The 53,024-nt window shown below is 40.7% G+C and carries 41 protein-coding genes, 1 pseudogene and 1 riboswitch; of the genes and pseudogenes, 17 read left to right on the top strand and 25 right to left on the bottom strand.

From position 1 onward, the window contains the following. The coding region (locus M23134_RS32760) for a hypothetical protein (protein WP_045114808.1) at window positions 1-234 on the top strand (234 nt) is incomplete at its 5' end. A gap of 244 nt (window positions 235-478) precedes the next feature. Here M23134_RS32760 and M23134_RS39285 read toward each other — a convergent pair. Both M23134_RS39285 and M23134_RS32750 read right to left on the bottom strand, forming a co-directional pair. Then, the gene (locus M23134_RS39285; RefSeq protein WP_002704177.1) at window positions 479-1,237 is read right to left on the bottom strand and encodes a nuclear transport factor 2 family protein; all 759 of its coding nucleotides are present in this window, start codon (window positions 1,235-1,237) and stop codon (window positions 479-481) included. Between the two features lie 495 nt (window positions 1,238-1,732). Beyond that, window positions 1,733-3,268, bottom strand: coding sequence for an acyl-CoA synthetase (locus tag M23134_RS32750; protein WP_002704175.1), 1,536 nt, complete (start codon window positions 3,266-3,268; stop codon window positions 1,733-1,735). A gap of 306 nt (window positions 3,269-3,574) precedes the next feature. On the opposite strand from M23134_RS32750, the gene M23134_RS32745 reads away from it, so the two are divergent. Together M23134_RS32745 and M23134_RS32740 are read left to right on the top strand one after the other, a co-directional pair. Then, the gene (locus tag M23134_RS32745) at window positions 3,575-3,970 is read left to right on the top strand and encodes a hypothetical protein (RefSeq protein WP_002704174.1); all 396 of its coding nucleotides are present in this window, start codon (window positions 3,575-3,577) and stop codon (window positions 3,968-3,970) included. A 66-nt stretch (window positions 3,971-4,036) separates the two neighbouring features. Further along, a complete protein-coding gene (locus tag M23134_RS32740; RefSeq protein WP_002704172.1) occupies window positions 4,037-5,146 on the top strand; it encodes an AMP-binding protein in 1,110 nt (369 codons plus the stop codon). Here M23134_RS32740 and M23134_RS32735 read toward each other — a convergent pair whose 3' ends face one another. Then, entirely contained in the window at window positions 5,147-5,695 is a 549-nt protein-coding gene (locus M23134_RS32735) for a hypothetical protein (RefSeq protein WP_002704170.1), read from the bottom strand. It abuts the gene before it with no gap. Window positions 5,696-6,444: 749 nt separating this feature from the next. On the opposite strand from M23134_RS32735, the gene nadE reads away from it, so the two are divergent. Then, window positions 6,445-8,466: an NAD(+) synthase gene (nadE, locus tag M23134_RS32730; RefSeq protein WP_002704169.1), complete on the top strand. Its 2,022-nt coding sequence runs from the start codon at window positions 6,445-6,447 to the stop codon at window positions 8,464-8,466. A gap of 163 nt (window positions 8,467-8,629) precedes the next feature. Here nadE and M23134_RS32725 read toward each other — a convergent pair whose 3' ends face one another. Beyond that, a complete protein-coding gene (locus M23134_RS32725) occupies window positions 8,630-9,259 on the bottom strand; it encodes a chloramphenicol acetyltransferase (protein WP_002704167.1) in 630 nt (209 codons plus the stop codon). 51 nt (window positions 9,260-9,310) lie between these two features. Here M23134_RS32725 and M23134_RS32720 point away from each other — a divergent pair, with 51 nt between their 5' ends. Beyond that, complete coding sequence (locus tag M23134_RS32720; RefSeq protein WP_002704166.1) at window positions 9,311-10,222, top strand: lipid A deacylase LpxR family protein; 912 nt, start codon at window positions 9,311-9,313, stop codon at window positions 10,220-10,222. A 350-nt stretch (window positions 10,223-10,572) separates the two neighbouring features. Here the strand turns inward: M23134_RS32720 and M23134_RS32715 are convergent, their stop codons facing one another. The 10 genes from M23134_RS32715 to M23134_RS32670 all read right to left on the bottom strand — a co-directional run bounded on the left by M23134_RS32715 (window position 10,573) and on the right by M23134_RS32670 (window position 28,530). Then, on the bottom strand, window positions 10,573-11,565 hold the full coding sequence (locus M23134_RS32715) for a class I SAM-dependent methyltransferase (RefSeq protein ID WP_232296857.1): 993 nt from the start codon (window positions 11,563-11,565) through the stop codon (window positions 10,573-10,575). Window positions 11,566-11,576: 11 nt separating this feature from the next. Further along, window positions 11,577-12,794, bottom strand: a complete 1,218-nt coding sequence (locus tag M23134_RS32710; protein ID WP_002704163.1) for a glycosyltransferase — start codon at window positions 12,792-12,794, stop codon at window positions 11,577-11,579. 440 nt (window positions 12,795-13,234) lie between these two features. Beyond that, the gene (gene asnB, locus M23134_RS32705) at window positions 13,235-15,082 is read right to left on the bottom strand and encodes an asparagine synthase (glutamine-hydrolyzing) (protein WP_002704161.1); all 1,848 of its coding nucleotides are present in this window, start codon (window positions 15,080-15,082) and stop codon (window positions 13,235-13,237) included. A gap of 240 nt (window positions 15,083-15,322) precedes the next feature. After that, window positions 15,323-17,185, bottom strand: coding sequence for an asparagine synthase (glutamine-hydrolyzing) (asnB, locus tag M23134_RS32700; protein WP_002704159.1), 1,863 nt, complete (start codon window positions 17,183-17,185; stop codon window positions 15,323-15,325). A gap of 372 nt (window positions 17,186-17,557) precedes the next feature. Continuing rightward, window positions 17,558-19,282 (bottom strand): M61 family metallopeptidase, encoded by a 1,725-nt coding sequence (locus tag M23134_RS32695; protein WP_002704157.1) that lies wholly within the window; start codon window positions 19,280-19,282, stop codon window positions 17,558-17,560. A 340-nt stretch (window positions 19,283-19,622) separates the two neighbouring features. Continuing rightward, window positions 19,623-20,711: an adenylate/guanylate cyclase domain-containing protein gene (locus tag M23134_RS32690; protein WP_002704155.1), complete on the bottom strand. Its 1,089-nt coding sequence runs from the start codon at window positions 20,709-20,711 to the stop codon at window positions 19,623-19,625. Between the two features lie 297 nt (window positions 20,712-21,008). Further along, window positions 21,009-21,410, bottom strand: a complete 402-nt coding sequence (locus tag M23134_RS32685) for a hypothetical protein (RefSeq protein ID WP_002704153.1) — start codon at window positions 21,408-21,410, stop codon at window positions 21,009-21,011. A 40-nt stretch (window positions 21,411-21,450) separates the two neighbouring features. Then, window positions 21,451-23,637, bottom strand: a complete 2,187-nt coding sequence (locus M23134_RS32680) for a sensor histidine kinase (RefSeq protein ID WP_002704151.1) — start codon at window positions 23,635-23,637, stop codon at window positions 21,451-21,453. A 454-nt stretch (window positions 23,638-24,091) separates the two neighbouring features. Continuing rightward, window positions 24,092-26,545 (bottom strand): YfiR/HmsC family protein, encoded by a 2,454-nt coding sequence (locus M23134_RS32675; protein ID WP_082226759.1) that lies wholly within the window; start codon window positions 26,543-26,545, stop codon window positions 24,092-24,094. A 65-nt stretch (window positions 26,546-26,610) separates the two neighbouring features. Then, window positions 26,611-28,530 carry an ATP-binding protein gene (locus M23134_RS32670; protein WP_002704145.1) on the bottom strand — a complete coding sequence of 640 codons (1,920 nt, stop codon included), beginning with the start codon at window positions 28,528-28,530 and terminating at the stop codon, window positions 26,611-26,613. Window positions 28,531-28,944: 414 nt separating this feature from the next. Here M23134_RS32670 and secG point away from each other — a divergent pair, with 414 nt between their 5' ends. The 3 genes from secG (at window position 28,945) to hisE (ending at window position 30,770) form a co-directional block, all read left to right on the top strand. Beyond that, window positions 28,945-29,325 carry a preprotein translocase subunit SecG gene (gene secG / locus M23134_RS32665; protein ID WP_045114807.1) on the top strand — a complete coding sequence of 127 codons (381 nt, stop codon included), beginning with the start codon at window positions 28,945-28,947 and terminating at the stop codon, window positions 29,323-29,325. A 165-nt stretch (window positions 29,326-29,490) separates the two neighbouring features. Beyond that, window positions 29,491-30,393, top strand: coding sequence for a heme/hemin ABC transporter substrate-binding protein (locus M23134_RS32660; protein ID WP_002704140.1), 903 nt, complete (start codon window positions 29,491-29,493; stop codon window positions 30,391-30,393). Window positions 30,394-30,473: 80 nt separating this feature from the next. Further along, complete coding sequence (hisE, locus tag M23134_RS32655; protein ID WP_002704138.1) at window positions 30,474-30,770, top strand: phosphoribosyl-ATP diphosphatase; 297 nt, start codon at window positions 30,474-30,476, stop codon at window positions 30,768-30,770. 188 nt (window positions 30,771-30,958) lie between these two features. Here hisE and M23134_RS32650 read toward each other — a convergent pair whose 3' ends face one another. After that, window positions 30,959-32,029 (bottom strand): alanine racemase, encoded by a 1,071-nt coding sequence (locus M23134_RS32650; protein ID WP_045114806.1) that lies wholly within the window; start codon window positions 32,027-32,029, stop codon window positions 30,959-30,961. A gap of 35 nt (window positions 32,030-32,064) precedes the next feature. Next, window positions 32,065-33,216, bottom strand: coding sequence for an alanine racemase (gene alr, locus M23134_RS32645; RefSeq protein WP_002704133.1), 1,152 nt, complete (start codon window positions 33,214-33,216; stop codon window positions 32,065-32,067). Window positions 33,217-33,738: 522 nt separating this feature from the next. On the opposite strand from alr, the gene M23134_RS32640 reads away from it, so the two are divergent. Together M23134_RS32640 and M23134_RS32635 are read left to right on the top strand one after the other, a co-directional pair. Continuing rightward, window positions 33,739-35,190: a sodium:solute symporter family protein gene (locus tag M23134_RS32640; RefSeq protein WP_002704131.1), complete on the top strand. Its 1,452-nt coding sequence runs from the start codon at window positions 33,739-33,741 to the stop codon at window positions 35,188-35,190. Continuing rightward, entirely contained in the window at window positions 35,180-35,638 is a 459-nt protein-coding gene (locus M23134_RS32635; RefSeq protein WP_002704129.1) for a GNAT family N-acetyltransferase, read from the top strand. The genes M23134_RS32640 and M23134_RS32635 overlap by 11 nt, the downstream gene beginning before the upstream one ends. Before the next feature lie 184 nt (window positions 35,639-35,822). On the opposite strand, the gene M23134_RS32630 is transcribed toward M23134_RS32635, so the two are convergent. The 6 genes from M23134_RS32630 to rfaE2 form a co-directional block, all read right to left on the bottom strand. Next, window positions 35,823-36,716: a D-alanyl-lipoteichoic acid biosynthesis protein DltD gene (locus M23134_RS32630; protein WP_157558765.1), complete on the bottom strand. Its 894-nt coding sequence runs from the start codon at window positions 36,714-36,716 to the stop codon at window positions 35,823-35,825. Between the two features lie 13 nt (window positions 36,717-36,729). Further along, window positions 36,730-37,722: an MBOAT family O-acyltransferase gene (locus tag M23134_RS32625; protein WP_262492929.1), complete on the bottom strand. Its 993-nt coding sequence runs from the start codon at window positions 37,720-37,722 to the stop codon at window positions 36,730-36,732. Between the two features lie 750 nt (window positions 37,723-38,472). Next, the gene (locus M23134_RS32620) at window positions 38,473-39,399 is read right to left on the bottom strand and encodes a helix-turn-helix domain-containing protein (RefSeq protein ID WP_002704123.1); all 927 of its coding nucleotides are present in this window, start codon (window positions 39,397-39,399) and stop codon (window positions 38,473-38,475) included. Window positions 39,400-39,553: 154 nt separating this feature from the next. Beyond that, window positions 39,554-40,723 (bottom strand): acyl-CoA dehydrogenase, encoded by a 1,170-nt coding sequence (locus M23134_RS32615; protein WP_002704121.1) that lies wholly within the window; start codon window positions 40,721-40,723, stop codon window positions 39,554-39,556. A 252-nt stretch (window positions 40,724-40,975) separates the two neighbouring features. Further along, on the bottom strand, window positions 40,976-41,665 hold the full coding sequence (locus M23134_RS32610; protein ID WP_002704119.1) for a zinc metallopeptidase: 690 nt from the start codon (window positions 41,663-41,665) through the stop codon (window positions 40,976-40,978). Window positions 41,666-41,731: 66 nt separating this feature from the next. Beyond that, window positions 41,732-42,220, bottom strand: a complete 489-nt coding sequence (gene rfaE2 / locus M23134_RS32605; RefSeq protein ID WP_002704117.1) for a D-glycero-beta-D-manno-heptose 1-phosphate adenylyltransferase — start codon at window positions 42,218-42,220, stop codon at window positions 41,732-41,734. Between the two features lie 108 nt (window positions 42,221-42,328). On the opposite strand from rfaE2, the gene M23134_RS32600 reads away from it, so the two are divergent. Then, window positions 42,329-42,757: a hypothetical protein gene (locus tag M23134_RS32600; protein ID WP_045114805.1), complete on the top strand. Its 429-nt coding sequence runs from the start codon at window positions 42,329-42,331 to the stop codon at window positions 42,755-42,757. 15 nt (window positions 42,758-42,772) lie between these two features. Here the strand turns inward: M23134_RS32600 and M23134_RS32595 are convergent, their stop codons facing one another. The 3 genes from M23134_RS32595 to panC form a co-directional block, all read right to left on the bottom strand. Next, complete coding sequence (locus M23134_RS32595; RefSeq protein WP_002704113.1) at window positions 42,773-43,831, bottom strand: lysylphosphatidylglycerol synthase transmembrane domain-containing protein; 1,059 nt, start codon at window positions 43,829-43,831, stop codon at window positions 42,773-42,775. 27 nt (window positions 43,832-43,858) lie between these two features. After that, window positions 43,859-44,227: an aspartate 1-decarboxylase gene (panD, locus tag M23134_RS32590; protein WP_002704106.1), complete on the bottom strand. Its 369-nt coding sequence runs from the start codon at window positions 44,225-44,227 to the stop codon at window positions 43,859-43,861. A gap of 356 nt (window positions 44,228-44,583) precedes the next feature. Further along, window positions 44,584-45,444 carry a pantoate--beta-alanine ligase gene (gene panC / locus M23134_RS32585; protein WP_002704104.1) on the bottom strand — a complete coding sequence of 287 codons (861 nt, stop codon included), beginning with the start codon at window positions 45,442-45,444 and terminating at the stop codon, window positions 44,584-44,586. Between the two features lie 134 nt (window positions 45,445-45,578). Between panC and M23134_RS32580 the strand changes: the two genes are divergently transcribed. From M23134_RS32580 to M23134_RS32555, 6 genes and pseudogenes are all read left to right on the top strand, one after another. After that, complete coding sequence (locus tag M23134_RS32580) at window positions 45,579-46,397, top strand: glycogen/starch synthase (protein WP_002704102.1); 819 nt, start codon at window positions 45,579-45,581, stop codon at window positions 46,395-46,397. Beyond that, entirely contained in the window at window positions 46,375-47,781 is a 1,407-nt protein-coding gene (locus M23134_RS32575) for a DUF4270 family protein (RefSeq protein WP_157558763.1), read from the top strand. The genes M23134_RS32580 and M23134_RS32575 overlap by 23 nt, the downstream gene beginning before the upstream one ends. Window positions 47,782-47,907: 126 nt before the next feature. Then, window positions 47,908-49,743, top strand: coding sequence for a glutamine--fructose-6-phosphate transaminase (isomerizing) (glmS, locus tag M23134_RS32570; protein ID WP_002704098.1), 1,836 nt, complete (start codon window positions 47,908-47,910; stop codon window positions 49,741-49,743). Window positions 49,744-49,918: 175 nt separating this feature from the next. Then, window positions 49,919-50,024: riboswitch (SAM riboswitch) on the top strand. Between the two features lie 239 nt (window positions 50,025-50,263). Then, the gene (locus tag M23134_RS32565) at window positions 50,264-51,586 is read left to right on the top strand and encodes an O-acetylhomoserine aminocarboxypropyltransferase/cysteine synthase family protein (protein WP_002704096.1); all 1,323 of its coding nucleotides are present in this window, start codon (window positions 50,264-50,266) and stop codon (window positions 51,584-51,586) included. Between the two features lie 68 nt (window positions 51,587-51,654). Then, complete coding sequence (locus tag M23134_RS32560; RefSeq protein ID WP_002704094.1) at window positions 51,655-52,686, top strand: homoserine O-acetyltransferase family protein; 1,032 nt, start codon at window positions 51,655-51,657, stop codon at window positions 52,684-52,686. Between the two features lie 12 nt (window positions 52,687-52,698). Beyond that, window positions 52,699-53,024, top strand: a pseudogene (locus M23134_RS32555) (hypothetical protein); the annotation flags it as partial.

The following is a 53,024-nucleotide window of genomic DNA, read 5'->3' as shown; positions in this document are numbered from 1 at the left end:
AGTTATTTTCATATCAGCAGGTATTTTCAAATAAGGGGGGAAGTATTACCCAAGATGCGCCTCCACTTTCGTGGGATGGTGATTGTAAGAAAGCAGCTATCTACTGGTACCTGTATTTATGAATTTTCTCAAAAACAAAATAAACTCATTCTTGCCGAAAACGAAGTGCGAACACTCGCTGGGCTGGCACCCAAACTCACAATGATGGTAAGCAACAGGTTGCCCATCGATTGAAAATTGAAAAACGATTAAGTAAAACTACAAAAGTAACCTCATCCACTGAACTTCGTTTCTGACCGTTGTACTTCTTCAAAAAACAGTTCCGTAGCTAAGGCTACGCAAATATTTTTTTCATCGTGCAACAAACAGGTACTGCCTTCTTTTGGATTACTTTATTTTTTCCATTTTACTAAACACACAAAACCCCGGCAAATAAATTATTTGCCGGGGTTTTTTAAGGACAATACCAAGGGCTGAATTAAATCATCCCGTTATTATGCGCCATTTGCATGGGTATTGCCTGCATAGTCAGCCATTGTTTAGTGATGTTTGCCTCTTTGTTCAAGCAATACATCGCATATATTACATGGGCTTTATCATCAACAACCCCACTACTCTGCACTGCCACCATATTCCCCTCCGTGATTACTCTGTGTACTTTATCAACCTGATATTTGCGATGACGCGCTACCCAATGATCTACCCCCTGGGTAACATCAGGCGCATGCAGGGTTACCTGAGCCACTAAAAACCTTTCAAGGTTTTTGTACTGCTGTGGTAGCAACACTTCATTGTATAGTTGCTGTATTTTTCGGTAACTTACATCAGTCAATGGTTGAGCGCCTTGTTGCCCGTTAGGCATACTTACCACTTGCTCCCAAGCATAATCATCTATAGCTTGTATAGCATCCCAATGCTCGGCAATGAGCCCGTTTTCTAAACGAAACATTTCTGCCACCAACTTTTGTTGTCCGGCAAAAGCCACCTTAAAATGAGTAAAAACCAAATCACCCTCTGCGATCATACCCAGCTCAGGCGTTGGTTGGTTGGCGTCTTTAGGCAAACTTTTGAGCACCTCTAGTGTTTCTAATAAGCCTGCCTTGCCAGTTTTTACCATGGGGTTGTGTTGAATGTAGCTATCAGTCAGTAGGCGGTCAACTGCATGGGCATTTTGTTGCCCTATTATGTCGGTATAAAATTGTTGTACTATAGATTTATTTATATGAAGTTGTTCCATATCGAATAGAAAGTTGTTGCCCTTGGTGTGTGTACCAAGGAGTAAATAATTTTAGAAAAAGAAATAATCAGGGGGGTTCGCAAGTAGGCGTAGTTATCATGTAGCAAAACTTTGTAATGCTTTGTCCTACTTGCTATAAGGAATTGTTCAAAAATAAATTTACACTCTGAGAGGTGATTTATTGCCTTGATGCTTCGTTATTTTTAGCCTTTGGCAGAGCTCGGCACAGCGTAGCTGTAGCCATCGGTTATTGCCCGTAGCGCTGCTATGGGCGCAAAAAATAGCCTCGTCTCAAAACAAAACCTCTACCTCAAGAAGGGTAATTTAATTTCTCACCATTCCTAAGAAGGGATTTTTCGTGTATGTGTTTAATTTTATATTCAACCCAATAAAAGTAGCCAATACTGAGGGATAATCAAATGTATTGGCTCGATTTTTTAAATTCAATCCTTAGGTCAGGCAATTTTTAAACAAACTGAAGGTTGGACTCATTGCCTACTTTTTACTTTTTTGCTGAAACTGTCTCACAATACTAGGCTTGGTTACTTTACCCATTGCATTGCGGGGGAGGTCGTTTACCACCATCATAGCTGTAGGAATTTTGTACTTAGACAAAAACTCTTGCGCCCATTCGCGCAATTCATCGAGCATAATGGCTTTTTTTCGACCTTGGGCAACAATGGCCGCCGATACTTGCTCGCCCCATTGGTCATTGGGTACACCCACTACGGCTACTTCAGCTATTTTGGGGTGCTTGCGCAAAACTTCTTCTACTTCCAAAGCCGAAATCTTGTACCCGCCGCTTTTGATAATATCTACCGAACTACGCCCCAAAATACGGTAATAACCATCTTTGTCACGTACCGCAATGTCGCCAGTACAAAACCAGCCATCATCATAACAACCCTTGGTGGCTACCTCTTTGCCCCAATACTCTAAAAACAACGACGGACTTTTCACCCTGATTTCTCCCATATCGTCTGGCCCGGTAATCAACTCCCCATCTTCGCCTATCAGTTGTACCTCTACGCCTGGCAAAGGCCTGCCAATATACCCTGGCTTACGCTCCCCCAACAACGGGTTAGAAATCGCCATTCCTATTTCCGTCATTCCATAACGTTCGAGCAAAGTTTGCCCACTGATCTCCTTCCACTTAAGCAACACACTCACTGGCAAAGCTGCCGACCCCGACACCATCAGGCGCATGCTTTTGAGCCCTTCCGACATAGCAGTTTTTTGGGTACGGTCTGCCTTGTTCCAAAACTCAATCAAGCGATTATATACCGTAGGCACTGCCATAAACAAAGTAAGTTCACCTTGGGTAAACCTGTCCCACACCTTCTGCGCGTCAAACTTAGACATCATCTCGCAACGCGCTCCCGACCATAACGAACAATACAAAATATTGATAATGCCATGTACATGATGCAAAGGCAAGGTATGTAAAATAGCGTCGTGTTCGGTCCAGCCCCAGGCGGTAGTAAGGCTCGTGATTTGTGCCCTGATTATTTCGTGGGTGGTCACTACTCCTTTGGGTCGGTTGGTAGTACCACTGGTATAAATGATAAGGGCGCGACGGCTGGCGGGTACTTCGGGGAGTTTGGCAGAAGCCACGGATTGTCTGGGCAAAGTTTCTACGTTACTTATCAGCAAGTGACGCGATTGGCTGTTTTGCGCCAAAGGTGCCAAAAAATCCTGATAAAGATGGGTGGTCAATATTACCTCTGCCTGCGTATCATCCAATATGTATTCAATCTCTGGTATAGGGTGCGATATGCCCAAAGGCACTGCTATGCCGCCTGCCTGCCATATACCCCACTGAATAGCCGCATAATAAAAGTTAGGCATTGCCATAAAAGCGACCCTTGTTTCGTTTAGGTCGGTTTTGCCCGTTTGCTCTAGCAAGTGTTGGGCAATCGATGCCGACACCTCCAGCAATTGTTCATAAGTATAAGTGCCATTTTCATCGATAATAGCAACTTTATTTTTATATTGATATGCTTGATTGATTAGGGGAATCAAAGAATTCATCTGAATGATTGGTTACGTTTACAAAGAATTGCAGATTAAATAAATAGTAGTGTGATAATAAACTATTAAAAGCCAAGTATACTAGGATTAAAGTGATTTTAGGATTTACAGGATTGATTAATGTTGGTATTCAGACAATTAGTCAAAATCCATCCTCAAAACCATTTTTGCTTAAGTATAACGAAAGTGAAAACACTTTCTAGTGGACACGCTGTCGAATGTAGCGATAGCACACTATCACCCCTTATTTTTTCGTAAAATCAAAGTTAATCGTATTTTTGAAAACACACCAAAAAACCACTATAAATGCAGGAGTTAACCTTAGAAGAACGTGATATTTACCGAGCCATTGGCGAATTGGCTTATGTAATTGCCACAGTAGATAATGTATTGTCGAAGAGCGAAAAAGTTGTGTTTACCGAAGCTGTCAAAGAAGATTTGGGACGCAATAGCTGGTTGGCACTAGACAGGTTTGAACAGCTGGAAAACGAACAGATAGACCACAACCTGGATGCTACTTACAACCGGGTACTTTTTGTCATACGCAAAAATAAAGACGTATTGACCGAAGACCACATCGAGAAGTTTATTTCGGTGCTCGAAAAGGTGGCTGGTGTATCGGGCGTGTCTGAAGAAGAGCTGGCCATTATTAACCAATTTCAAGTAGATGTTAAACGAATTTATAAACAAAACAACAGTTAAAGTACAGGTTTATTGCGTAGCAAGTGCCAGGCAATAAACCTCTTGCCATCCTACTGTCTGATTGTAATGTTAGATACTCTGACAATTGAAGGTGAAACTTTCACCTATGACGCGATACGCTCAGGTGCTTATGCCACTACACCCATGAGCCCCTACACCCAACATACCCTTGAATTTTGCAATGCATGGCTCAATGGACAGACTCAGTTTACCGTTCATACATCGGGCTCTACTGGCGTGCCCAAACCCATACAGTTGGGGCGCACCCAAATGCAGCAAAGTGCGCTGATGACGGGTAAAGCGCTAGGGCTCACTCAAGGGCAACGTGCACTGGTGTGTCTCAACACTCAGTATATAGCAGGTATAATGATGCTGGTAAGAGGCTTTGAGCTGGGGCTCCACATGACCATTATTCCTCCCTCCGAAAACCCACTAAAAAACCTGAAAGAAACCTATTCTCACCCTACTCCTTTCGATTTTGTGGCATTGGTACCCATGCAAGTACAAGCCATACTGAAGTACCCCACAGGCACCCCTTGGCTCAATGACTTACAGGTGGTCATTATTGGCGGAGCTCCCGTAAACTACGCCCTTGCCAAAGCACTCAAACCATTGCGTCCTCAGGTATACGTTACTTATGGTATGACCGAAACCGTAAGTCATATTGCCTTGCGGCAAATCAACTCTTCCTCCCGCGCCGAAGAGTATCAACTATTGCCAGGTGTACACATGCGCCAGGATAAACGGGGTTGTATTGAAATACAATCGCCTACTACCTGTCATCAATGGATCACCACCAACGACCTGGTACAACTCACCGATGCTACACATTTCAAATGGCTGGGGCGTGCCGATAGGGTAATCAATACGGGAGGAGTAAAAGTGCAGGTAGAAACTGTAGAGCAAGCAATAGATGAGGTAATGACTGAACAAGGCATTCAGCGACGTTTTTTTGTGGCAAGTTTGCCCGATCATCGCCTGGGCGAACAAATAATAGTGGTACTGGAAGGGACACCTTTGCCCCAAAACAGGCAGCAAGCCATACTGGAAAATACGGCTGGTTTACTCAAAAAATATGAGGCGCCCAAAAGCATGCATTTTGTCGCTGAGTTTGCCGAAACTCCTACCGCCAAAATAGACCGTTTGCACACCATTAAGCACCTGCGTAAGCCATAGCTACCAGGTAATTCGGTAAGTACATTGTTCGGCGCCGTCCAAACGGCTAGGTTTAGAGGTGTCAAGCTCTACTGCAATCAGGAGCACACTGGGGGGCTTAAACTTACGAGCCATGGTAGTAATAATACCTCGGTCAAAATTGCTTGGATAAGGGTTGCGGCACTCCATAATGGCTATTTTATCTTCTCCGTTAAACTTTACCAGTTTGTAGTGTCCAATATTGCCCTTGGTGTGGTTCATATGGTAAGCCACGTCAATGGCTCCCAGCGCTTTCTCCAGGTTATCAATATCGGGAGGAAAATCAGCGTTTTCGGGAATAGCTTTGCCAATGGCAAACAAGGTATTTGCCCCATACTTTTCGCCTATCTCTCTAAAAGCGTTCAACCAGGCAAGTTGTGGGTACCACTCACCTTCTTTAGGATTACTAATTCCGTGTTTTGCCAGTATTTCCAGCATGTCATCACGAAACATAGGCAATGCATTAATAAAAGCTAAAACTGTTTGCCCATTTACATCAATACCTTCTTCAAAAGGGATATATTGTGCCATAATATAAACTTGAATACTTATGTTGAATGATACCTTATGAGCTCGTTTAAATTTGGTTAGCAGCAACAAAAATCACTTTTTTGCCTGAATTATAAAGTTTAACCAAGCTCTGAAATTGTTGTGAGTAAGTTAGTGAATTTTAGGTGAATATTCCAAAAGTAAATGCAGGTGTATGTGATAATATTTTATAAATTGGCGTGGTTGGTTTTCTTTAGACAAGCATTTTGCACAACTTTATTTTGTTCCTGAATATCAACTACAATAGTCCATAGTATTTAGTCGATAGTCGATAGCTGATTCGAGTAAATGTTCACCTTGTTAAATGCTGTAAACCAGTATTTTATATTAAGATTGCGTACTCACTTTATTTTTAAAAGTGTTTCGGTTTTACACCTAAACACCCAATTAAATAGTTTTTAAATTCATCAATAACTGATAACCGAGCCTCTGGCGAGCTCAACAAAGTTAATCAGCAAACAACTTTGACTAAAATCACTGCAGAGTATTGAACTATTTATTACTCAAAAGATTGCCAATCAAAAGCATACCCCCAGATGGTAATGCTTAAGAGCTTGTTTAAGTTTTCGGTCATAGGAGATTTTATGATGAGTTTTCAGATTAGATGCGTCAAATTTATAATCAGGAAAATCTCGTAAAAGACCTGATTAATGAACCGAGCCGCAGGCGAGCTCTGCCTTTTGGCTAATTTTAAACAAGCTCTAAAAATATAAAACTCAAAATATTAAAATATGCAATTAATCAAGGTAGCAGCAGCAATACTCAACCAAACCCCGCTCGACTGGGAACAAAACACCCAAAATATTATAGAAGCCATCAACAACGCCCGTAACCAAGGGGTGAGCTTGTTGTGCCTGCCTGAGCTTTGTATTACAGGCTATGGTTGCGAAGACGCCTTCTATGCCCCCAACACCTGTGCTCAGGCGCTTGAAGTACTGGTCAAAATACTGCCCCATACCCAAGGAATGGTTGTGTCGGTAGGTTTGCCTTTATTTGTACAAAACCAGTTGTTTAATACTGCCTGCTTAATTGTGAATGGAAAAGTGGCGGGTTTTGTGGCTAAAAAATTTCTTGCCGGGCAAGGCATTCATTACGAACAACGTTGGTTCAAAGCCTGGAAAAGCGGTGAAATTACCACTATTCAACTGCCCGAAATGCTGGGTGGTGCCGAGGTAAAGGTAGGAGATGTATACTTTGACATAGGAGGGGTAAAAATAGGCTACGAAATTTGCGAAGATGCTTGGGTGGCAAATCGACCGGGGCGCGATTTGTATAAATATGGAATTGATATTTTGCTCAACCCCAGTGCCAGCCACTTTGCTTTTGGTAAACTCGAAATCAGAAAACGTTTTGTATTGGAAGGTTCCAGAGCTTTTGGTGTAAGTTATATTTATGCCAATCTATTGGGAAATGAAGCAGGACGTGCCATTTATGACGGAGGTGCTTTGGTTGCCACCAATGGCGAAATGATTGCCACCGGGAAGCGGTTTTCTTATGCCAACTGGGAGGTAACCACTACTACCATTGACATAGAGTTGACCCGGTTGGCTCAAATACAAAACCAAATACCTTTTGACACAGCCGATGACTACCGCCACCGGGTACAGTGTGATTTTACTTACCCTGAGTGTGCTCCTATGCTGCCCCACCTGGAGCAAGAAGCCTGGGAAAAGAGCCCTTTTATCAAAGAGGAAGAGTTTAGTCGTGCCGTAAGCCTTGCCTTGTTTGATTATATGCGCAAAAGTTTTTCCAGGGGTTTTGTGGTTTCGCTAAGTGGTGGTGCCGACTCTGCCGCAGTAGCTGCTTTGTGTTATTTGTTGATAGAACTAGGCATTGAAAATGTAGGCGCTACGTATTTTCTCAATAAGCTTGGTCATGTCAAAGCGTTGGCACAATTAGACCAGTCTTCGGCTAATTTGCCTCACCAGATAGCGCAGCAACTCATTACTTGTGCTTATCAGGCTACCCGCAATAGTGGCAAGGTTACCCTCAATGCTGCCGCCAAACTTGCCAAAGGCATTGGTTCAGAGTTTCACGAGTTGGATGTAGAGCCACTGCGCGAAAACTATGTGTCTATGGTAAGCAAAGCTATAGGGCGCCCGCTTACCTGGGAGCAAGACGATATTACTTTACAAAATATTCAGGCAAGGTTGCGTTCGCCAGGTATTTGGATGTTTGCCAACCTTAAGGGGGCACTGTTGCTGTCTACCAGCAATCGCTCTGAAGCTGCCGTAGGCTATGCCACCATGGACGGCGATACATCGGGCGGAGTAAGTCCGATTGCAGGCATTGACAAAGCTTTTTTACGTCAGTGGTTGCGGTGGTTGCAAAACGATGGTTTGACCTTGGCTACGCCTGACCAAAAATTGACCTTGCCTGCGCTAGAGTTGGTCAATAACCAACAACCCACTGCAGAGCTGCGCCCTCAAGACTCTCACCAAACCGATGAGGGTGACCTGATGCCTTATGACTTGTTGGATGATATAGAAGAGCACGCCATTAGAGACAAACGCACTCCGTTAGAGTGTTTGACTATGCTTAAGGCAAGTTACAGTCAATATGAGGTAGCCCAACTCAAGACCTGGACTGACAAGTTTTTTAAGCTTTGGTGTCGCAACCAATGGAAAAGAGAACGTTATGCCCCATCTTTTCATTTAGACGATAAAAACCTTGACCCTAAAACCTGGTGCCGTTTCCCGATCCTTTCGGGCGGATTTAAAAAAGAACTGGCCGAAATGTGGGCACACGGTTAAAAGTACACAAAAGCAGTTTTTATGATTTTAAAAGAAAGTTACGGCTATAAAAATACTAAAACCGAAGATATAATGTAGGAGCTTCTCTTGAAATACTTCGGTTTTTTGTGCGTGATGAGGCCGTTTACTTTTGCAGGGTTATAGGCATTTTAATCAGGGACTACTATGAATTGAGCAGTTCCTGAAACCGATCAATGTATAAGCTTACGTGGTAGGCATCCATTAAACCATGGTGAACAAATACTGACAAAGGCATGGTCATTTCATCATTGGCTTTCTGAGTCACTTTTCCAAAAGATATTTTGGGGCTACTGTCTACCACAGCAAAATTACGGGCGTGGGTGAGTCCGGTAAAGTTGACCCAGGGTATGGCAGAGTAATGAATGGTGTTGAGCTTGGCGGTATTTTCGTTAAAGCCTATCCCTGTAGTATTCTTTGCTTTCGCAAATTCCGCTTGGGCATTCGCCACAAACTGATCAAAAGAAGGAGTAAATGGCATAAAAGAAAACATGAAAGTTTTGTCGTCGCGCAGCAACACTGTAGTAGTGTGAATTTTGTCAAAAATAACCACCTCATCGCCTTTGATCCGGTATTTGAACTCCTCTACCTTGTTGATGGCTTGAGTAGATAAAAAATGGTAATACAAAAAGAACGACCAATTATTGGCTTTACACTTTTGATAAGCCTGCGTTACGTTTATAGTAGTGTTTATACCAAACAAAGGGTCATCGCATTGGCTAAAAAACTCAAAATGTTCTTGCCTGTTCCAGGTGGTTTTATCAAGGATTTTCATTAATAGGTGTACTCAAGTTATTGTTTTTAAACAGATTTATACGCTAAAACTATGCATTATATTTTATCCATCACCATAGCTGTCTTTTTTTGTTTATCAAGTATTGGCGGTGTTGCCCAAACCCAACAACTGAGCGTGGAATACGCCAACGATTTGTTTACCCAAACCGACCAATACTACACCCAAGGCATTCGGTTAAACTACGCTTCAGTTGCCTTGACCAAGGCTTGGCTAAACCGTTTGATGATCAAGTTGCCCAGGCCATCATCCTTTGTGCAAAGCGGTATACAACTAAAGCACGAGGTGTTTACCCCTACCGATTTGGGCACGGGGCAAGTGCTACCCAACGACCGCCCCTATGCTGGAGCATTGCACATTGCCTGGTGGTATACCCAACAAGATACACTTAAACAGCAAAGCCTGACCAGTGCCATGTATTTGGGCACTATAGGTCCGGCTGCCTTTGCCGAAGGCATGCAAAAAACCATTCATGAAGTAGTGAATAGCGAACAACCCCAGGGTTGGGACAATCAGGTGGCGGCTGACTTGATTGTGGGCTACAGCCTAAGGTATGAAAAAGCCTTGTTAGGCAATATCCATCGCACCAACATAAGTGGGCTGGCAAAGGTGCAATTAAGCACATTGATTACCTCAGCCAGTGTGGGGGCACGTGCGCACTGGAGCAGTTCCCACCGGGCACAGTTAGGGGTACAATTGTATGGCGTGGCTTACCAAAGTTGGGTAGGGTACAACGCCACCTTGCAAGGTGGGTTGTTCAATACTAGTAGCCCACACAAACTGTCAAACGATCAGATCGAACGTTGGCTTACTTCGCTTAAACTAGGGGTAACCTTAAGCTATGGTAGGGCAAACATAGGCTATGCCTGGCACTATGTCAGCCCTGAGTTTGTTCAAGCCCAAAGCCACCGTTGGGGAGCTCTAAAGATAGGGATAGGGTTTTGATGATCAATACTCCGCCGTGATTTTAAGTGAAAATATTTACTGATAATCAGCCGGTTAAACATTTAAACTCTATTACATTAGAAAAAGAATTTAATAAACAAAATCACTTTCACTCTTTGATTATCAAGCATAAGTAAGGCGGACATTTATTCGAGTCTGCTTCCAGCTAACAAACTTATAATCTATTGAACATGAATGTACTATAAATTTGTTAGTTGTCTATGAACCGAATCTACAGCAGTTTGCTGTGATAAGCTCAACGCAATTAAACAGGGAATAGCGCCGATATTCATCGGTATCTAAGGACTTGCTTGAAGCTTGCCCCTACGGGTGCTATGAACTATAAGTGATTACCCCTTCTTGATTCCCTTGACTGCAGTCACCAAATTATTCCCTTCAAAGTTGATCGTACCCGCAAAGTCTACCTTGATGCCAAACTCTTCAAACCACTGTCGAACCGTTTCTACCCTTTGGGGCTGGTCGTATTCGGGCGAAAACATATCAAATGTATCCAATATTACCCATTCTTTGAGCTGTTCTTTGGTAAGGTCAGGGGGCAAGGTATTTTTAATGTCACAAATAGGGATAAATCGATTGGTAAGTTTGCCTATGCCTATTTTGTTAAAAAACTGAGACAGGCGAATCATCCAGTTTGCGTTTTTTTCAATGCGACATAGTAGCTTTTCGTGCGACATGCGCTTGGTCCAGGGACGAAAAATATACTTGGCGTGAACCTTCGTCCACCAACCCCTGATCGGGTAAAAGTCAACCAATAATTCGCCGCCTGGTTTTACCATTTGGGCAAGGCTTTGCACCGATTTTTTAACGTCGGGCGTATGCTGTAGCACCCCAAAACAAAACACCCGGTCGAAGCTGGCGGGAGCAAAGGGCAACTCATAGATACTTGCCTGAAAAAGCTGCAAACGGTCTTGGTGATGTCCGTTGTTTTTAAAGTTAGCCTCTACCGCATTTGAGTAGTCTACACTGTACAAATTCGCTTTGGTTTCGTCGAGCACCACTTGCGAAAAACGTCCTGCACCAGAGCCCACCTCCAACACATTTTCTCCGCTCAGGTCTTTTTTATCCCATTCGGTTACCGCAAAAAAACGGGTCTTGCTTTGCGAAGATTGCTCCGAAAAGCGGTCAATCTGAGTTTTGGTAAATTTATTCCACTGAAACCCAAAGTTTTCGGTATAGTTATCGTCTTGCACCAAGCGGTAAGCACCTGCCACCTTTTCAAACTCTTTGCCTTTGGCATCTATCAATTTATCATTTGCCACCTCTAGAGGCTGCTGATTGTAAGGGTTCAAAAGTGTAATTTCTTTTGCCATATGCTCGCTCATTGTCCAATGGTTTATTTCACTTGCTCATATACTTTAGCATACAAATTTACTCCCTTTTTCAAACTATAATATTCTATGGCCACATTTCTTAAATCTTGTGGGGCAATGCGCTGCATCTCTTTTATTTGCGCAACTGCCTTATCGAGCAAAGCCTCGTCAAATCCATCGACCAAAACACCACAAGAGTATTTTTCAAATAAGAAATCATGATCGCCTACATTGGCATTGGCAATAATAGGAATACCCATTGCCAAAATTTCGCCCATTTTGGTTGCCGATGAAGCTTTTTTAGAATAATAGGGTTTGATAAAAAATATAGAGACGTCACTTTGGGCAAGCAGCCCTGGTACTTGCTTTCGTTCGGCTTTTTGTACACTTATTTGATGGGCGGGTAACTCCATTTTTTCGGCTTGTTGGTAAATTGCTTCGGCGGGTTCGGTGGTGATAAACATAAACCGGGCAGCAGGGGCTGCCTTTAACAAACGCTGGTAAAAAGCCAGCATTTCTTCTAGCATATACCAAGTGCCAATAGATCCCAGGTAAGAAATAGTAATGGGCTTCAATGGGTCAGCCATGGTAGGAGAAGGCAAGGCATTGTAGTCAAACAATTGGGTGTCGACACAGCACGGAATTACCTCAATTTTGGTTTGCCTAAACCCAGGCCAGTTCTGAATCTCTTGCTTGGCGTTTTCGGTCAGGCTAATGGTATAATCGGCTGCTGTTAAAAACTGCTTTTCTTTTTTCTTAAAATAATTGTACACCCCACGAAACAAAGGATTGCCCAAGTTCCACAAGCCCCCGTCTACCCGTTCGTCTGCCCAAAAACCGCGCATGTCGAATACAAACTTTGTCCCATATTTCTTCTTCATGCCCAGCCCTATCAATGAAGTTACGTAGCTTCGACAATGGATAATATCAAACTGTTTTTGTTGATGCAATTGTCTGGCTTTTTTACGCAGTTGCATGATGTCTTTTAAGGTGGAAAGCACGGGTGGTTTTTTAGTATAAGTGATATACTGCCAGTCTATAGCAGCTTCAGGGTGATTTGCTTGGTGCTCAGTAAGCAAGTTTTGGATGGTTTGGTGCCTCAAAGCAAAGTTGGCTTCTTTTTCGGTGCTTAGTAAGGTAATCTGATGCCCCATTTTGCTCAGTTCCAGCAAGTAAGGCAACACTTGCGATTGCCCAAGCGGGTCGGTCATTCCATCATAAGAGAGGTAGAGTATTTTCATATATGAGTCGGTTGTTTTTAGTTGGCTTTTGTTACGTGGAGCCTTTAGCTTTTTTTGAACTATGTAGAGCCCTTAGCTTTTAGCCTTTTTTTGAGCTATGATTAGCTTTTAGCCTTTGTTTGGCTGTTTGTAAGTTAGTTTTTTGTTGAGCTATGATTAGCTTTTAGCCTTTGTTTGGCTGTTTGTAAGTTAGTTTTTTGTTGAGCGACGATTAGCCTTTAGCTGTTAGCTTTTAGCCTTTGTTTGGATGTTTGTAAGTTAGCTTTTTGTTGAGCGACGATTAGTAACTATCATATTTGCGAAAGCACGAAAAGGCTAACAGCTAACCTCCGCGAAGAACAAAAAAGCTAAAGGCTCAACTCAGCGAAGAACAGAAAGGCTAACGGCTACTCCAGCGAAGAACAAAAAAGCTAAAAGCCACCCCCCGCAAAGAACAAAAACTAGTCTATATAATACGCATACCACATCTGAAACACGATCAATGCCCAGATTCTTTTATAATGATAATTTTTGCCTTTTTTAAAGAGTTTTACAAAGCGCTGCACTACATGAGGATCAAACAAGCCTTGTTGCTTAAGCAAAGTGGGATTTAAATACTTGTCAATCAAATAAGCCAGGTCTGTTTTGAGCCAATCGCCCACTGGAGCCGGAAACCCCCATTTTTGACGATAAATCAGCTCTTTGGGCAAATACTTTTCCAGCGTTTTTTTCATCAAAAACTTTTGTTCACCTGCCTGTACCTTCATATTCAAGGGCAAATTCATGGCAAACTCTACCAAATGATGGTCTAAATAAGGAACCCTTACCTCCAGTGCCGATGCCATGGAAGCAATGTCCATTTTGTAAAGTAAATTATAGGGCAAATAGTGCATGAGGTCAAACAAGGATATTTTTTCGAAAGGGTGAATGTCCAACTGATTGATCTCTTGCCAGTCTTTCCAAGTGCTTTGGTGTTGGTAGGGGGTATTGAGCAGCCACGAAACCTCTTGTTCCGAAAACATGTATTGTTCTTGCGACCATACGTGTAGCCATATTCGCTCAAAATCGCTGTAATTAAAAACCCGTGCTGCCCGCTGTTTGCGTTGATCCATCCAGCTCAACACCTTGCTGGTAAGCTTGCGGGCCGGGTAGCCTCCATACTTCGATATTTTCTGGATACGCTCATGCCAATAGTAATAACCATAGCCCATGAACAACTCATCGGCACCATCGCCGCTGAGGGCTACGGTTACCTCGTTGCGGGCTTTTTGGCAAACCAACAGGCTGGGGATGCACGAATTTGCCGCAAAAGGCTCATCGTAGTGGCTCACCAGTTCTTCTACAATGCCTATAGACTCTTTGGCAGATGCCCGCTCTAGGGTGTGCTGGGTTTGCAAGTGTTTGGCTACCTTTTGGGCGTAAGCCGATTCGTCGAAGCTTGCCACGTCGAAGCCTATGGTGAAGGTTTTGATGCTTTGTGGTGAGAGTTGTTGAAACTTGGCACTGATGAGCGACGAGTCAGTGCCTCCACTCAGGAAAGCTCCCATGGGTACATCGCTTATAGAGCGGTAGGCTATAGAGCGGGTGAGTTGCTCGTCGAATGCCTCGGTATAATAGTTTAAGTCGTGGGCGGGAGAAGGGTTCCATTTGTCAAGCAAGTTGTAGTAGCGTGTTTTCTCCAGTTTTTTAGGGCTTATTTTCATATAATGCCCTTTTTCGAGTTTATGAATGTGCTTAAAAATAGACTGATGGTCAGGCACATACTCCATAAACAGGTAATCTTGCAAGGCTTCTTTGTTAATAGTTCGGTCGATGCCCAACGCGAGCAAGGCTTTGGTTTCAGAGGCAAAAGCAAAATTTTCACCATCCCAATAATAAAACAAAGGTTTGATTCCCATTCGGTCGCGGTATATCCACAGCGAATGTGTTTTGTGGTCGTAAATGGCCAAAGCAAACATGCCGTTGAGCTCGTGCACAAACTTTTCGCCTTTTTGAGCAAACAGCTCTAAAATCACCTCCGAATCGGTCTTGGTTTTCAGCGAAAGCTGGTATTTTCTGGCAATTTCCTGAAAGTTGTATACCTCTCCATTAAACACCATCGTGTAACGCTGATCGTGGCTGTGCATGGGTTGGTTGGCTGCATCAGACAAGTCGATGATTTTGAGCCTACGATGCCCTAAACCACAGCGTTGACCAAAGAAAAAACCGTCTGCGTCAGGTCCCCGATGTTTCAGAGCCTGCGTCATGCTCTTTAGTTGGTCTTGCGACCATTTCCGCGAAAGCGTGTAAAAACCTGTGATGCCGCACATACAGTTAAGTTGTTTTGTTAGTAGTTTTTTTTGGGTTACGATTAGCCTTTAGCTGTTAGCCTTTGTTTGGCGACGATTAGTAACTATCATATTTGCGAAAGCAAGAAAAAGCTAACGGCTACCTCCTGCGAAGAACAGAAAGACTAAAGACTCAACTCCGCGAAGGACAGAAAGGCTAAAAGCTACCCCCAGCGAAGAACAGAAAAGCTAAAGGCTAACTCCCAGCGAAGAACAGAAAAGCTACTCCACCTCCATTCCTTGTGCAATAGCGTTACTCAAAAATACGTGCAATATTGTAAGTGCCCATAAGCGATTATACAAGTATGTGTGCCCTTTTTTAAACTGTTCTTTGAGCTGTTGTACTACTTCAAACTCTACCACACCACACTCTTTTACTATCTTTTCGTTGAGGTAATCATCTAATTCCTTCTCCATCCATTGTGCCAACATAGGGGTTTGTTCTAGCTTTTGCTTTGCCCACAGTTTTTCGGGCACAAACTTTTGCAGCAATTGTTTTACCAAATATTTGGGTTGGGCTCCCCGGTATTTGAGTTGGGGGTTTAGGTTGATGGCAAACTCTATGATGCGAAAGTCGAGCAGAGGGGTGCGGGCTTCTACCGTATTTGACATGAGTGCCTGGTCGAGCAAAAACAATGAGTTGCCTGGCAGGTCATAGTTAATATCAAACAGGGCTTGTTGTTCGAGCGGTGTAAGCGATGCATCGTCTATCACAGGGTAAGGCGATATGGGGGTATAAGACGACAACAACGAGGGCAACTCTCTTTTTGAGAAGAGCAGGTGCTCTTGCGAATATACGTGGCTTAGCAGGTCGTCTTTGTGTGAGTAGTTGAGCAAGGCACTGGCTTTGCGGGCTTTGGTCGACTTATTTATTTTGAGCAAATAAGCATAAGGCTTTCTGATAGTTTTTATCCAGCTACTATCCAGCCTTTGCGCCCAATGGTGGGTACCATTGCCAAAAAACAAAGCATCGGCTCCTTGTGCTGTCATTATTACCTCGGCTACTTCTTTGCTCTTTTGCCCCAGCAATGTATAGGTAAATTGATTGAAATCAGCTACGGGTTCTTGAAACTTTTCGGGCAGTGAGTTTACAAAACTACGAATGTCGTCAAAGGACACCGAAATCTCTTCGTGGTTGGTTTTCAGATGTTCGGCTACTTTTACGGCGTTCCTAGGTTCATTATTTTTGGTTTTTGGGTAAGCCACCGAAAGTGTAGGAAAGTCATTGCCTTTTTGCTTTGCCAGCAATGCTGTGAGCAGGCACGATTCGGGATGGTGGTCTAGCCAGGTTCCATACGTAGCAGTGGTGGGGGTACGTTGTTCTAACGATTCCAACAGTATTTTTTCAAAATGCTTGAGCGCGTTGGCTTCTGTATTAAGGTAGGGCAACCGGCTACGCAACTTAGGCTCGTAGATTTTGTCGGCTACAGTCCAATATTTTTTTACAATCAGGTTTTTGTCTTGTATCCTGAGCCAACTTCCTGGTTCCAGCTTAAAAATATGTTTGTAAAGTGTATGGGGCGCAGGTATATAGCCCAAATGCAGAAACTCCGCCACCGCTTTTTTGTTCAACCTACGCTTTATTTGGGGCAGCTTTAGCAAGGCATGCAGTTCAGACGCAAACGCAAAGTTTTCTTCGTCCCAGTAATAGAACAAAGGTTTGATACCTACCCGGTCTCTAAACAACGACAACACTTTTTCTTCTCGATCATAAGTGGCTGCGGCAAACATGCCGTTGATTTGGTAGATAGAACGGATGTTTTTCTCTACAAAATTTTCCAGAATAATTTCAGCATCCGAGGTAGTGTTGAACTGTTCGTTTGAAAACCCTCTGGCTATTTCGTGGTGGTTGTATGCCTGCCCATCCATCACCATTACAAAACGCCCATTGTGCGATTGCATGGGTTGTTGGGCTTCGGGCGACTTGTCTACAAAACTAAGTCTTTGATGAATCAGCCCCAATCCTTCCTCATAATAATGATGACTGCTTTGAGCGCCTCTTTTTTGAAGGGGGGCAGCCATTTGCTGAAGGTCGGTTTCTGAAAAAAATGTGTTGGGTGAAAAAAAGCCAGCAATACCAGACATAAGTTTATAGAGATACTTCTTTGTTTAATTTTTAATTGTGCTCGTCTTAGACGGCAGTTATTGACTGTGTGGCAAAATGTGCCATTTGTCAAAGATAGGGGAATATCAAATGAATAATGAAGCTATGATTTTTTTTTGTTAGAATAACATATAAAAAATATTTTTTTAATGATGATTGTTTGTGAGTAATGCTCAAGCATTGCTAATTTAGTACTAAGATAACATTAAATGCAACTAAACAGTGAGCATAACTAACCTATGATGAATGAGTTAACCCTACTCATAGCATCAATACCCAAAAGCTTACCATAACCTACCCACAAACAAACCTTCTATTAGAACTTAAACATACCCTTACCTCATTCGTTGCGGCTACTTTCTCAACCATTTTTTATAGGCTTTTTTCTGGGCAGCTGTTCTGCTTTTTTGCATTTTTATTTTGTAAGTCACGTGTGGGTTGCTGCCCAGTTTAATCAAAAACTTCTTGATGTTGCCATCTCGCCTTATTTTCACCTTTAGCTCATTACCCACCTCATAATTTTCTATCAGCTTTGCCACATCTTTTACCTTGGCATCGTCTATACTCAAAATCTCGTCGTGTACATTCAACCCCTGGTGATAAGCAGGTGAGTCTTTTCTGATAGCCGTAATCTTCAGTGTTTTGCCGTTTTTAACAGTGCTCACCCCCAAATAAGGAGTTTCTTTTACCTCAGAGTGTAGCTCCATTCCCGCATAGTTGAGGTACTGGGCATAATTTATTGACTCTGTGCCATATATATATTTTTCAAACAAGGTGGTAAGATCCTTGCCTGCTACCAATTCAAGTACTTTCTTTATTTCGCTTTCGCTAAAACCTCGCTGCTCCTTTTTATAAATTTCTTCGTACAAATGACGCATAACATCGTCCAGGCTTTGCGTTGCCTTGGTGTGATGAATAATGAATAAGTCAAGCATAAGCGTTACCAACGCCCCTTTAGAATAATAAGAAATCGTAGTATTGGGCGAGTTTTCATTGGGGCGGTAAGCCTTGATCCAGGCGTCCCAACTAGAGTCAGTCACCGATTGAACCTTATTGCCTGGCAGGTTTTCTACCAAGGTGATTCTATCAGCGGTAGATTTGCGCAACTTGTTGTTTTTTACCAGTCCTGCTTTACACAAAATAATGCTTTCATAATATACGGTAAAACCTTCTGCCACCCATAACGAGCGCGTGTAGTTTTCTTGCTCATAGTCAAACGGACCTAGCTCTATAGGGCGAATCCGCTTCACATTCCATAAATGAAAGTATTCGTGTGCCGTCAGGTTCAAAAAACGGGCATATCCTTTTTTAGTGTGATATAACTCCCTCGGAAAGTGCAAACTGGTAGAGTTGAGGTGTTCGAGCCCGCCAAACTTCTTATCCAGTATGTGTACAATAAAAGTATAGTCTTTGGTAAGGTAGTTTTTGCAGGGGTGATCGCCAAATATGTCGGTACAAGCCTCGGCAATTGCCTTAAAGTCTTTCTTAATTTGTTCCTGGTCATAATCTGCCAAACCATACCAAGCCACTTTGTGAGAAATACCCGCTGCTTTAAAGCCAAACTCTTGGTGGTTGCCAATCTCTATGGGCGAGTCTACCAAAACATCAAAATTAGGCGCTTCGTAAGTGTAAGGTTCTTTGCTGCCAGGTAAGGGCACAGTTACTTTTTTCCAGGTATGATAAGGCTCTATAGTCAAAGTTACTGGGTTTGCCTGCTGCCCACCTACAAACATACACAAAGCCGCAGGATTGATATACCCATGATTGGCATCCAAAAAGTTGTTGCGCACAGTCATTTCAAAAGCATACACCCTATAATGAAAGCTAAACTTTGGGGCATTGTCTGACATTACCCGCCAAGTGTTTTTAGCAGTTTTTACTACTTTAAGATCACGTTTGTTTGCCTTGGCATGGTAGCTCTCTACGTGTTGGGCATATTCGCGCAGCAGGTAAGAACCTGGAGTCCAGGCAGCCATCTTAAAATCCACGAAAGGACGTTTGGTTTTAGAAATAGTAATGCTTACCTCAAAGTAATGGGTATGAGGCGCTGGCATAGAAATGTTGTAGTGTATATTCATTTTTTTTGATTCTTTTTCGTTGTTCGTGAGCTTTTAGCCTTTTTGTTCTTCGCTGGGGTAGCCGTTAGCCTTTAGCTTTTTCTTGATTTCGTGGAGTTAGCCTTTAGCCTTTCTATTCTTCGCAGAGGAGTAGCCTTTAGCCTTTCTATTCTTCGCGGAGGTTAGCCGTTAGCCTTTCTATTCTTCGCAGAGGAGTAGCCTTTAGCTTTTTTGTTCTTCGCGGAGGTTAGCTGTTAGCCTTTTCTTGCTTTCGCAAATATGATAGTTACTAATCGTCGCCAAACAAAGGCTAAGCATAGCTCAAAAAAAGGCTAAAAGCTCCACATAGCTCAAACAAAGGCTAACTACCAACACTCGAATAAAACAACTCATTAGGTTCTACCCCCTCGTTATTGATCGAGTACTCAGGCTTGATACCCAACACAAAATACATATCTACTTCCCCCTTACCTTTGGCATTTATCTTACCCCGATGCTCACACTCAAACAAGTCTTTTACCAGCGCATGGGTGCTCCCCGATATATTTACTTTGCCTGCTTCGCCATTGCTCTCCATACGACTTGCCGAGTTTACCGTGTCACCCCATATATCATAAGCAAACTTTTTTCTGCCAATTACTCCAGCTATCACTTCTCCACTGTTGATCCCCAGGCGGCATTGCCAGTAATTTTCACCTTGGGAGGCTTTTTCTTCCCGTTTTTGTTTCATAAAACGTTGCATTTCCAGCGCAGCAAGCACTGCATTTACCGGGTTGGTAGTATTGGCATTAGGCACCCCACCTACACACATATAAGCATCGCCAATGGTTTTGATGCGCTCCATTTCGTGCTTCTCTATAATCTCGTCAAAGGCGTCAAAGCAAGCATTTAGTTCTTTGAGCAAATCTATGGGTTTCATGCGGGCGGCTACACTCGTAAACCCTTTAAAATCAGTAAACAACACCGTGGCAAGTTCATAAGGTTTAGGGGCAACCGTGCCTTTAGCTTTGAGCTCTTCAGCTATTTCTTTAGGTAATATATTGAGCAATAGCTCTTCGCTTTGTTTGTAAGCATGGCTTAGCTGAATCGCCGAACGTACCCTTGCCAACAACTCAGTTTTATCTATCGGTTTTCTTACATAGTCCATAGCTCCCGCTTCCAGTGCTTCTTTTAAGTCTTGTGCACTGGTTTTGGCGGTTGCCATAATCACCGGAATGTTTTGGGTGCTTTCAGTAGTTTTAATATTTTTGAGCGCATCTATGCCCGACATTACCGGCATCATCCAGTCCATAATTACTAAGTCAGGATCAGCTTTTTGGGCTATATCAAATGCCTGCTTACCATTGGTTGCCTGCAAAATTCTAAACTCCTGGTCGGCAGTGGTCAGATACTCTCTGAGTATTTTAAGGTTGGTCACCTCATCATCCACAATTAATATGGTTGCTTTCATGCTATTTATAGTTAGTGATTATGCCAAACTAGTAGTAGTAAGTTTCTGACAATCATTGCTTTATTTAAAATTACCAGATCAAACCAATGGTGTCTGAATAGTTCAGCAAATGGCACTTGTTTGCACAAATGCCCATGTTAGCAATTTGTCCATTATTTTTGAAGTTACCAAATGTAGGTTTTTAGATTTGAGTAAGAGAGGCTTTGGGGGGCAAAAGAGCGGCAAGTAATGGCAGGGCACAAAAAAGCCAGCGTAGATGATACGCTGGTGCTCACTCTGTAACTTTTTATAAAAACTTTAATTAATTCGCTTCAGCTTTCGTCGTAAAGTTCTTTTTCTTTTTCTTTCCGAGTTGCTCATACGCATGGCTGCTTTGGTCATGCCTTTTTTACGCTTTACCTGCTTGCGGCGCTTCATTCGGCGCGAAGCCTTGGTCAACCCTCCGGTTCTGCCTTGAGATATTTTATAACGGCGGCGTGCTTGCCCCTCTATTATACTACGTCGACGTACTTCGGCTTTGGTCATCCCTTTTTTATTTTTGCGGGTATGACGACTCACTGTGCCCATTTTGTCTAAGCGTGACTTCTCGGTTTTCTTTTTTACTTTGTGAGGAGGAGGCTCTAGCTGGGCATACGACGATGATTGGGTAAAACCCACCAAAGCTAAAATAAATGCAGGAAGTATGAAGTATTTTTTCATGGAGTACATTCTTTTGAATATTGTGTTTTTACAACTAAAATTAAGCCAGATTATTGCCTTCTGCAGCGGCTATTAAACGGCCAAACTCGGCTTCGTTGTAGTTGTCTATAGCAGCCCTAATGCGCGTTTTCCATTGTTTCAAATCGGGGCGATCAACCACCAGTATTTGCTCCAATACCTTCTCTAGGTCACTTATTTCATACAACTCGTACTTTTTCAACTGTTGAATATAAGGAGCTAAAAATGCTTTATCGTCTTCCGAAAAGCTCAACGTTTTGTCAGCGTCAGTAGCATTTTGGTTAGTCAACGACTCTGCTGTGGCTTCTACTTCTATTTTGGGCAACTCAAAGAAAAAACTCGTGCCTTCGCCCACTTTAGAGCGTACTTTGATGTGGCTTTGGTGAGCTTCTATTGCCATTTTACAAAAAGTAAGCCCCAACCCAGTAGAGCTGGTATTGGCAAAGTTGCGGGCATCGAGTTGATTAAAAGGCTCAAAGATTTCTTTAAATTTATGTGCTGGTATCCCTTCTCCCGTGTCGGTTACACTTACAATGAGTTGTTCATTTTCGGGGGTTTCTTTAGCTTCAAAAGTGATGGTTCCCCCATTAGGGGTAAATTTGATGGCATTGGTGAGAAGGTTTTCAAACACCCGCCTTATATACTTGCCATCATAAGTACTTTGCCACTGTGCCCCTATCTTATTTTGTATTCGCACCCCTTTTTGCTGGGCAAAAATACTCAACTCATTGATTGCCTCCTGAGCAGTATCACATAGGATAAGCTGCGATTTTTCGATTTGTATTTGCGAGTTGGCGTATTTCTGTACATCCAGCATATCGTCTATCAGCGAGTTGATACGTTGGCTTGCCTTATAAATGTGTTTTTTGGTATCTCCGTCAATCACAATATTGCTATCGGGGTTGCTGTAGCCTACTACTACATTCAAAGGGTTGCGCAAGTCGTGTGCTACCATAGCCGTAAGCCTCGCCTTGGATTTCTGTAGTTTTTCCAATTCATTTTTGGCGTTGCTCAAATCATCTCGCTGCGCTTCCAGGTCAGTGTTTTTCTTTTCTATCTCATCCAGTATTGTGTTGAGCATTTCGTTGGCGTGCAAAAACTTTTTATTGGCTCTTTCTAACTGTTCATACTGAAACTGAATTTCCTGATTTTTTTTATTCAGCTCTTTGTTCGACTCCAGCACCAATTTTCGTTGTGCCAACACCTCCTCATTCTTACGAGTCAGTTCTTCATTTACTTTGGCTATGGCCTCCTTTTGTTCTTTTTCTTTTTTACTGCTTTCGGTCAGCTCAAAATTACTCAACTCTATCTCTTTATTTTGGCGAATGATTTTTTTATTCTGTTCTTCAATCTGTCGGTTCTGATTGGCCAAATCACGGGTTTGTTGCTTCAGCCTTTTATTTACCTTTTGTTTCTGCCCACTATTAATAAGCAACAACAAAGCAAACACCAACAATAGCCCAATGGCCACAAACAACCCTATTTTAAACATCTGTTCTTTTTTGAGGGTATTGTTGAGTCGGGCAATGCGCTGATTGATAAATTGAAACTCAAAATTGTTTTGGTATTTCTCCAGTTGTTTTTTTATCCGAATAGATTTTTTCGAGTACCGCAATGCTTCAGCATCATTTTCGGTCACTGTATACAGCTCGGCAAGCCTTTGATACAATTTTGCCAGGTACTCTTTTTCATTGTCATCCATTTGGCGGCGGGGCTTCCACTTCTGATAAGCTAACATTGCCTGCTCATAGTTTTTTAATGCTTCCTCATAGTATTTCTCTTTGTTGAGGTAGTACAAGTCGTGGTAATGTTTACCTATAGCTTCATAAGCCTCGGCAATGTGCTTAAGCGAGTTAGCATCCTGAAAAAGCTTAAGGCCTTTTTGGTAATACTCAAGGGTAGACTTAAAATCATTTTCCTTGCGGTAATGTTGTTTGCCTATATTAATCAATGCCTTGCCTTGCCCAATGGCATAATTAATTTTTTGGGCTAGTTGGTAAGCAGTGTTGGCATACTCCAGAGCAATGTCCTGATCAATGGCTAAATGTTCATGGGCAAGGGTATTCAATACATTTACTTTGCTAGAGTCTTCGGGCAATACCAATAGTTTTGTGTTAAGTTCATTGATTTTGTCACAATTTTTCTGCGCCAGCAGATGCCCGGCACATAAAATGAAAATCCATAAAAGAAATATGATTTTTTTACCCATTTTTACTCTTTTTCTACAGGTGATATTGTATGATAACTTATCCCGAAAACCTTATGCCAAAGCTAACGAAGTATGCAAAGGTGAAGTTAATAAGTTTATACAACAAATCAGTGGGTTTAGAGTAATTAGCTATTTTTTTTGCTTTCGAGGGAGTCTTTAGCTTTTTTGTTCTTCGTCAGGGGGAGCCTTTAGCTTTTCTGTTCTTCGTCAGGGGGAGCCTTTAGCCTTTTTGTTCTTCGCTGAGTTGAGCCTTTAGCTTTTCTGTTCTTCGCGGAGGTTAGCTGTTAGCCTTTTCTTGCTTTCGCAAATATGATAGTTACTAATCGTCGCTAAGCATAGCTCAACAAAAAACTCCACGTAGCTCAAGCTAAGGGCTAAAGACTCTGCATAGCTCAAAAAAAAGCTAACCTACAAACAGCCAAACAAAGGCTAAAAGCTAAAGGCTAATCGTAGCTCAAACTACCAATCCCTTCAACTTCTGATACTCCACTTCATTAAAATTATCGATAGACTCTTCAACGGCAGTTTTCCACTGCACAAGGTTAGAGTTTTTCTCTTGGTCAAGTGGCTTGAGTATGCTCAATAGCGTGGTTACTTCGTAAAACTCAACCTTGTCAAGGGCTTGCACAAATGGCTTAAGCGTTTGCCTTTCTTCCTGGCTCAAAACCATTGCAGTGGCTTCTTTGTCAGCTTCTATAGAGTGGGCTTGCTTAGCAGCACCAGAAGCAGTGCTTTTTTCCTGTAACTCAGTGCGGGGCAAGTCAAACATAAACGTGGTACCCACCCCTACCTGCGATACTACCTTAATTTTGCTTCGATGTGACTCTACTGCCATTTTACAAAAAGTAAGCCCTATTCCCGTAGAACTGGTATTGGCAAACTCACGGGCTTCAAGCTGCATAAAAGGCTCAAAAATCTGCTTAAACTTATCTTCTGGTATTCCCTGACCACTGTCAGCAATGGCAAAATGAATGTACCCTAAAGGGCTTTGATCATCTGCGGGTAGCATCTCAGCCGAAAACATAATTTTACCCCCTGGATCGGTATACTTAATTGCGTTGCTCAACAAGTTTTCGTATACCCTGCCTATGTACTTGCTGTCGTACTTGGCGTAATACTCAGTAGGTATATTATTTTCTATAACAATGCTTTTTTCTCTAATTGCTGAGCGCAAAATATTGACTGCATTTTGTATCCCTGCAAACATTTGGTGGGCAGCAAGTTGCAAAGGCAGTTCAGAGTTGGCATAAGTCTGAATTGCCAGCATATCTTCTATATATACTTTAATCCGTGTACTTGCCTGGTGAATGTCCTGCAAACGCTTTTTTATTTTAGGGTTGATGTTGTAGTTGGTTGCCTCCATTTTACTGTTTACCAGCACTGCCCCCAAAGGATTTTTCAGGTCATGTACAATCATATTGGTCAGCTTATCCTTATACTTTTGCAACTGATCCAGTTTTTTATTTGCCTCCTCCAGTTTACGATTCGCAGCTTCCAACTCTTTCTTCTTTTGCAACTCTACAATATTGCGCTGAAGTGCTTCATTTTGTTGCTCTATTTGTCCTTTGCTTTGAGTAAGTTGGATGTTTACTGCATTAAGCTTTCGGATCATATTTTTGCGGCGGCGGTTTGACAGGATAAATACCAACAATAAAATTAACAACAACAGACTGACAAGGGAGGCTATGATGATATTAAAACGATGACGGGCTACTTGGGCTTTTTGTTCTGCCGAAAGGCGTTCCTTGTCTGCCCTGAGTCGTTTTTTTTCTTCTTCGGCCGCCAGTTTATCCGCCTTTACTCTTTTTAAGCGCTCCTGAATAGTGGTGTAGCGTAAATCTGCATTTTTAAGCTCTTTATTAGCAGACCTTATGTTTTGCAGTTTGTCTCTCAGTTCTTCTACATTGCCCCCGCGTTGTTTAAGCTCATCTTCGAGACTTTTTACTACCAATAACAACTTTTTTACGTCAGCGTCTTCTCTTACCTCTTCCGATAATCGGTTGATTTGGTACTTGAGGGCATTGATAGAGTCTTTTTCAGAGTTCAACTCATTATTTTTACGATTAATCTCCATCATCAACGCCTGTATTTTGGTTTGAAGCGTAGCAATAGAGTCCAACTTTTCTTCTTCCTCCTTTTCCAGACTTTTTATTTCAGTCTTTGCTTTTTTTATATCCTTGAGGTAATTGTTTTCTTGGGCAAGCATCCTTCTCAGGTTTTGCTGCAGCAGATTCAGGCTATCATCCAGCGCTTTACTTCGGTTAATAATACGCAGAATGTTGCTTTGTGTACGGGCTATTTTCTTAGGAATGGCTTTCTTTAGACTGTCGTATTTTGCCAGGGTTTGTAAGGCAGGCTTTGCTTGGTCAGAGTCCAGACTTAAACCCCGTGCCCGTATATTAGGCTTGTTCAGGTCAAAACGCAGGCGGTTGTTTACTACCTTTAGGTTTATACAGCTTTGGGCTGCCAATACCGGAAACAGTTTGGGTTTGGTAAACAGGTCTTGCTTTTCGCTCACTATCAAACAATGTATATCCCTGAGGCGGGCAAATACTATCTTCAGGTTTAGGTTGCTGCTTTCACTAATAAATAGCACATGGCAGGGTCTTATTTGAAGCACATTGGTAAAGTGAATGACTTCAGTGTTTACACCCGCTATTTTTTTTTGCGACAAGTAATTATTCATTAAACGATATACATATTTATCGCCCAGAATGCCTATCCTAAATTTTTTGCCATAAGCAGCACTCACCGGCCAGTTAACATGCTCGGTAAACTTGTGTAAAAAAAGTGCCTGGTAGGTGTAGTTTTTGGTTTGGGCATAGGTTTTTAGCACAAAGCCTCCGGCAAGCGATAGGAGCATTGTAAAGATAAAAACCTTGGTAATATGTAGAAATATTCGCGCCATCTAAAACTTACAACCAGATTGTATAATAAATGAAAATCAATAAATTAACCATTGGAAACAAGTTCTCAGGCAATAGATTTTACCAATTCTTTATATTCCAGTTCATTGTAGTTGTCAATGGCATTTTGCAACGCCTTTTTCCACTGAGCCAGGTTAGCATTTTCGCTGGTATTGAGCCTTGCCAGCACCTCTTCCAAATCGCTTACCTCGTATAACTCATAATGATTCAATTCTTTGACAAAAGGGCGCAATACCGACTTATCTTCCTCGCTCAACTGAATAGTGCCTTGAGCACCTATCGGAGCAGTGCCATTCTTTTTACTTTTGCCGTTGAGCGTGCTTACCGAGGTTTTGCCCGGCAAATACGATTTTTGGGGTTTCTTGTGGGTATAGGCAAGGTCAAAGGTAAAAGTAGTACCTTGCCCCAGTTCTGAGGTAACCCCTATTTTACTTCCGTGCGACTCTAGGGCTATTTTACAAAAAACTAACCCAAGACTGCTAGAGGTTTCGCTGGCAAAATGTCGGGCATCTTTGTTTACAAAGGGTTCAAAAATTTCTTTAAACTTTTCTTTGGAGATGCCTTCGCCTGTATCTGAGAAACTTACGTGAATAACTTGTCCTTTTACCTCAGCATCAAAGCGAATGCTGCCTCCGGTAGGGGTAAATTTGATGGCATTGTTGAGCAGATTGATAAACACCCGTTCTATAAATTTAAAGTTAAATAAGCTGTACAGGTTTTCGGGGAAGTTGTTGTGTACCTGTAGGCTTTTTTGTTTGATAAAAGGGCGCATTTGTGCCACTGCCATTTCTGCTACCTCATACAATGAGTTGCTTTCGGTGGCTACCTTCAGGCCAGAGTAGGCGTATTTTTGAATCGCCACAATGTCATCTATGTATGACTCTATACGTTGGCTGGCAAAGTGAATTTCGCCCAGGCGTGTCTTGAGAGTTTCTTTGGGGCAGTCAGCAGTTTCTTCGGTACTATACCCCATGATTACGTTGAGCGGGTTACGCAAGTCATGCGCAATGGTGGTAGTGAGAATCTCCTTAGAAGTTTGAATCTGCTCTAACTCATCATTTTTTACTTTAATCTCTTGCTGCCCTTTGGCCAAATCATCTTTGCTGCGTTGTGCCTCTAGCAATGTTTGTTGCAATCGTTTGCGTCCACGGCTTCTCAGGTAAAACACCACCAACAGTATCATAAGTACCAGCACCAATGCTACCAACCCAAAAATTTGCCATTGCGTTTTTTTCTTGCGTACCTTGACCAAATCTTGTTTTCTTTGTTCGGCTTCTTGTCGTTTTTGGATGTTATGTGCCAGCAACTCATCCTTTTCTTTCAGGCTTTTGTTTAGTTGGGCAAGTTTGCCTTGAACCAATTCATTGTGGCTGCCCTGGGTACTTACCATAGACTCCTTAAGCGTGCCTATTTCTTGCTTCAAACTATCAATGGTTTGTTTATTGGTTTCTTTGTCCAGCAATATCTGATTGGTCAAGCGATCTATTTTAAACACCAATCCAGCCAAGTGTTCTACTTCGGCAGGGTGCAATGGCTTGCCTTTCTTGAGTTTATTGATAATAGAGCGTGTTCTTGTCTTTGGGTCGTCAATTTTCTCTATGGTATTCTCAGCAATCAACGGCAGCTTAGTGGTAGTTACTTGTTGCTTGGGCACCTGCTTGTATAGTTTCATCAATACTTGATTACCTCTAATTTGTGCCGGAGTTTTCATTTCGAAACCCTTTTTGCGTGCCGCCATTTTACCAATATCAAATTGATCTGGCGAAACTGTAATTTCAAGCTTAAAGTTGCCCAAACGATTGGTAAGTGTATAATAATTGGGAAAGTTTTTGAGGTACACCTTGGCATGGTCTACCGGAAGGCTCTTGTCGTCTACCACTTTGCCCGAAAGGACTGTTTGAGTATAAGCAGTAGTGTACAAAAGTGAACAAAAACTAATAAAAAATATATAAAAAGGGTATTTCATAAACCTGTAAGAGTCGCTTTTATCAAATATAACGAAATATTTTCAAAATAATATGGCTGTTGAGTGTACAATCTGGTATAAAACAGGCTGACTGTGCCAAAGATCAACGGTGAAATACAATGATCATTATTTTTATACAAAACTAAAAAAATGTTTGCAATCAAACCATTGTCCTACATTACAAGCACCACGACTTGCCACATACACAAGCTTCTACACAGTAGTGCTTTGCCCGGCAGCTTTGGGGTACTTGTATTGCAATTAGGTAAATGATCCACCCTTCTTTCAAAAGATAGAACAAGCAAATAAGAGTTTAAACCAAATAAATTGTTAGAAAAGTTTTTTTATTTATTTGTTTTTAATAATTAGAAAACCTTAACTTTGCAGCCCTAAACTAAGAAAATTGCGGAAAGTATGTATAACATAATAATCGTCTTAATCATCATTGTTGCCGTATTGTTGGTATTAGTAGTATTGGCACAAAACTCTAAGGGTGGCGGATTGAACAGCTCATTTGGTGGTAGTTCAAGCCCAATGATTGGAGTAAAAAAAACAGGAGACTTGCTAGAAAAAGTTACTTGGGGATTTGCTGTGGCATTGTTTGTACTAGTATTAATCACTAAGGTACCTGCAATTAGCGGAAAAGGCGGAAACTCAGGAGACGACAACCCAGAAGGAATCGAAGCTACTGTTCCGGGGAACACCTCTGGCAACACAGCCCCTAAAAAAACGACCCCTTCTAACCAAGCTACAAAACCTGCTGAAGGTAACAACAAACCTGCTGACAAGAAATAACCCTAAGATTGATCGGCAGTATCGCCCATCACAAAAAATTAGACAGGAAGTGTAATTCGTTACATTTCCTTTTTTTATGCCTAACAAAGTAATGTACATGTGCGGTCAGTTTCAGAATATTTGTTAATATTGAACAAACGAACAACCCAAAACTTACTTTGTTATATGCTATCCAGAAAACTTATACTTATCCCTTTGTTAGCACTGGCTTTTGCTTGTACAAAAGACCAGTCAAAACAAGCCGGTGACTCTACCAAAGTAACCAATAAGAAAGACACAGCAAAAAAAATCAAATTACCACCCCAAAAAAATTATAAAAGAATTGTCACTATAGGCAAGACCATTACCCAAATTGTGTTTGAACTGGGAATGGGCAACAAAGTAGTGGCAGTAGATAGGCGCACCTCGCACGATTCGTTGCCGCAGGTAGGCTATGGACGGGTGCTCAGAAGCAAACTGGTAATGAAACACGAACCTGACTTGGTGTTGTCAGACATAAAAGGTAGTCCGGAAGAAAAAATGAATAACATTTTGGCAGAAGGTGTAGATTATGTGCGATACAACAACCCACCCCACATTGATTCGACCAAGGCATTGATCAGAAAAATTGCGATAAGACTAAATAAGAAAGCTGCCGGAGAAAAAATCGTACAACGACTGGACAGCACTTTACGACTGATTCCGACGATGAAAAAAAAACGTAAAGATACTGTAAAAGTAATGTATGTACTGGCACGAGGCACCAATATACTGGTAGCAGGATACAAAACAGCCGGCGAAGCTATCATTCAATTGGCCATAGCCAAAAATGCAGCCGATGTATTGGCTATTGAAGGAATGCGTAGGCTTACCCCAGTAATGATGCAGCAAGCCAACCCTGACTATATACTCATGAGCAATAAAAGCTGGGATAGTATTGGCGATAAGATGTTTGAAATGCCCGTATTGTTCGATTCCAGAGCGAGGCGAATGGGGCGCATTATTCACCTCGACGAAGAGGCACTGCTGGGCTTTGGGCTCGACGCTCCACAAACGGCCATAGAACTGTGCAAAAAGCTATATCAATAATTAGTGCCGAAAACTTACTTAAATCCTGCTTTTTTATACATTTGTAAAGCGTTTTTGAATTAATTAAACTATACATAAAAATGAATAACGAGCAGAGTTTGGCGTTTTTGAGCAAACTGGAAAAAGTCATCCAAGACCGTCTGCAAAACCCATCAGAAGAATCTTATACCTCTAAAATAGCCCAAAAAGGAGTAAATAAGGTGGCGCAAAAAGTAGGAGAAGAAGCTGTAGAAACAGTAATAGAAGCCGTAAATGGTACCGAAGAGTTGCTCAAAGAAGAAGCCGCTGATTTGATTTATCACCTGCTGTTGCTGCTCAATTACAAAGGGTTAGAGCTCAAGGATATAGTAAAAGTATTAGAGAAAAGGCATTCATAAGACGTTTTGCTGGCAAGGATGTTCACCAAACTGTGTACCCCATAGAATAGTAGTGGTGAGCTACAGTAGGGACTCAGTGCTTAGTATAAATTAAAAGAAAGGGCATTATTACAGAGCCGTTTAAAAAAAATAACCCCGTGCTATTATCAATAGACGGGGCTTTGTATAGTATAATTTGTCCAAAATATTTACTCTACTACTTTTTCTATATAGTTAGAGTTGAGCAAACCCAATGCTCCCATATATTTTAGTTTAAAGGCTACCAAGTCGCCTACTTTATAGTTTTTGCCGTTGTCTTTTAAGTCAAGTATCAACATATCAGAACTGGCACCTACTACCTCCAGGTCTTTGTCTTGAGGAATCAAAAAATCGGGATTAATGTCAAGCAAACCTACATCCAAAATCCCCCTAAAAGTAGTGCGTCCAAAATCTTCCTCACTTACATCAAATACTTCCCCACTGGGATTTTCAGCAAGTACTCCAGCAGGTACTACCGGCTTTTCGTTTACTTCTATGATCTCAGCAAACAACTCCAATACATCAGTTTCCATGCCCTCTATAATGGAGCTGTCAAACAAGTTATTTCCCCAAAACAACGCCTCTCCCAAACGGAAGTGATTGACACCATCGGGCAATTGTTTATGTAATAGTAAAGGCAATGTAACGGTAGTTCCGGCAGATATAAAAGGAATTTTTCGTTTAAATTTCAATTCAATAATTTGCTTGTAAAGGCTCAGCTGAATCAATTTATCTTCTGAAGGCATTACTCCATGCAAACAATTCAAGTTGGTGCCCAACCCTACCACTTTAATATTGGGTAGTTGAAATATTTTTTCATAAAAATCAATGATCTCTTCCCTCATCACTCCTTCCCGCAAGTCACCCAACTCAAGCATAATCACTACCCGGTGGGTTTTATTCTGGCGTTGGGCTTCTTCTGATAACAATTTAATTGTAAAGTATTCAGTATTAAGACTGACATCAGCATAGGTAACAATACTTTTAATGCTACGCTTTGCTGGCGGCTTAATATATACAGTAGTAATATCTTTGTTAATCTTCTTGATTAATTTGAGGTTACTGATACGTGAGTCACACAACTCTGTTATTCCGAGGTTTATTACCTCCTCGATGTATTTCTGATTACCGCAAAGAAGCTTTGTAACAATGCCCCATTGAATATTCTGCTGACCGAATAAGCCTTGTAAAAATTGATAATTATGTTTTAACTTGTTTCTGTAAAGTTTTATAAATGCCATGTATCTGGTAATTGGTTAAAAATATATTCAATGCCCTAGCTCACCACTTTACGTGGTATGCTCATAGGCAATCTTGTCAAAAGCTCGTAGTTTAGTTGATTAGTAAACTCTCCGAAGGAAGCCACCGAAATACTCAAATCACCCTGTGACCCTATCAATACTACTTCGTCACCCGGTTGAGCCTCAGGCGCTTCTGTAAGGTCTACCAAAATCAAATTCATATTGACTGTTCCTATCACACTTAGTTGTTTGCCACAGATAAGTACCCTTCCCTGGTTGCTTAGCAAACGGCTATAGCCCTGCGCATAACCCACTGGTACCACCGCAATACGCGAATCGGCAGCAGCCATGTAAGTGGTGCCATACCCTACAAACTCTCCCGTGCTTACCTCTTTGGTTGACATAATTCTACTTTTCCAATTTAGTACCCTGGCCAGGGGATCGGTTTTGTCTTCTTTATTCTTAAGGTACTGAATGAGGGTTTCTTGGGTAGGAAAAAAACCATATTGCAGAATCCCCACTCTTACCATATCCATACGGGTTTGTGGATAAGATACCAACGCTGCAGAACAGGCAGTATGTTGATATTTAGGCGATATTTCATGTCTGGATAACAACCTGGTTCGGCGTTTGTACTCGTGAATCTGGGACTTGACTCTGGCATAGTTGGCAATACTCTCAGCACCCGCGTAGTGAGTACATACTCCCTCTAAGTGAAAACAATCAGGGTATTTCTTCAATAAGTCAATCGCCTTGAGTAGCTCATCTTCTTCTAGCCCCAAACGATTCATGCCTGTTTCGAGGTGTAAATGAATGCGTACCTGCGCCTTGTTTTTAGCCGCAAGTTGCAAAGAGGTTTCGAGCCTGCCCAAATCAAAAATAAAAAGCTCTACATTATTTTCAATCGCCCACAACAACTCTTCATTGTGAATGTGTCCCATAATCATGACTTTAGAGCCATGTTGCTGGCTTTGCACCACTTGTAATGCCTCATCTGCCGAAAACACACTAAAATGTCGTACTCCTGCTTTTTCAGCCATTGGCACAAACAAGTCTATACCATGCCCATAAGCATTGCCCTTAATTACCGAGGACATACGTACTCCATCGCCCGCCAATGTCTTAATAAAATTGATATTTTTTTGTAATGCCGATTGGCTTAACTCTATAATGGATGTCTCAAACATTTGTTAATTATTGATTTACAATAAGTTATGTATTATTCATCAAACCTATTTGTCATTATACTCTAAAATACGCCCTGAACACCATCAATTAAACATATATTATATGCTGTAGGTTCACTCGACTAGGTCGACTTAGGTAACAGCCTGGCGATTTATTAAAGCATCTCTTTCACTTACTAATAAAAAGTTTTATTCCCGTCCAGATAACACGCTTACATAAAAGCTCTACTAATAAACATAATAAGTCATCAATTGTTGGGTACTATGGATAGGGAAAAGGTGCAAAAATAGATTGACAGAATAGACAAACATTCACAGTCATCCTATACTTTAGATGATTGAGCAACTACAATAAGTGGGTTTAGTTAAAAAAAAAGCAACCAATATATAAAAATAAATATGACAAAAGCAAGTAAACCTCTTTAAATCGGTCATTTTACAAGGTTTTTCATATAAAGCTTGCTTTTTTCGATCAAAAATCTACACTGATGGCCTTACACCAAATTTTAAAACACACTTATTATGCACATTGTAGACATCCTTATTTTTATAGTGTATTTACTCGGAATGTTGGGGATTGGCTGGTACTTTATGCGCCAAAATCAAAACAAGGAGGACTACTACGTGGGAGGTAGAAATATTGGTAGCTGGCACATAGGCTTGTCAGTGGTAGCAACTGATGTAGGCGGAGGCTTTTCTATTGGTTTAGGAGGATTAGGATTTGCTATGGGGTTAGCTGGTAGTTGGTTACTATTTACAGGGCTACTGGGTGCCTGGCTTGCGGCGGTTTTTCTTATTCCTAAAATCAAAAAACTGGAAGAAAATCACACATTTTACACCTTCCCTCAAATCTTTCAACACTTCTATAACCCTAAGGTAGCACTCATTGCGGGTATTATTTCAGGTATTGGCTACATAGGCTTTACCAGTTCACAAATTCTGGCAGGAGCCAAACTAGCCTCTGCGACGGTCAAGTCCCTGGATATGACCACTGCCTTGATTATCATGGGCGTGGTAGTAGTGGTATATACCGTAATGGGTGGCATCAAAGCCGTCATTTACAGTGATACTATCCAGTGGATCATATTAATGAGCGGGCTGATCTTTATTGGTATTCCTATTGCCATTTACAAGCTAGGTGGTTGGGCTAGCATCAGAGCAGCATTGCCTCCCAGTTTCTTTGATATTAGCAATGTATCATTCATTCAAGTCATCAATTGGGGTGTAAGTATCATTCCTATATGGTTTGTAGGTATGACCCTTTACCAACGAATTTATGCTTGTGCTGGAGAAAAGCAAGCCAAAAAAGCCTGGTTTATTGCTGGCGTATTCGAGTATCCTATTATGGCATTCATGGGGGTTATGCTTGGCTTATTGTCACGAGTAGCCGCTGATGCAGGTATGTTTGCCTATTTAGGCTACGAATCGATAGCCAACCTTGACAAAGAGATGGGATTGCCCTTACTTTTGCGCACTGTATTGCCTGTAGGCTTTTTAGGCATCATGCTTTCTGCCTACTTTTCGGCCATTATGTCTACCGCCGATAGTTGTCTCATGGCAGCTTCAGGCAATGTAGTTACCGATATTCTGGGACGTTTTTTCAATTTTTCCGATCAAAAAATGTTGCGGGTATCACAACTGGCTACTCTAGCTATAGGAGCTTTGGCTTTATTCCTGGCCACGTTTATCCAAAACGTGCTCAGTCTTATGTTATACTCTTATTCCTTTATGGTATCAGGGTTGTTTGTACCTTTGCTGGGCGCTTTGTATTGGCGCAAAAGCCACCCCACTGCTGCTATTTGGGCTATGCTACTGGGCGGTATTACTACAGTGGTTTTATCAATATTGGCTTCGAGCAAAAGCTTCTCATTGCCCTTGGGTTTAGACGCCAATATCTTTGGCATTAGCATGTCATTGATTACATTTATAACTTTATCAAATATTTTTCACAAAAAAGAATCGTATGAGTTTTAAAACTGAAACACTAGAACCATCAAACAATCATTCTGAAACTATTTTAAGCGATATTACTCAATTTTTATTTACTCACTTGGGCAAGTATGGTGACCCTGCCAATGATATACGAAAGGCTATAAATTATGCCCTAAGCACCGAACAAGGCAAAGGAGGCAGGGTATTGGCAATGCGTGATGAGGCTAAAGATAATCAGTTGATAGGCGCAGTAGTGCTCAACGAAACCGAAATGGAAGACTATATGCCTGAAAATATTTTGGTATACATTGCGGTACATGAGGGCTATCGGGGAGCTGGCATAGGTAAAAAACTGGTGGAAACTGCCCTCAAAATGGTCAATGGTTCGGTGGCACTGCACGTAGAACATGACAACCCTGCCAAAAGATTGTATGAACGCCTTGGATTTACCAACAAATATTTGGAAATGCGTTGGCAGGCTTCTAACTAATAAATTCATAAACCATTGAAAATGAGTGTAATATGAATTTGTTGATTACCTATGGAACAAGGTGTACCTAGCACCTTGCACCTAGTCGCCAGAACCTTGTCAGGGCTCAAGACTAAGACTTTGAAGTCGTCTTGACTTCCTTTTACTAAAAACAGGTGCCCAAGCACGGTAGGTACCTGTTTTTTTATTGATGATTCAAACGAGTAAAAATCAACTTACTCAATGCCTTCGCTCCTTGTTTATTCAAATGATCTGGATCGTAAAACATCTTAGACTCATCAAACTGTTGGCTATAATCCCAGTACTCAAAACTGCCTGAATATTTCAGTTCCTCAAGAGTTTTCTGAAATTGATGGAATACTTTAGCAGGTATTTTGGCAAAAAAATTAGGGTGCAATGGAAAACCTACAAATATCAACCTTATCTGTTGTTGGCTACAATAATCCACTATTTTTTTGAGATAAGTCAACTGCAACAAAGACAGTTGATAACGATAAGCGCCAAACACTGTTTGTAATCGACGATGAATATCTTGAACTGTTACCTCTCCCCTACTCTTATACCCTTTATAACCACCTAATAAATCAGAAGTAACAGGCGACTTTAACCTTGTTCCTAAGAAGGGAAACCACTGTTTGGCTCTAAACACCATCCATTGTTCAAAAGGGCAAGCTTGATACAACAATTGTTGTGTTTCGGGGGTGAGCAACCCATACAAGTAATTATACTGGGGTTCGCTCAGTAAACCATTTTTTAGGGCATCATCATTATTTTTTTGCAGATGCTGCGGGTTCAGCGCTACCAGTACAGTTTTAGGCATTAAAAGCTTGATTTTAAGATAGGTAAAAATGAATAGTTCACTCGGAAATGCCAGGTTGATCGCTTGGGTTTGATCATTAATATAACCACCGAAATGCATGTGCGAATTACCCAGCAACAGCACCGGATGCCTTTTGGCAGTGGTTAGTTTTTGCTTAATTATTTGATTTACCCTTTTTTGTTGCCACAAATACCACCCTTCTACCGCCAGTAAGACCAATAGGAACAGGCTTATAGAAACTACCTTATTTTGTCTCATACCAATATAAGCGCTAAAATTGGAAATAAATAAACTGCGCGCCCCGAAATACACCAAAAAACATAATTGCCCAGAACAAACCCGTTAATATGCCAAAACGTAGCCAATACCGCCAACCGTTGTTTGAGGCAGTAGGAATAAACCATTGTTTTTTTTGCCCCCAATCAAGTAACCCCAACACTACCGCAAAAAAACACCCCACCTTAGGGAAGGTCTCTAAGTCAAACGCACCTACTATCTGCCCTATCCCCTCTCCTATTTGTCTGAGTATTTCTATTGCTTGTGACACACTTTTCGCCCTAAATATGACAAATGCCAGTGCTACCCAATGAAATACCCAACATTGTTTCAAAAACCTCAAAGCGGGATAATGAATGGTCGCTCCCAACCACGGACGCTCAGTTATCAACAATGCTCCGTGCAAAGCCCCCCATAACACAAAAGTCCAGCTAGCCCCGTGCCACAAACCGCCCACAAGCATTGTAAGCAATAAATTGCGATAAGTAAACAGAGTTCGCTTGGATTGGCTGCCACCTAAAGCAAAATATACATAGTCGCGGAGCCAAAACGACAATGAAATATGCCACCTACGCCAAAACTCTTGAAAAGAAGAAGCAAAATAAGGTTGTCGAAAGTTTTGATGCAACCGTACACCCAACAACAGCGCAACACCCAAGGCAATGTCAGAATATCCCGAAAAATCGGCGTAAACCTGTATCGCAAAGGCATACATGCCCCACAAATAGTCTACTGCCCCTACCTGAATATCAGGATTAAAAATCTTCTCAACAAAAGGCGCAAGGTTATCAGCCACGACCATTTTTTTGAAAAAACCCAGCGTAATCCAATAAATGGCTTCTTGGCTAAACCTTAATTTAAGTTGGTTGAATTGAGGCAATAAATCGCGGGCACGTTCAATCGGACCAGCAATCAATTGCGGAAAAAAGCTCACGTATAACGCAAGATTTATTATACTTTTTTCTGCATTTAGTCGACAATGGTACACATCTAAAGTATAACTAATTGTTTGAAAAGTATAAAAAGAGATACCAAGTGGTAACACAAGATGCCAAGTAACCCAGGAAGTCTCCACACCTAAAAGATTTGCCAAAGACACGACATTGTCGCCAAAAAAATTGGCGTACTTAAAAAATACAAGTATGCCCAAGTTGATAAAAAGGCTAAGAAAAAGGTAGGCTTTACGTACCTTGCTTTGGGTAGCTCGCTCAATTTGACGAGCACAAACGTAGTCTAACAATGTAGAGAAAAGCAACAAAAAAATATACTCAAAACGCCAAAAAGCATAAAAAGTATAGCTTGCCACTAATAAACCCTGCTTGCGGTAATTAGAAGGTAAGAGCTTGTATATCAGAAGAAAAGCTCCAAAAAAGAGCAGAAATGTGAATGAGTTAAAAAGCAAGTTGTCTTTTTTTAACTAAGTAATGGTTGAAAAATAAGGTATCCATTTGGAGATAGAGATTTACCACTGAGGCGAGATGGCAACATCCTATGGATGTTGAGCCAGCCTGCGCGACGGTTGCGTTTGTAGCAGCGCTACGAGCAATAAAAATAACGAAGCATCAGTAGTAAAGGTCATTTCCTGAATCGAAAGATTATTTTTTGTCCATTACTAAAAAGCTGAATATCTGCAATATTGGTTAAAAGGCATAAAAAAAGCTCCTAAAAAATTAGGAGCTTAATATCTTTTTTGTGAAAGTCGGTGTTGGAAAATGATTCAATCACCCATTTCGTTAAATTATACGTTCATTAATGAGTCACGACGACGCATTTTTCCAGCAGGTATTCCAAACATCATTTTAAAACGACGGCAGAAATAAGCGGTATCTTTGTAACCTACCTCTGAACCAATCTCACGAATGCTCTTGTTAGAAGTACGCAACATGTGTACTGCTTTTTCCATTCGTTGGTACTCGATATAATCTTGGGGATTAATACCGGTCAACATCTTAAAGTACTGCCCAACATAATCTTCAGAGACATTCGCTACACTTGCCAATACTTTGTTTGAAAGATCTCCACCTAAGTATTCTTTGATATAGTTGAATATATCTATTAAACGTGGGTCTTTAAAATAAGTACTGTTTGTGGCGAGTCGCTCTACAAACATGTTGTTTTTAAGGATATAACGGATAATCTCAACCGCAATTTGTTCTGTTTTGAGGTGAACCATACGGCTTTTACCTGGCATATCGCCTAAGCTTTCTACTACAACTTCTTTTACTATACGCGCCAATCCAGCGTTATTGCTTATAATAAAAGGAGGTATGTCTAATGAAGCAAAGAAACTGATAGAGTCAAAGACCTTTGATTCGAAAGCCACATAACTAAAAGATGTAGGTAGCTTGCCTACCAGTGTAGCATCTTCGTTGGCTTCAAAATACTTATCTTTATTGCTTATAAATTCTTCGTTGTTGATAATGTTCTCTTCTGCATTGTTACCATACCAGATAGTAGATTGCTTACCACCAGGAATAAACAGCATGTCTCCTTTTTCAACAACTTCGGTTCCGTCACCAAAAGATATTTCGCCATCATGAAGTAACAAAATATAATTTTCTACATCATAATGATTCTCCACCTTTGTAGATTGTAGGATTTTTATATTTTTACCTCTTCTGTACTTAACACCCAGTGACTCAATTATTTTATTGTAATCTTCCATTATCTTTAATAGTTTAACTCCCGAATTCAGAACGAGTTATATACTTGAGAATTGCACTAATCCAACTTCTCGTAAAGGTAAAAAATAAAGTGTATGCAAGCAAATGCACATACACTTTATTTTACATCAAGTATGTTTTAAGCTTAAAATGAGATTATTTCAAGATTCCACGCGAGATCACAATCTTCTGAACTTCAGAAGTTCCTTCGTAAATTTGCGTAATTTTCGCATCACGCATCAATCTTTCTACATGGTATTCTTTTACATAGCCATAGCCTCCGTGTACCTGAACAGCCTCCACGGTGGTTTCCATCGCTACTTTTGAAGCAAACAACTTAGCCATTGCGCTCAATTGTGCATAATCTTGTCCCATATCTTTGGCACGGGCAGCTTTCAGTACAAGCAAGCGGGCAGCTTCTATGTTGGTAGCCATATCAGCCAGTTTAAAAGCAATTGCCTGGTGTTGATGAATAGGTTTACCAAAAGCCTTTCTTTCCTGGGCATATTTAAGAGAAAGCTCATAAGCTCCTGAGGCAATTCCCAAAGCTTGTGCAGCAATACCAATGCGCCCACCATTGAGGGTTTTCATAGCAAATCTAAACCCAAAACCATCATCTCCAATTCGGTTCTCCTTGGGCACTTTTACATCCGTAAACATCAACGAATGTGTATCAGAACCACGAATGCCCAGTTTATCTTCTTTTTTACCCACTACAAATCCTTCCATGCCCTTTTCTACAATCAGCACATTGATTCCTTTTTGTCCCTTTTCGGGGTAAGTTTGAGCAATCACTAGGTAGGTATCGGCAATACTTCCGTTGGTAATCCAGTTTTTGGTACCATTCAACAAATAATAATCACCTTTGTCTTCGGCAGTTGTACGTTGCGAGGTAGCATCAGAACCAGCTTCAGGCTCTGACAAACAAAAAGCCCCAATTTTTTCACCTGCTGCCAAGGGCTTCAGGTATTTTTCTTTTTGTTCCTCAGTTCCATAAGCTTCTAATCCCCAACATACCAGTGAATTGTTCACAGACATTGCTACTGAGGCTGAAGCATCAATTTTTGATATTTCTTCAATAGCTAACACATAAGATACAGTGTCCATACCTGCACCTCCGTATGTTTCATTTACCATCATCCCCATAAAACCTAACTCTCCCATTTCTTTGAGTTCGGCAAGTGCAGGGGTTTGGTTGGTATCGCGTTCTATCACACCAGGCAAAAGCTTGGTTTGGGCAAAATCACGGGCAGCATCTCTTACTTCTATATGTTCTTCAGTCAAATAATCAGGTGACTGGGTCGGAATTGAAATCGTATCAGGCATAGAAAATATTAGTATTGTTATATTTTAATGTTATGCAAACATACGATTAATGACCAATAAAAAAAAGCCTGAACACGAATGTATCAGACTTTATACATAAGCTACTACAAGTAGCTTCGCTTAAAATATTGGCAATGAATAGGTTATTCTTTTAGCTCTTACCTTTTAAAGCTTAGAAAATATTCCATTTTGTATTTTTTAAAGAATAATTTTATAGCAAAAAACATATCAATAAAATACAATAAGGTAAAACTAGTCGCTGGCAAGCATCTGGAATACATAATATAACAAGAAAGTAAGCGAAGCCAACGCTCCTACTACATAGGTCATAGCTGCCCAGTGTAGGGCATCTTTTGCCATTGCCTGCTCACTGGTAGTCACAATTTTATTATCTTCTATCCAGGCGAGTGCACGCTTGCTTGCATCAAACTCTACAGGTAAAGTAATAAAACTAAATAAGGTAATCACAGAATAAGAAGCTACTATGATAGTAAGCACTGTTTGGTAACTAAATAAGTTAAAAATAATGCCTCCTAAGAAGCTTAAGATAAAAATCGTGTTCAAAATAGTAGAGCTTGCATTTTGAACAGGCACCAACATAGAGCGAATTTCGAGCATACTATACGCTTGCGCATGTTGTACTGCGTGTCCAGTTTCGTGGGCTGCCACTGCAGCAGCGGCGGCCGAAGCTCCGTGAAACACTTCTTCGCTTAATGCAATGGTTTTAGTGCCAGGGTTATAATGATCACTTAGCCTACCTTCTACACATACTACCTCAACGTCGTATATCCGGTGATCCTCTAACATTTTTTGAGCTACCTGAGCTCCCGTAAGGCCTGATACAAGTGTTTCTTGTGAATACTCCCTAAACTTTGATTTCAGGCGATTTTGCACTAAAAAACTAATAAGTAGGAAAACAACAAAAATGATTACAAATGCCATATACAATTTTATTTAAATGATAAATTAAGTTTGACGCTTTAGTTATACGAAAAATCTCATTTTGAGTTATTGATGTACAGTAAGGATTTTCTCAATGATACTTGACGTAGAGTAACCTTCTACCAACTCAATGGTTTCCACGCTTCCACCCTTAGCCAGCACCACATCAGCCCCTATAATATTTTCTATTGCATAGTCATTACCTTTGGTAAGAACATCAGGCAACAATGTTTTGATCAATTGCAAAGGGGTATCATCACCAAAAAGCACCACTGCATCTACAAACTCAAGTGCAGCAAGCAGTCTTGCTCTCGCTATTTGAGGAATAATTGGACGGGAGCTACCTTTGAGTCGCTTGATAGAGTCATCGGTGTTTAACCCTACCACTAGTTTATGCCCTAATTGTCGGGCTTTTTCAAGGTAATCGAGGTGCCCCAAGTGAACAATATCAAAACAACCATTGGTAAATACAACTTTATTACCAGCTGTTTTCCAAGTACTTATTACGGGCAACAACACTTGTTCAGAAGCGTATATTTTATCAGATGTAGGCATTTATTGTCAAGCTTTAGTAAATCTTTTCAGTATTTTAAAAACAAATTTACACTGAATCGTTCAAACAAATATGAATATCTACTTACGAATTATTAAAAATATTGAATTATGCATGCACCAACAACTGAAATAGTTCTCTTGGAAAACTTTAAAACCGCTAAAATATATCTGGAAGAAGAAAAAAATGCCCTCATCGTAACTATCACCCGCTCTTATATCCCTATGAATGAATTCAAGGAAATATTCAATAAGGCTTATGAGTTTATTCCTTTGTACTCGATAAAAAAGCTCATATTTGATAAAAGAAAATTAATGGTTTTTCACCAACCTTCTATGGAGTGGTATTTTGTTGAATGGAAAGAAAAAGCTTTTAATATGGGGCTAAACATCATCAGAAAGGTATTACCTGATGATAAGATATTCAAACAAAGTGTAAAAATAGGTTGGTCTAAAATAGCAAATGAGCACCCCAACGCTAAATTTCATCAAATGAACATTGCCTATGTTCATTCAATAGAACAGGCGCTCAATGACTAGAAAAAAAGAAAGCGGTTATTGTACCGCTTTTATTTCCTCCTCTGTCATATCTTCTTCAGGTAAAGATTGTGCGTTTTGCCTTTTAGTCATGGCGGTGCTCAACCACAGGGCTACCCCACCAATCATAATGGTCACTAGTGTTTGTGCAGCATGCATAAAAGTAACAATACTCAAAACTTCGTCTTTTTGTGGGTTCTTACTTGCCAGGTAATACATTAAGACGGGGGTAATCAGAATATGGTAGGCACCTATACCTCCTTGAACTGGAGCCGCCATCCCTATTCCCCCTACTACCAACACCGTAAAACCTACCCAAGGGCTAAGGTCTGACGTAATTGGAAAACATTGAAATAACACAAATGCCATCAGATAATACATGGCCCAAATACCAATGGTATGGAACCAGAAAGCTCCTTGGTTTTTTACTTTTAAAATACTTACAACTCCTTCCAAAACTTTCTTGACAATGTCCATTCCTTTGGCATACAAAAGTGATTGCTGTATTTTTTGTTTAAATCGGAAAAATATCAAGACTGTGAGTAACAATAAGCCCACCCCGGCAATAACAATTAAATAGAACTTACTTTGTAAACCTGATAGCTTAGAGCTAAAAGTACTGGTAATAATTTGTGTTATCTGATCAACTTCTACGGCAAGTAGCATGACAATTAAAGTACCCAAGATCAGTACATCAATGATACGCTCTAATACAATGGTACCAAATGCTTTAGTAGCAGGTATACGTTCCATTTTCTGTAATAAACCACTTCTTGCTACTTCTCCTCCACGGGGTACAACTAGGTTGATAAAGTAGCCTGACATCACGGCAAGAAAAGAAGTATAAAGAGAAGGAGTATACCCCAATGGTTTGAGTATAATATTCCAACGGTGAGCACGCATGAGGTGACTTGTAAAAGTCAAAACAGCAGATAAAACAACCCACTTGTAATCAGCTTTTTTGAAAGCCTCAGCAATTAGTTGAAAGTTAAAATCCTGAAATAAGTAAAGTAATAAAGCTGTAGCTATTGCCAGAGATATTACATATTGCAAAACTTTACGAACAGTTGCGCTCATTGGAAAATAGTCAAGTAATATATGTTATTATAGAGAAGCTATCGAGGTGTTAATCACCTGATTGTTTTCGTCAGGAAATATCACCCGTGGCTCATACTTTTTAGCTTCTTCTATTTCCATCATTGCATAGGCAATAATAATAATCAAATCGCCCACTTGTACTTTTCGGGCAGCTGCTCCATTCAGGCAAATCTGCCCTGAGCCACGCTCTCCCTTAATTACATAAGTCTCAAGTCGTTCACCATTGTTAATATCAACGACTTGTACTTTTTGATTTTCAAATAACCCAGCAGCATCCATTAAATCTTCATCAATAGTGATGCTTCCTACATAATGCAATTCAGCTTGAGTTACTTTTGCTCTATGTATTTTTGAATGTAAAACTTCTACCAACATTATAAATATTCTTAGTTTCGAAATATTGGAGGCAAAAATATTAAAAAAATGTTACTAAATACTACCTTCTAAAACCAAGAAACCAAATGAAGTAGCGACACATTCAAACATTTTGTTTTTTGTAATGCTCTGATAGAACTATTCTAAGGAATTGTTCAAAAATAAATTTACACTCTGAGAGGTGATTTTTCGCCTTGATACTTCGGTATTTTTAGCCTTTGGCAGAGCTCGGCACAGCGTAGCTGTAGCCATCGGTTTTTGCCCGTAGCGCTGCTATGGGCGCAAAAAATAGCCTCATTTCAAAACAAAACCTCTACCTCAAGAATAGCAATTTAATTTCTCACCATTCCTAAGACTTAAAAGATACCCTTTTTATCAAATAAAAATACATTATCAATCAAACGTACATCGCCCAAAAATGCTGCAATACATAAAGACACTTGAAAAGTATCACTTACTGAATCTACAGTTTCCAGTGTTGCACTTTTCACTACTTCAAAATATTCTAACTGTAAATCACTTAAATCATTGAAAAAATTTTGTATTGTTTGCTTAGTTTTACTCACACCATACCCCTCAAGCAAAGAGTGTCTCGCCAACATTAAGGCTTCGTATAATTTGCTGGCTATCGGGCGTTGTGAAGCTGTTAACCTCAAATTACGTGATGACATAGCTAAACCATCATCTTCGCGTACAATAGGACAACACACCACCTCAAGGTCAAATAACAGGTCTTGTACCAACTGATGAATAATTATAAATTGCTGCAAGTCTTTTTGCCCAAAGTATGCCCGGTGAGGCTTTATTAAGTGAAATAGTTTAGAAACGACCAAAGCCACCCCATTGAAATGTCCAGCGCGGTGCTCACCTTCCATTGTTTGCTCAAGGTGCCCAAAACTAAAAGAAGTTTTCGCAGGAACAGGATACATAGTGTGGGCATCGGGCAAAAAAAGTACATCACAATGGTGGGCCTCCAGGAGTTTTTTATCTTCTTTGATAGTTTTAGGATAATTTTTGAGGTCTTCTACGTTATTAAACTGGGTAGGATTTACAAAAATACTGCAAACTACTACATCATTATCTGCCTTAGCCCGGTCGATGAGCGACAAATGCCCCTGATGCAAAGCCCCCATAGTAGGTACAAAACCAATACTGTACTGCTGCTTCTCGACCTTCAGATGGTTTTTTAGATCAATAATATCTTCAAAAATAAACATGTTTTAATGCAATTCTAAGTCAAATGATCACAATATTAAAGCATTTTGTCTTTAAAAATTGAAATCTGCTATATTTTTTGTAAATTTGCACGCCCATTTTTTTATTTTACCTCATTTCAATTAAGATTTTTGATATGCAAAAGACTCGAGTATTATATGTTGCCAGTGAGATTAACCCTTTCCTTGAAACATCTCAAGTAGCTGATTTTGTTAGGCGGTTACCGCAAGCCATGCAAGAGCGAGGGATGGAAATTAGGATATTGGTTCCTCGTTTTGGTTTGATTAATGAAAGAAAAAATCGTTTGCATGAGGTGGTAAGGCTATCAGGAATCAATATTACAGTAGGTGAAGAGGAAAAACCACTAGTGATTAAGGTAGCGTCTATACCCAATGCCAAGCTTCAGGTATATTTTATTGACAACGAAGATTACTTCCACCGCAAGTCTGTTTTCTTAGATAAAGAAGATAATTTTTACGAAGACAACGATGAGCGAGCCATTTTCTTCTGTAAAGGCGTATTGGAGACAGTGAAAAAGTTAGGCTGGGCACCAGACATTGTTCACTGTAATGATTGGATCACAGGATTGATTCCTATGTACTTAAAAACTACCTATAAGAATGATCCGGTATTCAAAAACTCCAAATCTATTTTTACCATTTACAATAATTACTTTGAGTATAAATTTGACAAAAATTTGTTAAACAAAGTAAAAATGGTAGATATTGAGGACGACATGCTAACTTCCATGCAATCTACCGACTTTGATGGTTTTGTTAAAGTAGGTATTGAGTATGCAGATGCTGTCATCAAAGCCGAGGAATCTTACAGTGAGAGCCTCAACAAACTTTTCACCGAGTTTGAACAAGACAAAAAAATCGATTCTATCGAAGCAGATGAAAATTTATCGGATTCATATTATAACCTTTACAATGAACTGGTCGGAGTTAATTAAGAGACGCGCGAATTTATTATTACTTATCACCATTTTTTTTATTTCTTGTGAAAGTCCAAAAAACATAGGATTAGATCATCCAAACCCCAATGGTTCAATTGGGGTTTTTTTTGAGGATAGTTTTGACCTGCAACCCAAAACAGTGTTGCTCGACAGTATGCCTACCTCAGGTAGCCATATAGTTTTAGTAGGCGAACACTCAGATCCTGTATTTGGAGACATAAAAGCCAACGCTTTTATGGATTTATCTCCTTCTTTTCTTGTGGACTCTTCAAAAATCACCCTTACAGGTACCAATCAGGTTTTCAAAAGTCTTACTTTAAATTTACCACTTAGGTATACTTATGGGGTAGATTTTTCGCAAACTGATGACCCACAAACAATTGAAATTTATGAGTTAAAAGACACACTAGAGCTAGGTAAAACTTATATTAACACTGATGTAGTAGAATATGATGCCACCCGTTTGCTTGGCACGGTTACATTTAAACCCAAAGAGCTAATAGACACTAAAGCTGGTGCATTAGGAGTTGAAATTACTGATACAGACTATCAGCAAAGAATTTTTAATGCTACTGTGGGCAGAGCTACCTTAGATGAGTTTATCAATCAGGTAAAAGGGATAGCTATTGTGTACAAATCAGGAAGCAGTAATGCCATTCTTGGGTTCGACCGTACTGTTGCTAGTCTAAATATGGCATATTCGGCAGAGGTAGATGGACAAATCAATAATGACCTAATCTATAGTGTATTTTTTAGCAATGAAATTAACCGTACCAATACCGTCCCTGTTTTCAATCAAATTCGATCAACCAATAGATCAAGTGTACTTAGAGCACTGAGTAACACCACCACTGAGGTAGAAGGCACTCCCATCCTGCACACTCAAGCGGGTACAGGAGTAGTGGCACGTATAGACTTGGTAGATGTGTTGAAGCTTAAACAAAAGGGGGAGGTATCTATCAACAAAGCTGAATTAGTTTTCTCGCCATTGCTAGAGACAGTAAACAATAAAGCACACCCTATACCTTCACACCTCATACTTATACAAGCCAATGGCAATAACTACGACAGGTTGCCTAACGGACGTTCTGCCTTATGGGTGAATGAAGAAGTGCCCAACCTTGACAACTTTGGACGCCACTTATCAGTGTATAACAGTGTATTTAAACACTACACCTATAACATTACCCAGCAATTACAGCAGGTATTGAACGGTTCACAAGGTACCCAACTATTTGTAGTACCCAGTGCCCTCACTAGCGACAATAACCATACAGGAGCTATAGGAGGAGAAAGTGTTACCAGGCTAATGATTGACAATCAAGCCTCATCTAATCGTAAAATACAATTGAAAGTGTTTTATACAATTGTAAAACAATAACCCCAATTTTTAGAAGTTTATTCTAAAGCTGTTGGCTTGTACATAGGCTTTCTGAACAACAACAGTAAGTCTATATACAAGCCCATAGGGTATACAAATATAAATAACTACCTAAAATTAATATTTATGTGTGGAATAGTAGCTTATACAGGACACAGAGAAGCTTTTCCTATAATCCTAAAAGGACTAAAAAGACTTGAATATAGAGGGTATGACAGTGCTGGGGTTGCCTTACTCAATGGCGACTTGAGTGTGTACAAAAAGAAAGGTAAGGTAGCAGAACTTGAAGAGTTTGTTGCAGGACAGAGCCTTGATGGAACTATAGGAATAGGGCATACACGTTGGGCAACCCACGGAGAGCCCAATGACACTAACGCTCACCCTCATCAGTCTTTCAGTGGCGATTTAGCTATCATACATAATGGAATTATTGAAAACTATGAATCTATCCGTCAGGAGTTGGTAAATAAGGGGCACCAGTTTACCAGTGATACTGACACAGAAGTGTTGATTCATTTCATAGAAGATATTCAAAAAAACTCCAATACATCTTTAGAAGAAGCAGTAAGATTGGCCTTGCAAAAAGTTGTGGGTGCTTATGCAATTGTTGTAATGTCACACAAGGAACCTAAACAACTGATTGCCGCTCGAAAGGGTAGCCCACTAGTAATAGGTGTAGGCAAAGGTGAGTATTTTATTGCATCAGATGCAACCCCTATTGTAGAGTATACCAATGAAGTAATTTACCTGGATGATAGGGAAATTGCAGTAATAGATGGAGACCAATTAAGCATTAAAAATATAGACTCTGTGCCTAAAACTCCCTATATCCATACCATTGATATGGAACTGGAAGCTATAGAAAAAGGAGGCTATGAGCATTTTATGCTAAAAGAGATATTTGAGCAATCAAAGTCTATTACGGCCAGCATGCGGGGAAGAGTAGTAGCTGACAAACATCGTTTGCATTTGGGTGGTCTTACTGAGTACTTTAACCGTTTGATGAGTGCAGATCGAATTATGATTGTGGCTTGTGGTACATCATGGCACGCAGGGCTAGTAGCAGAGTATTTGTTTGAAGAGTTTGCCAGGGTGCCTGTCGAGGTTGAATATGCTTCTGAGTTTCGATATAGAAACCCTGTTATCAGAGAAAATGATGTAGTGATTGCCATTTCTCAATCGGGTGAAACCGCCGATACACTGGCCGCCATAGAGCTTGCCAAATCAAAAGGAGCCATTATTTTTGGCGTATGCAATGTGGTTGGCGCCTCTATTCCGAGGGCTACACAGGCTGGTGCTTATATTCATGCAGGTCCCGAAATAGGTGTAGCAAGTACCAAAGCTTTTACTGGACAAATCACTGTACTTACTATGATGGCATTGATGCTTGCTCATAGAAAAGGAACTATTTCTGAAAGTAAATTCAGAGAATTTTTAGCTGAACTTGAAAAGATTCCAGCCAAAGTAGAACAAGCTCTTAAGTTAAACGATCAGATAAAATATATTTCAGATGTATTCAAAGATGCCCGCAACTTTTTATACCTCGGACGAGGCTATAACTTTCCTGTGGCTCTCGAAGGAGCTTTAAAGCTTAAGGAAATTTCTTATATACATGCTGAAGGATACCCAGCTGCCGAAATGAAGCACGGACCTATTGCTTTGATTGACGAAGAAATGCCAGTGGTGTTTATTGCTACAGCAGATAGTAGTTATGAAAAGGTAGTATCTAATATTCAAGAGGTGAAAGCACGCCGTGGAAAAGTAATTGCCATAGTAACTGAGGGGGATACTCAAATTAAAAATATAGCAGATCATGTAATTGAAATTCCTAAAACACCAGAAGCACTCACTCCGTTAATTTCGGTCATACCTTTACAGTTATTGTCGTACCATGTGGCAGTAATGCGTGGATGTAATGTAGACCAACCACGAAACCTTGCCAAGTCGGTGACAGTAGAGTAAAAACCAAAACATCATTAGTATTATTTTAATTAGCGTTGGTATTTTATTAATCATCAACGCTTTTTTTATAAAAATTTTTCAACAAATATTTGTAATCTCCCATCTTATCACTTTATTTTGCTCGTGATAAAGAAAATGGTCATCATTATCAATTCAATAACTTAATTTCTTTATCGATTTATAAAGAAGCGCTGAGAGAGTAGGCTCGATGAAGCGCTGGCAACCTGCTACACAGTAAGGTGCTAAGTCCTACCTAATTTATTCATTAGGAAAGATAAATCAATAGCAACATGATTCAATCTACTCTTACATTATTCACCTTTTCTTTTTTTAACTCTCAATTCTTGGCTACAAGAAATAATGCTTTATGTGTTTTACACCGAGCATGTTGTTGTTGTTAATTCCTACTCTACCAAAAGGTTCGTGGTCATCTTCATGCATTTTCACAAAGTATAAGATCGCGCCCCACGACTTTTCTCTTTCATAAATTCTTTTCAAAATCCACTTAATTTAAAATACAATGTCGAAAACATATCACTTTGATACACTTCAATTACACGCTGGACAAGAGGTAGACCCTACTACAGGAGCCCGTGCTGTACCTCTTTATCAAACTACTTCTTATGCTTTTAAAGATGCGTCGCACGGAGCCAACCTATTTGCCCTAAAAGAGTTTGGCAATATCTATACACGCATTATGAACCCAACAACCGATGTGTTTGAAAAACGTATTGCAGCCCTTGAAGGAGGAGTTGCTGCTTTGGCAACTGCCTCGGGTCAATCGGCACAATTTATTGCACTAAATAATATATTACAAGCAGGCGAAAACTTTGTATCTACGTCGTTTTTGTATGGGGGCACCTACAATCAATTCAAGGTAGCTTTTAAACGTTTAGGCATTGAAGTGCGCTTTGCTGATGGAGATAAAGTGGCAAGTTTTGAGCAACTCATTGATGAAAAAACCAAAGCTATTTATGTAGAAACTATTGGTAACCCAGAGTTTAACGTGCCAGATTTTGAGGCAATCGCGGCTTTGGCACAACGCCATGATTTGCCATTGGTGGTAGACAATACTTTTGGAGCTGCCGGGTATTTGTGCCGTCCAATTGAGCACGGGGCTTCTATTGTAACTGCTTCGGCTACTAAGTGGATTGGTGGACACGGTACCAGTATTGGAGGGGTCATCATTGACTCAGGCAAATTTAATTGGGGGAATGGTAAATACCCACAGTTTACAGAGCCTTCAGAAGGATATCAAGGTCTTAACTTTTGGGAAACTTTCGGAGCAGATAGTCCTTTTGGCAACATTGCCTATATCATAAGAGCCCGAGTAGAGGGATTGCGTGACTTTGGCCCTGCCATTAGCCCTTTCAACTCTTTCTTATTGTTGCAGGGGTTAGAAACACTTTCATTAAGAGTACAACGTACTGTAGACAATGCTTTGGCACTGAGCCAATGGCTGGCACAACACGAACAGGTGGAGTCGGTAAACTACGCAGGATTAGCCACTAGTGAATACCACCAACTGGCAAAAAAATACCTCAAGCATGGGTTTGGCGGGGTGCTAAGTTTTAAAGTAAAGGGAGGCAGAGAAAAAGCGGAGGCGTTTGTAAACAGCCTGGAACTAGTGAGTCACCTGGCTAATGTAGGAGATGCTAAAACGCTGATTATTCATCCAGCTTCTACCACTCACCAACAACTGTCAGACGAGGCTCAATTGGCAGCTGGTGTACATCCAGCTCAACTAAGGGTATCGGTAGGTATAGAACATATAGACGACATTAAAGGAGATTTCGAACAAGCGTTTGCCAAGGTGTTTGGCGAAGCAGTGTTAGAGTCTTGATATAAGAGCAATAGCGAAAGTGGTACAACAATGTGCCACTTTTTTTTGAAACGATTGAATAAAAAACAATGTCAACATTTGCACACCAGGGGGTATACTCACTGGAATCAGGAGAAAGTCTGCACGGGTTTAACATAGAGTACAAAACACTGGGTAAACTCAATAGTAAACGTAATAATGTGGTATGGGTGTGCCACGCATTGACCGCCAACGCTGAAGCTGATGATTGGTGGGAGGGGCTCATAGGTAATGGACAGGCCATTGATCCAGCAAAGCACTTTATTGTTTGTGCCAATATGCTGGGGTCTTGCTATGGATCTACCCACGCTTTGTCAATAAACCCTGACACCCAACATCCCTATTACCACAACTTTCCAATACTTACTAACCGAGACATTGTGGGAGCAATGGACTTACTCAGACAACACTTAAGTATAGAAAAAATACAGGTTTGCATTGGAGGTTCTATGGGTGGGCAGCAAGCTATAGAGTGGGCAATCATACAACCAGATGTGATAGAAAACTTAGTTTTGTTGGCAACTAATGCCCGGCATTCTGCCTGGGGCATTGCTTTTAACGAGTCGCAAAGAATGGCCATAGAAAATGACCATTCGTGGCAACAACCTACACCCACCGCAGGTATGGCGGGGCTCAAGGTGGCACGATCTATTGCTTTACTGTCTTATAGGCATTATGGGGTGTATAAGGCTACACAAACCGATCAGGATACTTCAAAACTAGAAAACTTCAGGGCTACTTCTTACCAGGAATACCAAGGCAAAAAACTTCAGAAGAGATTCAATGCTTACGCTTACTGGACACTGTCGAAAGCGATGGATAGTCACAACGTAGGGAGAGGACGAGGCGGAGAAAAAGCGGCGTTGACACGTATAAAGGCACGTACTGTGGTAATTGGGGTAGATACTGACGTGTTGTTTCCAGTATCAGAACAAAAATTTTTGGCAGCTCACATACCCCAGGCGCAATATTATGAGATACAATCATTGTATGGACACGATGGTTTTTTGATTGAGACCAGTAAGATTACTGACATCATTCAACAGACCAACTATTTAAACAATACTTTAATATATAATTAGTTGAACATTGACATGGATAAACAGCACAAAATTGGAATGTTTGGGTTTGGATGTGTGGGGCAAGGGCTTTATGACATCTTGGAAAAAACTAACTTTAGGGCAGAAGTAGTAAAAATTTGTGTGAAAAATAAAAGTAAGGAGCGATCACTACCAGCTCATTTTTTCACTTATGATGCCTCATCTATTTTAGATGATGACAACATCAATCTTGTAGTGGAGTTGATTGATAATGCTGATGAGGCTTACCAAATTGTGACTACTGCACTAAAAAGAGGTAAAAATGTAGTGACTGCCAATAAAAAAATGGGTTGCGGAACATTTGGAGGAGCTATTGCAAC

The organism is Microscilla marina ATCC 23134 (assembly GCF_000169175.1).
GTDB classification, from domain to species: Bacteria; Bacteroidota; Bacteroidia; order Cytophagales; family Microscillaceae; genus Microscilla; species Microscilla marina.
This window is presented reverse-complemented; position numbering and strand designations above follow the sequence as displayed.

What these genes read in the sequence shown, in the direction of transcription:
- M23134_RS32640 (WP_002704131.1), top strand. Translation starts at nt 33,739, where the DNA reads ATGCACATTGTAGACATCCTTATTTTTATAGTGTATTTACTCGGAATG.
- alr (WP_002704133.1), bottom strand. Translation starts at nt 33,216, where the DNA reads ATGTTTGAGACATCCATTATAGAGTTAAGCCAATCGGCATTACAAAAA.
- M23134_RS32560 (WP_002704094.1), top strand. Translation starts at nt 51,655, where the DNA reads ATGTCAACATTTGCACACCAGGGGGTATACTCACTGGAATCAGGAGAA.
- M23134_RS32575 (WP_157558763.1), top strand. Translation starts at nt 46,375, where the DNA reads ATGAACTGGTCGGAGTTAATTAAGAGACGCGCGAATTTATTATTACTT.
- M23134_RS32565 (WP_002704096.1), top strand. Translation starts at nt 50,264, where the DNA reads ATGTCGAAAACATATCACTTTGATACACTTCAATTACACGCTGGACAA.
- rfaE2 (WP_002704117.1), bottom strand. Translation starts at nt 42,220, where the DNA reads ATGCCTACATCTGATAAAATATACGCTTCTGAACAAGTGTTGTTGCCC.
- M23134_RS32725 (WP_002704167.1), bottom strand. Translation starts at nt 9,259, where the DNA reads ATGAAAATCCTTGATAAAACCACCTGGAACAGGCAAGAACATTTTGAG.
- asnB (WP_002704161.1), bottom strand. Translation starts at nt 15,082, where the DNA reads ATGTGCGGCATCACAGGTTTTTACACGCTTTCGCGGAAATGGTCGCAA.
- nadE (WP_002704169.1), top strand. Translation starts at nt 6,445, where the DNA reads ATGCAATTAATCAAGGTAGCAGCAGCAATACTCAACCAAACCCCGCTC.
- M23134_RS32615 (WP_002704121.1), bottom strand. Translation starts at nt 40,723, where the DNA reads ATGCCTGATACGATTTCAATTCCGACCCAGTCACCTGATTATTTGACT.
- M23134_RS32600 (WP_045114805.1), top strand. Translation starts at nt 42,329, where the DNA reads ATGCATGCACCAACAACTGAAATAGTTCTCTTGGAAAACTTTAAAACC.
- M23134_RS32710 (WP_002704163.1), bottom strand. Translation starts at nt 12,794, where the DNA reads ATGAAAATACTCTACCTCTCTTATGATGGAATGACCGACCCGCTTGGG.
- M23134_RS32620 (WP_002704123.1), bottom strand. Translation starts at nt 39,399, where the DNA reads ATGGAAGATTACAATAAAATAATTGAGTCACTGGGTGTTAAGTACAGA.
- hisE (WP_002704138.1), top strand. Translation starts at nt 30,474, where the DNA reads ATGAATAACGAGCAGAGTTTGGCGTTTTTGAGCAAACTGGAAAAAGTC.
- M23134_RS32650 (WP_045114806.1), bottom strand. Translation starts at nt 32,029, where the DNA reads ATGGCATTTATAAAACTTTACAGAAACAAGTTAAAACATAATTATCAA.
- M23134_RS32695 (WP_002704157.1), bottom strand. Translation starts at nt 19,282, where the DNA reads ATGAATATACACTACAACATTTCTATGCCAGCGCCTCATACCCATTAC.
- M23134_RS39285 (WP_002704177.1), bottom strand. Translation starts at nt 1,237, where the DNA reads ATGGAACAACTTCATATAAATAAATCTATAGTACAACAATTTTATACC.
- M23134_RS32715 (WP_232296857.1), bottom strand. Translation starts at nt 11,565, where the DNA reads ATGAGCGAGCATATGGCAAAAGAAATTACACTTTTGAACCCTTACAAT.
- secG (WP_045114807.1), top strand. Translation starts at nt 28,945, where the DNA reads ATGTATAACATAATAATCGTCTTAATCATCATTGTTGCCGTATTGTTG.
- M23134_RS32680 (WP_002704151.1), bottom strand. Translation starts at nt 23,637, where the DNA reads ATGGGTAAAAAAATCATATTTCTTTTATGGATTTTCATTTTATGTGCC.
- M23134_RS32580 (WP_002704102.1), top strand. Translation starts at nt 45,579, where the DNA reads ATGCAAAAGACTCGAGTATTATATGTTGCCAGTGAGATTAACCCTTTC.
- M23134_RS32750 (WP_002704175.1), bottom strand. Translation starts at nt 3,268, where the DNA reads ATGAATTCTTTGATTCCCCTAATCAATCAAGCATATCAATATAAAAAT.
- M23134_RS32595 (WP_002704113.1), bottom strand. Translation starts at nt 43,831, where the DNA reads ATGAGCGCAACTGTTCGTAAAGTTTTGCAATATGTAATATCTCTGGCA.
- panC (WP_002704104.1), bottom strand. Translation starts at nt 45,444, where the DNA reads ATGTTTATTTTTGAAGATATTATTGATCTAAAAAACCATCTGAAGGTC.
- M23134_RS32735 (WP_002704170.1), bottom strand. Translation starts at nt 5,695, where the DNA reads ATGGCACAATATATCCCTTTTGAAGAAGGTATTGATGTAAATGGGCAA.
- panD (WP_002704106.1), bottom strand. Translation starts at nt 44,227, where the DNA reads ATGTTGGTAGAAGTTTTACATTCAAAAATACATAGAGCAAAAGTAACT.
- M23134_RS32670 (WP_002704145.1), bottom strand. Translation starts at nt 28,530, where the DNA reads ATGAAATACCCTTTTTATATATTTTTTATTAGTTTTTGTTCACTTTTG.
- M23134_RS32690 (WP_002704155.1), bottom strand. Translation starts at nt 20,711, where the DNA reads ATGAAAGCAACCATATTAATTGTGGATGATGAGGTGACCAACCTTAAA.
- asnB (WP_002704159.1), bottom strand. Translation starts at nt 17,185, where the DNA reads ATGTCTGGTATTGCTGGCTTTTTTTCACCCAACACATTTTTTTCAGAA.
- M23134_RS32720 (WP_002704166.1), top strand. Translation starts at nt 9,311, where the DNA reads ATGCATTATATTTTATCCATCACCATAGCTGTCTTTTTTTGTTTATCA.
- M23134_RS32685 (WP_002704153.1), bottom strand. Translation starts at nt 21,410, where the DNA reads ATGAAAAAATACTTCATACTTCCTGCATTTATTTTAGCTTTGGTGGGT.
- M23134_RS32610 (WP_002704119.1), bottom strand. Translation starts at nt 41,665, where the DNA reads ATGGCATTTGTAATCATTTTTGTTGTTTTCCTACTTATTAGTTTTTTA.
- M23134_RS32675 (WP_082226759.1), bottom strand. Translation starts at nt 26,545, where the DNA reads ATGGCGCGAATATTTCTACATATTACCAAGGTTTTTATCTTTACAATG.
- M23134_RS32630 (WP_157558765.1), bottom strand. Translation starts at nt 36,716, where the DNA reads ATGAGACAAAATAAGGTAGTTTCTATAAGCCTGTTCCTATTGGTCTTA.
- M23134_RS32660 (WP_002704140.1), top strand. Translation starts at nt 29,491, where the DNA reads ATGCTATCCAGAAAACTTATACTTATCCCTTTGTTAGCACTGGCTTTT.
- M23134_RS32635 (WP_002704129.1), top strand. Translation starts at nt 35,180, where the DNA reads ATGAGTTTTAAAACTGAAACACTAGAACCATCAAACAATCATTCTGAA.
- M23134_RS32740 (WP_002704172.1), top strand. Translation starts at nt 4,037, where the DNA reads ATGTTAGATACTCTGACAATTGAAGGTGAAACTTTCACCTATGACGCG.
- glmS (WP_002704098.1), top strand. Translation starts at nt 47,908, where the DNA reads ATGTGTGGAATAGTAGCTTATACAGGACACAGAGAAGCTTTTCCTATA.
- M23134_RS32745 (WP_002704174.1), top strand. Translation starts at nt 3,575, where the DNA reads ATGCAGGAGTTAACCTTAGAAGAACGTGATATTTACCGAGCCATTGGC.